The organism is Sporosarcina sp., assembly GCF_029257255.1.
Taxonomy (GTDB): Bacteria; Bacillota; Bacilli; order Bacillales_A; family Planococcaceae; genus Sporosarcina.
The window spans coordinates 1-57,671 of the sequence record NZ_JARICI010000038.1 but is presented as its reverse complement, the minus strand read 5'-3'; the positions used below and the strand labels follow the sequence as shown (position 1 = coordinate 57,671).

At 43.1% G+C, this 57,671-nt stretch carries 53 protein-coding genes (1 of these 53 running past the window's edge); all 53 read left to right on the top strand.

Annotated features, from left to right (window positions below; genetic code table 11):
• Positions 1 to 659 carry the 3' portion of a protein-glutamate methylesterase/protein-glutamine glutaminase gene (locus Q1J64_RS08655; RefSeq protein ID WP_301108666.1) on the top strand. It extends 472 nt beyond the left edge of the window, so only the last 659 of its 1,131 coding nucleotides appear in the window; the start codon falls outside the window, past its left edge; the stop codon is at positions 657 to 659.
• A gap of 15 nt (positions 660 to 674) precedes the next feature.
• On the top strand, positions 675 to 2,744 hold the full coding sequence (locus Q1J64_RS08650) for a chemotaxis protein CheA (protein ID WP_301108665.1): 2,070 nt from the start codon (positions 675 to 677) through the stop codon (positions 2,742 to 2,744).
• A 17-nt stretch (positions 2,745 to 2,761) separates the two neighbouring features.
• Positions 2,762 to 3,229, top strand: coding sequence for a chemotaxis protein CheW (locus Q1J64_RS08645; RefSeq protein WP_301108664.1), 468 nt, complete (start codon positions 2,762 to 2,764; stop codon positions 3,227 to 3,229).
• A complete protein-coding gene (locus Q1J64_RS08640; protein WP_301108663.1) occupies positions 3,219 to 3,851 on the top strand; it encodes a chemotaxis protein CheC in 633 nt (210 codons plus the stop codon). Before Q1J64_RS08645 ends, Q1J64_RS08640 begins: the two co-directional genes overlap by 11 nt.
• Positions 3,852 to 4,346 (top strand): chemotaxis protein CheD, encoded by a 495-nt coding sequence (locus Q1J64_RS08635; protein WP_301108662.1) that lies wholly within the window; start codon positions 3,852 to 3,854, stop codon positions 4,344 to 4,346.
• A 127-nt stretch (positions 4,347 to 4,473) separates the two neighbouring features.
• The gene (locus Q1J64_RS08630) at positions 4,474 to 5,253 is read left to right on the top strand and encodes a FliA/WhiG family RNA polymerase sigma factor (protein ID WP_301108661.1); all 780 of its coding nucleotides are present in this window, start codon (positions 4,474 to 4,476) and stop codon (positions 5,251 to 5,253) included.
• A complete protein-coding gene (locus tag Q1J64_RS08625) occupies positions 5,250 to 5,549 on the top strand; it encodes an RNA polymerase subunit sigma (RefSeq protein ID WP_301108660.1) in 300 nt (99 codons plus the stop codon). Before Q1J64_RS08630 ends, Q1J64_RS08625 begins: the two co-directional genes overlap by 4 nt.
• 6 nt (positions 5,550 to 5,555) lie before the next feature.
• Positions 5,556 to 6,050 (top strand): helix-turn-helix domain-containing protein, encoded by a 495-nt coding sequence (locus Q1J64_RS08620; protein WP_301108659.1) that lies wholly within the window; start codon positions 5,556 to 5,558, stop codon positions 6,048 to 6,050.
• A gap of 151 nt (positions 6,051 to 6,201) precedes the next feature.
• Positions 6,202 to 6,942 (top strand): 30S ribosomal protein S2, encoded by a 741-nt coding sequence (gene rpsB, locus Q1J64_RS08615; RefSeq protein WP_301108658.1) that lies wholly within the window; start codon positions 6,202 to 6,204, stop codon positions 6,940 to 6,942.
• A gap of 178 nt (positions 6,943 to 7,120) precedes the next feature.
• Positions 7,121 to 8,008: a translation elongation factor Ts gene (gene tsf, locus Q1J64_RS08610; RefSeq protein WP_301108657.1), complete on the top strand. Its 888-nt coding sequence runs from the start codon at positions 7,121 to 7,123 to the stop codon at positions 8,006 to 8,008.
• Positions 8,009 to 8,085: 77 nt separating this feature from the next.
• Complete coding sequence (gene pyrH, locus Q1J64_RS08605; RefSeq protein WP_301108656.1) at positions 8,086 to 8,814, top strand: UMP kinase; 729 nt, start codon at positions 8,086 to 8,088, stop codon at positions 8,812 to 8,814.
• Positions 8,811 to 9,368 (top strand): ribosome recycling factor, encoded by a 558-nt coding sequence (gene frr, locus Q1J64_RS08600; RefSeq protein WP_301108655.1) that lies wholly within the window; start codon positions 8,811 to 8,813, stop codon positions 9,366 to 9,368. The genes pyrH and frr overlap by 4 nt, the downstream gene beginning before the upstream one ends.
• Positions 9,369 to 9,500: 132 nt before the next feature.
• Positions 9,501 to 10,292 (top strand): undecaprenyl pyrophosphate synthase, encoded by a 792-nt coding sequence (uppS, locus tag Q1J64_RS08595; RefSeq protein WP_301108654.1) that lies wholly within the window; start codon positions 9,501 to 9,503, stop codon positions 10,290 to 10,292.
• Positions 10,289 to 11,083 (top strand): phosphatidate cytidylyltransferase, encoded by a 795-nt coding sequence (locus Q1J64_RS08590; protein ID WP_301108653.1) that lies wholly within the window; start codon positions 10,289 to 10,291, stop codon positions 11,081 to 11,083. The genes uppS and Q1J64_RS08590 overlap by 4 nt, the downstream gene beginning before the upstream one ends.
• An 18-nt stretch (positions 11,084 to 11,101) precedes the next feature.
• Positions 11,102 to 12,247: a 1-deoxy-D-xylulose-5-phosphate reductoisomerase gene (gene dxr, locus Q1J64_RS08585; RefSeq protein WP_301108652.1), complete on the top strand. Its 1,146-nt coding sequence runs from the start codon at positions 11,102 to 11,104 to the stop codon at positions 12,245 to 12,247.
• Positions 12,248 to 12,291: 44 nt separating this feature from the next.
• Positions 12,292 to 13,551 (top strand): RIP metalloprotease RseP, encoded by a 1,260-nt coding sequence (gene rseP / locus Q1J64_RS08580; RefSeq protein WP_301108651.1) that lies wholly within the window; start codon positions 12,292 to 12,294, stop codon positions 13,549 to 13,551.
• Positions 13,552 to 13,569: 18 nt separating this feature from the next.
• Positions 13,570 to 15,264: a proline--tRNA ligase gene (locus Q1J64_RS08575; protein WP_301108650.1), complete on the top strand. Its 1,695-nt coding sequence runs from the start codon at positions 13,570 to 13,572 to the stop codon at positions 15,262 to 15,264.
• A 61-nt stretch (positions 15,265 to 15,325) separates the two neighbouring features.
• Positions 15,326 to 19,636 carry a PolC-type DNA polymerase III gene (locus Q1J64_RS08570; protein WP_483315978.1) on the top strand — a complete coding sequence of 1,437 codons (4,311 nt, stop codon included), beginning with the start codon at positions 15,326 to 15,328 and terminating at the stop codon, positions 19,634 to 19,636.
• 382 nt (positions 19,637 to 20,018) lie between these two features.
• Positions 20,019 to 20,489, top strand: coding sequence for a ribosome maturation factor RimP (gene rimP / locus Q1J64_RS08565; protein WP_301108649.1), 471 nt, complete (start codon positions 20,019 to 20,021; stop codon positions 20,487 to 20,489).
• Positions 20,490 to 20,918: 429 nt separating this feature from the next.
• The gene (gene nusA / locus Q1J64_RS08560; RefSeq protein ID WP_301108648.1) at positions 20,919 to 22,103 is read left to right on the top strand and encodes a transcription termination factor NusA; all 1,185 of its coding nucleotides are present in this window, start codon (positions 20,919 to 20,921) and stop codon (positions 22,101 to 22,103) included.
• Between the two features lie 20 nt (positions 22,104 to 22,123).
• Entirely contained in the window at positions 22,124 to 22,402 is a 279-nt protein-coding gene (gene rnpM / locus Q1J64_RS08555; protein ID WP_301108647.1) for an RNase P modulator RnpM, read from the top strand.
• A complete protein-coding gene (locus Q1J64_RS08550; RefSeq protein WP_301108646.1) occupies positions 22,399 to 22,746 on the top strand; it encodes a YlxQ family RNA-binding protein in 348 nt (115 codons plus the stop codon). Before rnpM ends, Q1J64_RS08550 begins: the two co-directional genes overlap by 4 nt.
• Positions 22,724 to 25,147, top strand: coding sequence for a translation initiation factor IF-2 (gene infB / locus Q1J64_RS08545; RefSeq protein WP_301108645.1), 2,424 nt, complete (start codon positions 22,724 to 22,726; stop codon positions 25,145 to 25,147). Before Q1J64_RS08550 ends, infB begins: the two co-directional genes overlap by 23 nt.
• Complete coding sequence (locus Q1J64_RS08540) at positions 25,144 to 25,422, top strand: DUF503 domain-containing protein (RefSeq protein ID WP_301108644.1); 279 nt, start codon at positions 25,144 to 25,146, stop codon at positions 25,420 to 25,422. Before infB ends, Q1J64_RS08540 begins: the two co-directional genes overlap by 4 nt.
• 40 nt (positions 25,423 to 25,462) lie before the next feature.
• On the top strand, positions 25,463 to 25,819 hold the full coding sequence (gene rbfA / locus Q1J64_RS08535; RefSeq protein WP_301108643.1) for a 30S ribosome-binding factor RbfA: 357 nt from the start codon (positions 25,463 to 25,465) through the stop codon (positions 25,817 to 25,819).
• A gap of 104 nt (positions 25,820 to 25,923) precedes the next feature.
• A complete protein-coding gene (truB, locus tag Q1J64_RS08530) occupies positions 25,924 to 26,835 on the top strand; it encodes a tRNA pseudouridine(55) synthase TruB (RefSeq protein ID WP_301108642.1) in 912 nt (303 codons plus the stop codon).
• A 12-nt stretch (positions 26,836 to 26,847) separates the two neighbouring features.
• Positions 26,848 to 27,786, top strand: coding sequence for a riboflavin biosynthesis protein RibF (ribF, locus tag Q1J64_RS08525; protein WP_301108641.1), 939 nt, complete (start codon positions 26,848 to 26,850; stop codon positions 27,784 to 27,786).
• Between the two features lie 133 nt (positions 27,787 to 27,919).
• Positions 27,920 to 28,189 (top strand): 30S ribosomal protein S15, encoded by a 270-nt coding sequence (rpsO, locus tag Q1J64_RS08520; protein ID WP_301108640.1) that lies wholly within the window; start codon positions 27,920 to 27,922, stop codon positions 28,187 to 28,189.
• Between the two features lie 169 nt (positions 28,190 to 28,358).
• Positions 28,359 to 30,473, top strand: a complete 2,115-nt coding sequence (gene pnp, locus Q1J64_RS08515; RefSeq protein ID WP_301108639.1) for a polyribonucleotide nucleotidyltransferase — start codon at positions 28,359 to 28,361, stop codon at positions 30,471 to 30,473.
• Positions 30,474 to 30,584: 111 nt separating this feature from the next.
• Positions 30,585 to 31,841 (top strand): M16 family metallopeptidase, encoded by a 1,257-nt coding sequence (locus tag Q1J64_RS08510; protein ID WP_301108638.1) that lies wholly within the window; start codon positions 30,585 to 30,587, stop codon positions 31,839 to 31,841.
• A gap of 59 nt (positions 31,842 to 31,900) precedes the next feature.
• The gene (locus Q1J64_RS08505; protein ID WP_301108637.1) at positions 31,901 to 32,179 is read left to right on the top strand and encodes a YlmC/YmxH family sporulation protein; all 279 of its coding nucleotides are present in this window, start codon (positions 31,901 to 31,903) and stop codon (positions 32,177 to 32,179) included.
• On the top strand, positions 32,169 to 32,978 hold the full coding sequence (locus tag Q1J64_RS08500; RefSeq protein WP_301108636.1) for a dipicolinate synthase subunit A: 810 nt from the start codon (positions 32,169 to 32,171) through the stop codon (positions 32,976 to 32,978). The genes Q1J64_RS08505 and Q1J64_RS08500 overlap by 11 nt, the downstream gene beginning before the upstream one ends.
• Positions 32,951 to 33,541, top strand: coding sequence for a dipicolinate synthase subunit B (locus Q1J64_RS08495; protein ID WP_301108635.1), 591 nt, complete (start codon positions 32,951 to 32,953; stop codon positions 33,539 to 33,541). The genes Q1J64_RS08500 and Q1J64_RS08495 overlap by 28 nt, the downstream gene beginning before the upstream one ends.
• A 117-nt stretch (positions 33,542 to 33,658) precedes the next feature.
• The gene (gene asd, locus Q1J64_RS08490; RefSeq protein WP_301108634.1) at positions 33,659 to 34,684 is read left to right on the top strand and encodes an aspartate-semialdehyde dehydrogenase; all 1,026 of its coding nucleotides are present in this window, start codon (positions 33,659 to 33,661) and stop codon (positions 34,682 to 34,684) included.
• A 49-nt stretch (positions 34,685 to 34,733) separates the two neighbouring features.
• The gene (gene dapA / locus Q1J64_RS08485; protein ID WP_301108633.1) at positions 34,734 to 35,615 is read left to right on the top strand and encodes a 4-hydroxy-tetrahydrodipicolinate synthase; all 882 of its coding nucleotides are present in this window, start codon (positions 34,734 to 34,736) and stop codon (positions 35,613 to 35,615) included.
• A 121-nt stretch (positions 35,616 to 35,736) separates the two neighbouring features.
• Complete coding sequence (locus Q1J64_RS08480; protein ID WP_301108632.1) at positions 35,737 to 37,404, top strand: ribonuclease J; 1,668 nt, start codon at positions 35,737 to 35,739, stop codon at positions 37,402 to 37,404.
• 79 nt (positions 37,405 to 37,483) lie between these two features.
• Positions 37,484 to 39,823: a DNA translocase FtsK gene (locus Q1J64_RS08475; protein WP_301108631.1), complete on the top strand. Its 2,340-nt coding sequence runs from the start codon at positions 37,484 to 37,486 to the stop codon at positions 39,821 to 39,823.
• Positions 39,824 to 39,956: 133 nt separating this feature from the next.
• A complete protein-coding gene (locus Q1J64_RS08470) occupies positions 39,957 to 40,682 on the top strand; it encodes a GntR family transcriptional regulator (RefSeq protein WP_301108630.1) in 726 nt (241 codons plus the stop codon).
• Positions 40,683 to 40,736: 54 nt separating this feature from the next.
• Positions 40,737 to 41,825: a BMP family lipoprotein gene (locus Q1J64_RS08465; protein WP_301108629.1), complete on the top strand. Its 1,089-nt coding sequence runs from the start codon at positions 40,737 to 40,739 to the stop codon at positions 41,823 to 41,825.
• 284 nt (positions 41,826 to 42,109) lie between these two features.
• Positions 42,110 to 43,678, top strand: coding sequence for an ABC transporter ATP-binding protein (locus tag Q1J64_RS08460; RefSeq protein WP_301108670.1), 1,569 nt, complete (start codon positions 42,110 to 42,112; stop codon positions 43,676 to 43,678).
• The gene (locus Q1J64_RS08455; RefSeq protein ID WP_301108628.1) at positions 43,668 to 44,714 is read left to right on the top strand and encodes an ABC transporter permease; all 1,047 of its coding nucleotides are present in this window, start codon (positions 43,668 to 43,670) and stop codon (positions 44,712 to 44,714) included. The genes Q1J64_RS08460 and Q1J64_RS08455 overlap by 11 nt, the downstream gene beginning before the upstream one ends.
• A 1-nt stretch (position 44,715) precedes the next feature.
• A complete protein-coding gene (locus tag Q1J64_RS08450) occupies positions 44,716 to 45,669 on the top strand; it encodes an ABC transporter permease (protein ID WP_301108627.1) in 954 nt (317 codons plus the stop codon).
• A 157-nt stretch (positions 45,670 to 45,826) separates the two neighbouring features.
• Complete coding sequence (gene yfmF, locus Q1J64_RS08445; RefSeq protein WP_301108626.1) at positions 45,827 to 47,101, top strand: EF-P 5-aminopentanol modification-associated protein YfmF; 1,275 nt, start codon at positions 45,827 to 45,829, stop codon at positions 47,099 to 47,101.
• Entirely contained in the window at positions 47,098 to 48,396 is a 1,299-nt protein-coding gene (gene yfmH, locus Q1J64_RS08440) for an EF-P 5-aminopentanol modification-associated protein YfmH (protein ID WP_301108625.1), read from the top strand. The genes yfmF and yfmH overlap by 4 nt, the downstream gene beginning before the upstream one ends.
• Positions 48,393 to 49,127, top strand: coding sequence for an elongation factor P 5-aminopentanone reductase (gene ymfI / locus Q1J64_RS08435; RefSeq protein WP_301108624.1), 735 nt, complete (start codon positions 48,393 to 48,395; stop codon positions 49,125 to 49,127). The genes yfmH and ymfI overlap by 4 nt, the downstream gene beginning before the upstream one ends.
• Before the next feature lie 131 nt (positions 49,128 to 49,258).
• A complete protein-coding gene (locus Q1J64_RS08430; protein ID WP_301108623.1) occupies positions 49,259 to 50,053 on the top strand; it encodes a DUF3388 domain-containing protein in 795 nt (264 codons plus the stop codon).
• 37 nt (positions 50,054 to 50,090) lie between these two features.
• Positions 50,091 to 50,975, top strand: a complete 885-nt coding sequence (locus tag Q1J64_RS08425; RefSeq protein WP_301108622.1) for a helix-turn-helix domain-containing protein — start codon at positions 50,091 to 50,093, stop codon at positions 50,973 to 50,975.
• A gap of 72 nt (positions 50,976 to 51,047) precedes the next feature.
• Entirely contained in the window at positions 51,048 to 51,626 is a 579-nt protein-coding gene (pgsA, locus tag Q1J64_RS08420) for a CDP-diacylglycerol--glycerol-3-phosphate 3-phosphatidyltransferase (RefSeq protein ID WP_301108621.1), read from the top strand.
• A 16-nt stretch (positions 51,627 to 51,642) separates the two neighbouring features.
• A complete protein-coding gene (locus Q1J64_RS08415) occupies positions 51,643 to 52,899 on the top strand; it encodes a competence/damage-inducible protein A (RefSeq protein ID WP_301108620.1) in 1,257 nt (418 codons plus the stop codon).
• Between the two features lie 165 nt (positions 52,900 to 53,064).
• Positions 53,065 to 54,126, top strand: coding sequence for a recombinase RecA (recA, locus tag Q1J64_RS08410; protein WP_301108619.1), 1,062 nt, complete (start codon positions 53,065 to 53,067; stop codon positions 54,124 to 54,126).
• Positions 54,127 to 54,572: 446 nt separating this feature from the next.
• Complete coding sequence (gene rny, locus Q1J64_RS08405) at positions 54,573 to 56,132, top strand: ribonuclease Y (protein WP_301108618.1); 1,560 nt, start codon at positions 54,573 to 54,575, stop codon at positions 56,130 to 56,132.
• A gap of 68 nt (positions 56,133 to 56,200) precedes the next feature.
• Positions 56,201 to 56,998 (top strand): TIGR00282 family metallophosphoesterase, encoded by a 798-nt coding sequence (locus Q1J64_RS08400; RefSeq protein WP_301108617.1) that lies wholly within the window; start codon positions 56,201 to 56,203, stop codon positions 56,996 to 56,998.
• A gap of 92 nt (positions 56,999 to 57,090) precedes the next feature.
• Positions 57,091 to 57,357 carry a stage V sporulation protein S gene (locus tag Q1J64_RS08395; RefSeq protein WP_301108616.1) on the top strand — a complete coding sequence of 89 codons (267 nt, stop codon included), beginning with the start codon at positions 57,091 to 57,093 and terminating at the stop codon, positions 57,355 to 57,357.
• The last annotated feature ends 314 nt before the right edge of the window (positions 57,358 to 57,671 follow it).

Below are 57,671 nucleotides of genomic sequence, written 5' to 3'. Positions count from 1 at the left end.
AGAAAGAAGTACCAGAGAAAATACTGCCTGTCACAGAAAAGCCTGTAACTTTAACAAGTTTTTCTAAAAATAAAGCCCAAATACCTAAGAGGTTTGTTATAATAGGTACATCAACAGGGGGGCCTCGAGCCTTACAGGAAGTAATCACCCGCCTGCCAGCAGATTTTCCTTCACCTATTTTAATCGTTCAGCATATGCCGCCGGGTTTCACGAGATCGCTAGCAGAACGTTTAAACGGGCTCAGTGAGATTACAGTTAAAGAAGCTGAACACGGTGAGTTGCTGTCAAACGGCACTGCGTATGTCGCTCCGGGAGGACTGCATCTAAAGTTTGAAAAAGCAGCAGCCGGTTATCAGATTGTACTGGACGGTAATGAAGTACCGCGTTCCGGACACCGTCCTGCTGTGAATGTCTTACTGGAATCAGCTGCAAAACATCCTGAATTAGACTATGTCACGGTTATTATGACAGGGATGGGCTATGACGGAAAAGAAGGAATGGAATTACTGCGTGCAACATGCAAAACTATTACGATTGCGGAATCCAAAAATACTTCAGTTGTGTACGGAATGCCGAAAGCCATAATAGATGCCGGCTTAAGCGATGAGGTCAGAGATGTTCAGCAAATTGCTGATGCAATAATGGGAAATTTGAAGTGATTAGGGGGCTTTACAATGGATACAAGTCAATATTTGGATATGTTCATCGAAGAAAGTAAAGAACACTTGCAAGCGTGTAATGAACATTTGCTTGCATTAGAAAATAATCCTGATGATTTGGCAATCGTCAATGAGATTTTCAGAGCAGCCCATACACTAAAAGGTATGTCCGCTACTATGGGATATGAAGATATTGCGGATTTAACACATAAGATGGAAAACGTCCTGGACGCAATCCGTAATTCGAAAATCAGTGTTACTACAGAAATTTTGGACGTTGTATTTGAAGCATCCGATGATTTGGAATTAATGGTGCTGAATATTGAAGCAGGTGGAGATGGAAAAAAAGACGTTAGCCACCTTGTCAGTATGCTGAATAAAATTGAAGCAGGCGAGCCGTTAGACTTAGTAGAAACAGCAGCTGCCACTGAAGAAGCACCGACAGAAGTCGTATCTTCATCCGGTATATACTATGATGAATTTGAGCTGACTGTCATTTCCCAATCATCCGATCAGGGTTACAATGCATACGAAATTACTGTGGAGCTGCGCGAGGACTGTTTATTAAAAGTGGCCCGCGTATTTATGACATTTGAAATTCTTGAAAAGTCCGGTGAAGTGATCAAAACAGTACCGACAGTAGAAAAGCTGGAAAATGAAGAATTCGATCAGAAATTCACAATTGTTTTGTTGACACATGAAGATGCAGATGAACTGAAAGCGAAAGTCATGAAAGTTTCCGAAATTGAAGACGTAAAAATCACACATATTACTGATGAGTATGTGCAGAAATATAAGCAGACAGAATTTGAGAAGCAAGAAGAACAGCCACAGAAAGTAGAGAAGAAAGCAAATACTTCTTCAGTGAAAGCAACAGAGGAAAAAGCTGCGCCTAAGGAAGTTTCGCAGTCCAAAAAGTCAGGCCAGTCTTCTTCCAATAAAACAATTCGCGTAAATATCGACCGCCTTGATATCCTGATGAACTTGTTTGAAGAACTGGTAATTGACCGCGGACGTCTTCAATCAATTGCGAGTGAGCTTCATAATCCGGAACTCAATGAATCGGTGGAACGTATGACGCGTGTTTCGGGCGATCTTCAAAATATTATCCTGAATATGCGGATGGTTCCAGTTGAAACCGTCTTTAACCGCTTTCCCAAAATGGTCCGCCAGCTTGCGCGTGATCTAAATAAGAAGATCAACCTGGAAATTATCGGAGCTGAAACAGAATTAGACCGGACCGTTATTGATGAAATTGGCGATCCACTTGTTCACTTGATACGAAATGCTCTCGATCACGGTGTGGAAAGCCCAGAAGAGCGTATTGCGGCCGGCAAACCTGAAGAAGGTACCGTGACATTGCGTGCGTATCACTCAGGAAACCACGTCTTCATCGAACTGGAAGATGACGGAGCTGGTGTTAACCGAGAGCGTGTACTGAATAAAGCGATTGAGCGAGGAATTGTCAGTGAAGATTTGGCATCTACTTTGTCTGATAAGCAAGTGGCTGAACTTATCTTGGCATCGGGTTTCTCAACCGCTGCTGCCATAACAGACGTATCAGGACGAGGAGTCGGGCTCGATGTCGTGAAAAACACGATTGAATCTCTCGGCGGACATATTTCCATTGATTCTAAAGAAGGTAAAGGTTCGTTATTCCAAGTTCAACTACCGCTGACTCTATCCATTATTTCCGTTATGCTGGTAGAATTAGATCAGGAAATCTATGCGATTCCTTTATCCTCTATTATCGAAACAGCAATTATTCAAAAATCGGATATTCTGAATGCGCATAATCAGCCGGTAATCGATTTCCGCGGTACCATCGTGCCATTAGTGGATCTCAAAGAAATCTTTGAAATGCGTGATAGTCATGCAGAGGAAGAAGATTTCCAATCGATCGTCATTGTACGAAAAGGTGAAAGTTTAGCAGGATTAGTAGTAGATTCATTCATTGGCCAGCAGGAAATTGTTTTAAAATCACTTGGGAACTATTTGCAGAGTGTCTTTGCTATATCAGGCGCTACGATTCTTGGTAACGGCCAAGTGGCATTGATTGTCGACTGCAACGCACTGATTAAATAATTGAGGTGACAAAAAGTATGACAAAAGCTGTAGAAGTAAGTGATATGAAGGTTATTGTCTTTCAATTGATGAATAAAGAATATGCGATCGGGCTGGATGTAGTAGAATCCATCGAGAAATCACTCTCCATCACACGCGTACCGAGAATGCCTTCTTATGTAAAAGGTGTGTTGAATCTGCGTGGAGTTGTAACGCCAGTTGTCGATTTGCGTGAGCGCTTTGATATGGAATATAAGGAATTTGATGAATCAAGTTGTATCATTATCGTCTCTTATGCCGACTCAGAAGTGGGCTTGATCGTCGATGACGCGAATGATGTCATGGATGTTCCGACAAGTGCTATTGGACCTCAGCCGGAAGTAGTTGGATCTGTTGAGTCAGAATTCATTTCTGGTGTAGCCAAAGTAGATAAGCGTTTGCTCGTTATGCTGAATCTGGAAAAAGTGCTGCAGCCTATCAAAAAGGTGAATACGGATGAACTCTGAAAATGAAATAACCGAGATGCACCTGGATGTACTGAAGGAGATCGGCAACATAGGAGCTGCACACGCGGCTACTTCGTTGTCTCAGCTGCTGGGACATAAAATTGATATGAGAGTTCCGAATGTGGAGCTGGTCTCATTCGACGAAATGTTTGAGCTGGCAGGCGGTACAGAAAAGATTGTAGCAGGTATTTTTCTACGTATTGAAGGCGATTTGACGGGTAGCATGTTTTTTGTGCTGACAATAGAATCGGCTACTGACTTTATTCGCAAACTGATGAATGAACCAGAATTTACATTTACAGGAGTAGAAGATTTAGGGTTAGGCGCTTCTGCATTGCAAGAGTTAGGCAATATCCTTTCGGGATCTTATTTATCCGCGTTATCTGACTTTACATCGCTGAAAATCTATCCGACTGTTCCGTCTTTAAGCGTAGATATGGTCGGAGCGATTGTGAGTTTTGGGTTAATTGAAGTTTCTCAGTACAGCGATGAAGTCATCGTAATTGAAACGGAAATTCTGCAAGAAGGGGAACAAGGTGTTTCGAGTTTAGCAGGTCATTTCTTCTTATTACCGGACCCGCCCTCATACCGCACGGTTTTCAGTTCTTTAGGTGTACTTTAAATGCTGAATACTAAAACCGTCGTAAGAGTAGGGATTGCGGATATGAATATCGCCAAGACTCCTCAGACGATTCGAACATCCGGACTCGGATCCTGTGTCGGTGTAGTGCTGTACGATGCGTCGAAAAAGATCGCAGGCATGGTGCATGTCATGTTGCCGGACAGCCAATTAGGAAAGTCATCTACATTAAATGCCGCTAAATTCGCGGATACAGGTATTTATGCCATGATGGAAATGCTGAAATTACAAGGAGTGCGTCCATTCAGCATTAAAGCAAAAATAGCCGGTGGCGCACAGATGTTCCAATTTGGCTCCAATGATACGATTCGTATCGGTCCGAGGAATGTAGAGGCGGTCAAAGCAGAGTTGAAAAGGCTCTCCATACCAATCGTTGCTGAAGATACGGGAGGCTCAAGCGGAAGAACAATTGAATTCGACCCTGAGACAAGCATTCTTCATGTGCGCACAGTCAACGCAGGCACACAGGAGATGTAACCAGATTTCTAAGCGATAAAACCAGGCGGCTATTTGATTAGTCGCCTTTTTTTATGGAGATTTGTTATACTGTTAGATAAGAAGTGAGAGCAGGCAGACGGAATCTGACAGGAAAGGCGTGAATTCGATGGCAAAGCAAGATACAGCTGAACGGCATCAGTGGAAGTTGTGGCTCGAAGACCGTGATCCTGATGCAGGTGACACGCTAGTCCAACTTTATACACCATTAGTGAATTATCATGTACAGAGAATCAGTGCGGGACTGCCGAAAAATGTCTCACGGGACGAAATTAAATCACTTGGTTATCAAGGATTATTCGATGCCTTGACAAAATTCGATCCCGATCGCGACTTGAAATTTGATACGTATGCATCTTTTCGTATTCGCGGAACCATAATAGATGGCTTGCGAAAAGAGGATTGGCTTTCACGTTCCTCTAGAGAAAAGACGAAAAAAATGGATGAAGAAATTAGTAAACTTGAGCAGTCTTATTTGCGAACGGTGACACCTGAAGAAGTGGCTGATCATCTGGGAATCACCACAGATGAGGTTTACCAGACAGTTCATGAACAATATTTCGCAAACGTATTGTCGATTGATGAGAAAATGAATGATGACGATGAGCAAAATGATCAGACCTTTGTATTGCGTGACGAACAGACCAAGACACCGGAGCAGCTGGCACTCAAAGACGAGCTGATTAGTGATCTAATGAAGAAAATTAAAGAACTTAATGAAAACGAGCAGCTGGTACTAAGTTTGTTTTATCAAGAAGATATGACATTAACCGAAATTGGTGAAATTTTAAGTCTGTCCACTTCCAGAATATCGCAAATTCATTCGAAAGCTTTGTTTAAACTGCGCACCTTACTGGCGGGTGAAATTACGGATGGAGGGATTTTATGAGCTTGAAAAGTATTGAACTGCAAATAGCGATACCTAAAACATTTGAGGCCGGAAAAATCGCCGAGCAAAAGCAACAGCAATCTCAAATAGCCCAGCAGCATGCAAATACTTCAACTGAAAAGCAGGCGCTCAAAAATCAAGAGACCGTCGTTGAATCCGATCCATATGCTAAATTAAATCCTGACGATCGACAGCCGGATGAGCAAAGTGAACAGCAAAAGAGAGAAAAACAGGAAGAAGAAGCACGACGAGTGAAGCATCCTTTTAAAGGCTCGTTTGTTGACTTTAGTGGGTGATCAAACATGGGAATCATCGTAGCAATTTTATTCATTTTACAAATCATCAGTTTCATGATTATTACCTTACTGTTTTTAAAAGTCTCCAAATTTAATAACTTGGAAAAGAAACAGCAAAAGCTGATGGATGAGATGGATCAGTCCGTAATGGCATATCTGGCAGAAATCAAAGAAGAAAATGATCGCTTAATTGAGCAGTTAAACAACACAGCAGATGTACCTCCGTTTGCTGAGGTAGAGATTCCATTTCAGCCGCAGGTGCAGCAAAAAACGGTTACTGAAACCGAAAAAGTACAACAGAAACCTCATCCTGTGCCCGTTCAATTTGCTCTTCGTTCCTATCAGCAGACCGCGGCTGCGACAGATCAACGAGAAACAGAGCCGTTGGACGACCGGGCGAAAGCGAAATTGATGCATGAGGAAGGTAAATCGGTAGAAGAAATTGCGAAAAAGCTCGGAAAAGGCCAGACAGAAATTGAATTGCTGTTAAAATTCAGCTGAAACAAAAGTCGGTGGTTGCAAACGGCCCATATATATGTTATTTTAGTAGATGGTATTACTACACACGCGTGCGGACGAAAGAGTTGGTGCCGTTTCGGTCACTCTTTTGCAGGAAGTACGCGGAGGACAAAAACCAATAGGAGGAATTATCATGTCAGTAATCTCAATGAAGCAATTGCTAGAAGCAGGTGTTCATTTCGGACACCAAACACGCCGCTGGAACCCTAAAATGAAGAAATTTATTTTTGTGGAGCGTAACGGCATTTACATCATCGATCTACAAAAAACAGTAAAAAAATTAGAGGAAGCTTACAACTTCATGCGCCAAGTCGGTGCTGACGGTGGTAAAGTCCTTTTCGTAGGTACGAAGAAACAAGCACAAGAAGCAATCAAAGAAGAAGCAGAACGTGCTGGAATGTACTACATCAACCAACGCTGGTTGGGCGGTACATTGACAAACTTTGGTACTATTCAAAAGCGTGTAGCTCGTATGAAACAAATTGAGAAAATGGAAGAGGACGGAACATTTGATGTTCTTCCTAAGAAAGAAGTTTCTCAATTGAACAAAGAGCATGAGCGTCTTGTTAAATTCTTAGGCGGTATCCGTGATATGAAAGGATTGCCAGATGTAATTTTCATCGTAGATCCTCGTAAAGAGCGTATCGCTGTTGCTGAAGCAATCAAATTGAATATTCCACTCGTTGGAATCGTAGATACTAACTGTGATCCGGACGAAATCGACTATGTCATCCCGGCGAACGACGATGCAATCCGCGCAGTACGTTTACTTACAAGTAAAATGGCAGATGCATTGATTGAATCCCGTCAAGGTGAAGACGATGAAGTGGCTGCTGAAACAGCGAACGAAACTGAAACTGTAGCTGCAGACTGAAATGAGTAAACGAAGAGACGATAAGCGGCGTACCCCTTATCGTCTTTTTTTAAAGTAATCAATATATGATGAGTTAAGTTTCTAGCATGGGCAGCAAATCAACGTGCCTAAGGCAGATGCAAATTACTTTTCTCAACTTATATATAACAGATGAATGATAATAGGAGGAATTTTTAAAATGGCAACAATCACAGCTCAAATGGTAAAAGAACTTCGTGAAAAAACAGGCGCAGGTATGATGGACTGCAAAAAAGCACTAACTCAAGTAGACGGCGACATGAATGCAGCAATCGATTTCATGCGTGAAAAAGGTCTTTCAAGTGCAGCGAAAAAAGCAGATCGTATTGCAGCTGAAGGTGTTGCAAACATCTTAGTTCAAGGTAACGAAGCAGTAATCCTTGAAGTGAATGCTGAAACAGACTTCGTTGCAAAAAACGAAGGATTCCAAACGCTTGTTCAAGAACTTTCAGAGTTCTTGCTTGCAAACAAACCAGCTACTGTTGAAGAAGCAAATGAAGCTAAAATGGATAACGGCTTGACTGTATCTCAGCACATTTCAAATGCTGTAGCGAAAATTGGGGAGAAAATCACTCTTCGCCGTTTTGAAATCCGTCAAAAGACAGATCAGGATGTATTCGGTCCTTACTTGCACATGGGCGGACGAATTGCAGTATTGACAGTTCTAGAAGGATCAAATGATTCTGAAGCAGCGAAAGATGTAGCAATGCATATCGCAGCTATGAACCCGAAATACATTTCACGCGACGAAGTATCTACTGATGAAGTAGAGTCAGAGCGTAAAGTGTTGACTGAGCAAGCATTGAATGAAGGCAAGCCAGAGAACATTGTAGCGAAAATGGTAGAAGGCCGTCTTGGAAAGTACTTCGAGGAAATCTGTGTACTTGACCAAGCTTTCGTTAAAAACTCTGACCAAAAAGTCCGCGATTTCGTTAAATCAACTGGCGGAACTTTAGTTGAGTTCATTCGTTATGAAGTGGGCGAAGGAATCGAGAAGCGTGAAGACAACTTTGCTGACGAAGTAATGAGCCAAGTTAAAGGAAACTAAGTAAACCAATCATACAGAGGGGCACATCCATTATGTGTTCCTCTTTTTTGAGAATAGGAAATTGCAGGAGGGTCTACATGAGTAATCCAAAGTATAAGCGGATCGTGTTGAAATTAAGTGGAGAAGCATTAGCTGGAGATCAAGGGTATGGATTGTCTCCGGAAGTAGTAAAATCAGTTGCAAATCAAGTAAAAGAAGTAGTAGAACTCGGTGTGGAAGTAGCCGTAGTAGTAGGCGGAGGCAATATCTGGAGAGGAAAAGTCGGAAGTGAAATGGGTATGGATCGCACAACAGCGGACTATATGGGCATGCTTGCGACGGTTATGAACTCTCTTGCACTGCAGGATGCTCTTGAAAAGCTTGGGCCTGAAACTCGCGTAATGAGCTCCATTGATATGAGACAAGTGGCAGAACCTTACATACGCCGAAAAGCAATCCGCCATTTGGAGAAGAACCGCGTGGTTATTTTTGCCGCAGGCACAGGGAATCCTTATTTCTCTACTGATACGACGGCTGCATTACGTGCAGCTGAAATTGAGGCTGATGTCATTTTAATGGCGAAAAATAATGTCGACGGTGTGTACTCTGCAGATCCAATGAAAGATGCAAGCGCGGTAAAATATTTTGAACTATCATACTTGGAAGTAATCAGTCAAGGTCTTGAAGTAATGGATTCCACTGCGTCCACGCTATGTATGGACAATGATATCCCGCTCGTTGTATTCTCAATTATGGAGAATGGTAATATTAAAAAAGCCGTGCTCGGTGAAGAAATCGGTACGGTGGTCAGGAGGAATAAACAATGACAAAAGAAACGATGAATCAAACAACTGAACGCATGGACAAAGCTTTAAGTGCCTATTCGAGACAATTGGCATCAATTCGTGCTGGAAGAGCTAACGCGAGTATATTAGACAGAATTTCTGTAATGTACTACGGTGCACCCACTCCATTAAATCAAATGGCTGGTATTTCAGTACCGGAACCACGTCTTCTAGTGGTACAGCCTTATGATAAAACAACTATCGTGGAAATTGAAAAAGCAATCATGAAGTCAGACATCGGCATCACACCATCAAATGACGGATCCGTTATTCGTTTAGCTGTGCCTGCTTTGACAGAAGAACGCCGTAAAGAATTAGTAAAAGAAGTGAAACGCGAAGCAGAAGATGCGAAAGTAGCAGTCCGTAACGTACGTCGCGACAGCAATGACGAACTCAAGAAGAGTGAAAAAGACGGAGACATTACGGAAGATGAACTGCGCCGATACAATGATGAAGTTCAAAAGTTGACAGATAACTTTATCGAAAAAGTAGACCAGATGGCAAAAGACAAAGAAAACGAAATTTTAGAAATCTGAGTATAGAACTTTCTATCAGGAGGAGCGTCCTACTTTTAGGACGCTTTTTTCTGTCTTTTGCATGCTATTTACTATGCAATTTGGTAGGATAGGCTATAGGAGTATCCGAAATGAGCCAAGTGGGGGAACGCTATGCTTAGAAAACTGTTTCGAAAAAAAACACCAGATATTCAGTTTATAGATGACCGAATAGAATCTGTTAAGAGAAAACCAATTCCAAATCATGTAGCAATTATTATGGATGGGAATGGAAGATGGGCTAAACAGCGGAAAATGCCGCGTATAGCAGGTCATCATGAAGGAATGAAGAAGGTCCGTCAAATTACCAATTTCGCAAATGCACTCGGTGTAAAAGCTCTGACACTCTATGCTTTTTCTACAGAAAATTGGAAACGACCGAAACTGGAAATTGATTTTTTGATGAATCTGCCAGGCGAATTCCTTAATACATATTTACCAGAGCTGATGGAAAGAGATATTAAAGTAGAGATGATCGGAAATATAGAGGCTCTTCCTGCACATACTAGAAGTGCCATCATAAAAGCGATTGAAACAACGAAGAATAACAAGGGCCTTGTTTTGAACTTCGCAATGAATTACGGCAGTCGCGTGGAATTGGTCCATGTGATGAAAGAAATTGTACAAGAAGTGGAAGACGGCACGATTCAAAAAGAGGATATAGATGAGAACGTCATTAACTCGAGATTAATGACCGCTCACTTGCCGGAGCCAGATTTGCTCATTCGTACAAGTGGAGAAGTTCGGCTGTCGAACTTTATGCTGTGGCAGCTCGCGTATGCAGAATTCATTTTTACGAACGTACTATGGCCTGATTTCAATGAAGAGTGTTTTTTGGCGTCAATTGAAGACTTCCAGCATCGTGATCGCAGATTTGGAAGTTTGGAAGGGGATCAGAAAGGATGAAGCAAAGAATCATCACAGCCATCGTTGCCCTCGCATTTTTTATCCCGATGATTTGGATTGGCGGTCTGCCTTTCATCATGACGATCTTTGCGATTTCTACGATTGGTTTATATGAATTACTTCGTATGCGAAAGATGTCAATTTTTTCAGTGGGCGGTTTTATATCCTGGCTATTGTTACTGGTCATCTTGCTGCCATCTAAATGGACTGAACAAGTAGAAAGCACGTTACATTTACAAAAACTCGAAATGATTTATGTTCTCATTCTATTGTTGCTGGTTTATACCGTACTGGTGAAGAACCGTTCTACTTTTGAAGATGTGGCATTTACTGCGATGAGCGCATTATACGTTGGCATTGGATTTTATTATTTAATAGAAACGCGTCTTTTTGGGTTAGAATATATAGGCTATGCGCTGCTAATCATCTGGTCAACAGATTCAGGTGCTTATTTCGTAGGCCGCAAAATAGGCAAGCGGAAACTGTGGCCGGAAATTTCTCCAAATAAAACAATTGAAGGATTTGTTGGCGGAATTCTCTGCGCTGTTATTATCTCACTGATTTACAATATGTTTTATCCGATTGCAAATTCCTACATAACCTTTATTCTCATCACCGTCGTCGCATCGATTGTCGGACAGATGGGTGATTTGGTGGAGTCTGCATTGAAGCGCTATTATGATGTGAAAGATTCAGGCACACTTTTGCCTGGACACGGCGGAATTATGGATCGATTTGATAGCCTGCTTTTCGTTTTGCCGTTACTTCATTTTTTGCAGTTTGTAGGATAACGGAAGGGAAGTTTACGTATGAAGAAAATTAATTTGCTAGGTGCTACCGGTTCAATCGGCACGCAGACGCTGGATATCATTGAGTCGAATCCTGAACTCTTTACATTAACTGCGATGTCTGCAGGTAAGAATATTAGAAGAGTCAGTGAAATCATAGCACAGTTTAATCCTCAACTGGTATCAGTAATGGAGCAGGCGGACGCTGTACGGTTACAGGCTGAATTTCCGAATGTGAAAATTGTTCATGGTGATGAAGGACTGATTGAAGCGGCTGTTGGAATCGAAGCAGATGTCCTGCTAAACTCTGTGATTGGAAGCGTAGGTCTGAAGCCGACACTTGCAGCAATTGCTGCGGGTATGACGATCGCCATTGCAAATAAAGAAACATTAGTTGCTGCAGGAGACTTGGTAGTGCAGGCTGCCAAACGCTATCAGGTGCCTCTTGTGCCGGTTGACAGCGAACACTCCGCTTTATTTCAGGCCCTGAACGGTGAGAATGAAAAGCGCATTACTCAGTTAATTATTACCGCTTCAGGTGGCAGTTTCCGTGACTATACGCGTGATCAACTGCAAAACGTGACGGTAGAGCAAGCGTTAGCGCATCCGAACTGGTCGATGGGCAATAAATTGACGATTGATTCAGCGACGATGATGAATAAAGGTCTGGAAGTCATTGAAGCACACCATCTGTTTGCTATGCCGTACGATCAAATTGAATGTCTGCTTCATAAAGAAAGTATCATTCATTCGATGGTGGAGTTTGAAGATACGAGTGTCATGGCGCAGCTCGGTTCTCCAGATATGCGGGTGCCGATTCAATACGCACTAACGTATCCTGACCGTATTCCAATGGCAAATGCCAAACGTCTGCGTCTCGATGAAATCGGCAAACTTCATTTTGAAAAAATGGATTTTGAGAGATTTAGAGCCCTGTCCTTTGCATATGATGCAGGTAGGGAAGGAGGCACTCTGCCGACGGCAATGAATGCGGCGAATGAAGTGGCGGTTCAATTGTTTATGGAAGGGCGTATTCCTTTCATGCAGATCGAGGATATTATTGAGCAAATGATGGATCAGCACAATACGATCAAAAAACCGGATTTGGAAGAAATTTTGGAGACAGATCGCATTACGCGTGAAAAAGTGTATGGTATAGTAAAGTAATGAGATGAATCTAAGGCGTTACAGCCTGTGAAGGTGGTTACTGAATGGAAACCGTTATTGCGTTTATAGTAATATTCGGGACACTCGTGGCGTTTCATGAATTCGGGCATTTCTTGTTTGCAAAAAAAGCGGGCATCATGGTGCGTGAATTCGCGATAGGTATGGGACCTAAAATATTAGCAATTCGTAAAGGCGAAACACAATATACTATTCGTCTACTTCCGTTAGGCGGATATGTTCGAATGGCAGGAGAAGATTTTGATACGGTCGATTTACAGCCGGGTTATCGAGTGGGCCTGCTGCTGAATGCACAAAATGAAATCGAAAAAATTCACTTAAACCGAAATGTCGCCAATCCAAATATTTTGAATTTGGAAGTGGAAAACTCGGATTTGGACAAAGAGTTGTTTATAGAAGGCTATGATGAAGATGGACAGTTTGTTCGTCTGAACATTGCTAGAACGGCAACGATTATTGAAAAAGGACAGGAAACACTGATTGCGCCTTACGACCGTCAGTTTGAATCGAAGTCTCTCGGCAAACGTGCGATGACAATTTTTGCAGGACCGCTTTTTAATTTCATTTTAGCGTTCTTTATCTTCTTGGCATTGGGCTTAATGAATGGCGTGCCGACGAATGAACCCATTATTACAGAAGTGAAACCAGATACACCGGCAGAAGTTTCAGGTATGCAAAACAATGACCTAGTAACAAGTGTAGACGGAAAAGAAATTAAGACATGGACACAGTTTTCTCAAGCGATTCAAGATAGTCCAGGTGTACCAATGGCAGTAGAAGTAGATCGCGGCGGAAAAGCGGTATCCTTAAGTGTCGTACCGGATACGGTTAAAGATGCCGGAAAAGAATTTGGTCAGATCGGTGTATTGTATTCCAGTCCACTTGAAAAAGGTATAGTGAAATCATTTGTCTTCGGTGCAGAACAGACGTACACGTGGACAGTGAAAATTTTCGAATTACTGGGACAGTTAATAACAGGTCAGTTTACAATTGACGCTTTGTCAGGACCGGTTGGTATTTATAAGGCGACAGAAGAAGTAGCTCAATACGGAATCTTTAATCTAATGAATTGGGGTGCCGTGCTAAGTATTAACTTGGGTATTATGAATTTACTTCCGCTGCCTGCGCTAGATGGAGGAAGATTATTATTCTTCCTGTTCGAAGGCTTACGTGGAAAACCAATTGACAAACAAAAAGAAGGTATGGTGCACTTCGTGGGAATCATGCTGCTGATGGTCTTGATGCTAGTTGTGACATGGAATGACATTCAACGATTTTTCTTCTAAAAAGGGTGGAAGCATATCATGAAACAATCCAAAACATTTATACCAACAATGCGGGAAACTCCTGCTGACGCTGATATCCGCTCACACCAACTGTTGTTGCGTGCGGGATATATCCGTCAGAATGCGAGCGGTGTCTTTACGTATTTGACGCTGGCGCAGAGGGTGTTTCGTAAAATGGAAAACATCATACGTCAAGAAATGGAAGCAATCGAAGGCATCGAAATTTCTATGCCTGCTTTGCAGCGGGCGGATATTTGGCAGGAAAGTGACCGTTGGAATTCTTATGGTAAAGAGTTGTTTCGAGTTCAAGATCGTCAAGGTAAAGAATTCACACTCAGTCCAAGCGATGAAGAGCTGATGATTTCTCTGCTTCGAGACGAGGTAAGATCGTATAAAAAACTACCTTTGACTTTGTTTCAAATTCAAACGAAGTTTCGCGATGAAGACAAGCCGCGTTTCGGTTTGCTTCGTAGCCGTGAGTTTATTATGAAAGATGCTTATTCGTTTCATGCGACACAGGATAGCCTGGATGAAAAATATCTTGAAGTGATGCAGGCATATACAAACATTCTGACGCGTCTAAATGTTCATTATCGAATGGTCATTTCAGGCAGTGGTGCGGGTACGCATGAATTTATTGCACTCGCTGCAATCGGAGAAGATAAGATTGCTTACAGTGACAGCTCTTCTTATGCGGCAAATATCGATTTAGCTGAAGTCAATATTGATTATGAGCAGACGGATGAGAAACCAAGAGATACAGCGAAGGTAGCAACGCCAAGCGCTCGGACGATAGAGGATGTATCTTCATTTCTATCCGTTGATCCGAAAAAAATTATTAAATCACTAGTTTATACAATAGACGGCGATCATGTATTAGTGGTTTGCCGCGGCGATCATCGAATTAATGATCATAAATTACAATTAGCTCTGCATGCTGACGAAGTTGCCTTGGCAAGTGAATCAGAGATCGAAGAATTACTTAACTGTCATGCCGGTTCTGTGGGCCCTGTTAAACTGCCGATTGGCGTGAAAGTTTATGCTGATCACGCGATAGGATCCATTGTTAACGGTGTGGCGGGAGCCAATGAAGATGAACATCACTTGATCAATGTCAATCCGGAGCGTGACTTCGCAATCGATGACTATCTTGACGTCCGCTATATTCAAGAAGGAGAGCCTTCGCCTGACGGAATGGGTTCGATCAAGTTTGCAGAAGGCATTGCCATTGGTCATATTTGCAAGCTGGGAACAGTCTACAGCGAACAAATGAAAGGAAACTTCCTCAATGAACACGGCAGGTCAGAGCATTTCATTATGGGCAGCTACGGACTCGGCATATCGCGTCTGATTGCTGCAATCGCAGAACAGTACAATGATGAGAATGGATTGAAATGGCCGAAGCATTTAGCCCCTTTTGATATTCATTTAGTGGCTGTAAATGTCAAAGATGAAATTCAAAAGCAATTGGCTGATGAGTTATATTCAGTCTTGGAATCGTATCGCTATGACGTGCTGTATGATGACCGGGATGAACGAGCGGGTGTGAAATTCGCAGATTCTGACTTGATCGGACTGCCGGTTCGGATTACAATTGGTAAGAGAGCTGATGAAGGAATTGTCGAAGTAACATTTCGTCACAGCGGCGAGTCAATAGACTGGCAAAAAGAAGAAGTAATTGAAAAGCTACAATCGTTCTTTACTGCAGAATAAACAGAGAAGGGGAGTCCGTCATCGGAACTTCCCTTCTTTTCGCGATAGATTGGAGGAATTTATAGTGGATGCCACCCAAAAGTTTTTAACCTTGCTGCAGCAAACCGGCCTGACAGATGATCAGCTAATGCCGTTTTTTGAGAATGCTGAATTAAGCCGGGTAACTGTTCATACAAAATCAAGAGTTTGGAAATTCAATGTGACGCTGGAACATGTATTGCCTGTCAATGTATTTCAGCTCATGCAACAGCGTGTCCATGAAACATTTGCTGCCATAGCCAATGTGCACCTTCAAATAGAAAGCCGTAATACATCGTATGATGAAGAACAGATTATTTCCTATTGGCCGCTTGTCATCGAAGGATTAGCTGATATTTCCCCACCGCTTCGTCAGTGTCTGAATGAGCAGAAGCCCGTCCTGCAAGGAGAGAGGCTGCAGATTATCTGTTCAAGTGATCTGGAATACCAGACCCTGAAAAATAAATATACAGAACCATTGGCTGCGCTATACCGTCAATTCGGTTTTCCTTCCTTACTGATCAATGTAAACATTGAAGAAAATACCCGTGCGCAGGAAGAAATGCAACAATTCCTTTCACAGAAACAGCAAGAAGAAGATGTGCTTTCCAAGAAAGCCTTTGAACAGTTGCAACAGCGTGAATCGATGAAGAGTGAGCAGGGTGATTCTGATAAACCAATGATCCTAGGCACACCCATTAAAGCAGGAGAAGCCATCGTGCCGATCCATGAAATTCAAGACGAAGAACGTCGTTTGATTATTGAAGGCTTTGTTTTTGATGCGGAAGTACGTGAACTTCGAAGCGGCCGTTCATTGTTGACGTTGAAAGTGACAGATTATACCGATTCAATTTTGGTGAAAATGTTCTCGCGTGACAATGAAGATGCAGAGATTATGAAGTCGTTCAAAAAGGGGATGTGGGTACGGGCCCGTGGAAGTATCCAGAATGACACATTCGTCAGAGATTTAATTATGATGGCGCAGGATTTGGCTGTCATCCCTTCCATTGAACGTAAAGATAAAGCGCCGGAAGGACAAAAACGTGTGGAACTGCATGCCCATACGTTGATGAGTCAGATGGATGCAGTGGTTTCAGCAGAGGCACTCGTTGCACAGGCTGCAAAATGGGGTCATCCAGCGATTGCCATTACCGACCATGCCAATGTCCAGTCGTTTCCTGAAGCATATAATGCAGGGAAGAAGCACGGCATTAAAGTGCTGTTCGGTTTAGAAGCGAATTTGGTGGATGACGGAGTACCGATTGTTTACGAAGAACAGCATAGATTTCTCGATACCGATACGTATGTAGTGTTTGACGTGGAAACTACCGGCTTGTCAGCTGTCTATGACACGATTATTGAACTTGCGGCGGTACGTGTGCGCGACGGAGAGATTATCGACCGCTTTGAGCGCTTTGCCAATCCGCATCACCCGCTGTCGTCCATCACGACCGACTTAACTGGTATTACGGATGATATGGTGAAAGATGCGCCTGAAGTGTCGGAAGTAATGGTTGATTTCATTGAGTTCATTGGCGATGCAGTACTGATTGCGCATAACGCTTCATTCGATATGGGCTTTTTCTATGCCTCGTGCAAGCGTGCGAAGATCGAAACAGCTGCCTATCCTGTAATCGATACACTCGAGCTATCCCGTTTTCTCTATCCTGAGCTGCGGAACCACCGTTTAAATACGCTGGCGAAGAAGTTTGATATTGAACTGACACAGCATCACCGGGCGATTTATGATACCGAAGCGACAGCTTATTTATTTTTACGGCTGCTGGCGGATGCACAGGAAAAAGGAATTGAATGGCTAGATGATCTCAATAAAAATATCGGTGAAGGCGACGCATATAAACGATCCCGTCCTTCTCACTGTACGCTGTTGGCGACGGATAATGAAGGACTGAAAAATCTGTTCAAACTGGTCTCTATTTCCCATATGGATTTCTTCTATCGTGTACCGCGGATTCCGCGTTCGTTGCTTGTGAAATACCGCAAAGGTCTTTTAGTTGGATCAGGCTGCGATAAAGGAGAAGTTTTTGAAGGCTTAATGCAGAAACCGATGGAAGAAGTAGAGGAAATAGCGAGCTTCTATGATTACCTGGAAATCCATCCGAAACCTGTTTACGCCCATTTACTCGAATTGGATTTAATCCGGGATGAATGGAATCTTGAAGACATTATGCGGAAAATGCTGAAACTCGGCAAGAAAACCGGTTTGCCGGTCTGTGCAACAGGCAACGTTCATTACTTGGATGAAATAGATGCCACGTACCGTAAAGTTCTGGTTCGCTCGCAAGGCGGCGCCAATCCGATGAACCGGCATTCGCTGCCAGCAGTTCACTTCCGTACGACTGATGAAATGCTTGAGGAATTCGCATTTTTAGGTGAAGCGGCTGCAAAGGAAATCGTTATAGAGAATCCATTAAAAATTGTAGAACGTGTCGGTGATGTCAAACCGATCAAGGATGACTTGTATACACCGACCATTGAAGGTGCCGATGAAGAGGTCAGAGAACTGACGTATACGATGGCTCATCAAATATATGGGGATACACTGCCTGAGATTATTGAAGCGCGGATTGAGAAAGAGCTGACCTCCATTATTGACAATGGGTTTGCGGTTATTTATTTGATTTCACATAAACTCGTTAAGAAATCGCTCGATGATGGCTATTTGGTCGGTTCGCGGGGATCTGTCGGTTCATCATTTGTTGCGACGATGATGGAAATTACAGAAGTGAATCCGATGCCGCCTCACTACGTTTGCCCGACCTGCAAAAAATATGAATTCTTCGATGATGGTTCGGTCGGCTCAGGCTATGACTTACCGGATAAAGAATGTACGAATTGCGATATCATGTTCAAAAAAGACGGACAGGATATTCCGTTCGAAACATTCCTTGGATTTGCCGGTGATAAAGTACCGGATATTGACTTGAACTTCAGTGGAGAATACCAGGCGCATGCGCATAACTATACGAAAGAGCTGTTCGGGGAAGATTATGTATATCGGGCAGGTACAATCGGTACAGTAGCAGAAAAAACAGCATACGGTTATGTTCGCGGCTATATGAACGACAATGATCTGCAGATGCGTGGCGCTGAAATTGACCGTCTTGTGCAAGGGTGTACAGGAGTAAAACGAAACACTGGTCAGCACCCGGGCGGTATTATCGTTGTCCCGGATACGATGGATATTTTCGATTTCACACCAGTTCAGTTTCCGGCTGATGATATAGAATCGAGCTGGAAGACCACGCATTTCGACTTTCACTCCATTGACAATAACTTGCTGAAACTCGATATTCTCGGTCATGATGATCCAACGATGATTAAGATGCTTGAAGATTTATCGGGAATTGATGCGAAAACAATTGCACCGGATGATCCGGGTGTCATGGCACTCTTCAGCGGAACCACGTCACTCGGTGTCACGCAGGAGCAGATTGACTGTAAAACAGGGACGCTTGGAGTTCCTGAGTTCGGTACGCGTTTTGTGCGTCAGATGCTTGAGGAAACAAAACCATCAACATTCTCTGAATTAATTCAGATTTCAGGACTGTCTCACGGTACAGATGTCTGGCTTGGTAATGCACAGGAATTGATCCAGAATAAAACGTGTCAGCTGTCAGAAGTAATCGGCTGTCGTGATGATATTATGGTGTATTTAATTTATCAGGGGCTTGAACCTTCCTTGGCGTTTAAGATTATGGAGTCTGTCCGTAAAGGGAAAGGCCTGACACCAGAATTCGAAGCAGAAATGAAGGCCAATAAAGTGCCGGGCTGGTATATCAGTTCTTGTAAGAAGATAAAATATATGTTCCCTAAAGCGCACGCCGCAGCCTATGTATTGATGGCTCTAAGGATTGCATATTTCAAAGTGCACCACCCGATTATGTATTACGCAACGTACTTTACCGTGCGGGCAACAGATTTTGATTTGGTAACAATGTCCAAAGGCTCTGCATCGATTCGTGCGAAAATTAAAGAGATAAATGATAAGGGACTTGATGCTCCACCGAAAGAAAAGAACTTGCTGACGGTACTCGAGATTGCACTGGAAATGGTGGAGCGCGGCTTTACGTTTGCCAAACCTGATCTGTATAAATCCGATGCCACCCAGTTTCTTATAGACGGCAATCAGTTGATACCGCCGTTTAACTCTGTTCCTTCGTTGGGTACAAACGTAGCCAAGACCATAGTAGAAGCGCGAAAAGACGGAGAATTTTTATCAAAAGAAGACTTCCAGAAGCGTGGCCGTGTTTCGAAGACAATTGTAGAATACCTGGATACACTTGGCTGCTTAGAAGGTATGCCGGAAGCCAATCAACTATCCTTGTTCTAAAGGGTGTAAAGGGCTCCATCATTTGCATTGTAAATGGCGTTGTGATACGATTAAAACAACTTTTGCTATACGTCTTGCGGAAAAGAGTGGGGCTTCCCGCTCTTTTCTGTTGTTTATCTGGATTCAGCAGAAGCCTGCATCTTCGTTTAGATAGCAGGATGAATGCAATTGGTAACTTGTTTAGTGGGTTTCAAACTCCGGCTGAATCCAGATAAGCCTCCGGCGGATGTCATGGATTTTGAGTGGAGTTACTAATGAGGAACGTATACAACAACGCATTCTGCGGTAACGTCTGCATGACCTGTATCGAGCAGGCCTCATTTCAAAATTCAGACGCAATCACGCCAAGGCGTGATTGATTTTAATTTCGGGAGGGATATATGTGAGTAAAATAACAGAGGAAGTCGAGCAGTTTGCTGGTCCGATTGTGGAAGAATTAGGTCTTGAACTGGTAGATGTCGAGTTCGTAAAAGAAGGCCGGGACTGGTTCTTGCGTGTTTATATCGATACACCTGAAGGGAGTATCGACATAGACCAATGTGCTGCAGTCAGTGAGAAGCTAAGCGAGGAATTGGACCGTACTGATCCAATTCCACAAAACTACTTTCTTGAAGTGTCTTCTCCCGGAGCGGAAAGACCATTGAAAAAAGATGAAGATTTTGAAAAAGCTGTAGGTCAGTACGTATTCATTAAAACATATGAGCCAATTGATGGCCTGAAAGAATTCGAGGGCTACCTACTCGGCTACGGACCTGAAATTGCGAAAGTTGAAATACGAATCAAGACTCGAAAAGTACTAGTAGAAATTGACAAAACAAAAATCGCCCTAGCACGGCTTGCTATTGATTTTTAATTCAAAAGCGGAAGATGCCGTTTAGCTCCGACAGGCGTTGGAGGGCTTTCCATAAAGGCGCTCTCTGCCTTTCTGGAAAGATCGAAACGACCCGAGGAGCTGGCATCTGCAGCTAGATGAAACAAAAGCGGAAAGCGCCGTTTAGCCTCGACAGGCGTTGGAGGGCTTATCGACAAAGGTGCGTTTTTTGCACCTTTTCGAAAAGACCGAAACGACCCGAGAGGCTGGCGCTTGCAGCTAGATGATTCAAAAGCGGAAGCGGCTGTTTAGAGGCGGCAGGCATAAGGCGAAGATGCGAAGCGGCGCACTATGCCGCACAGCAGCTTTGACTTATGACCCGAGCCTCTAGCCGCTGCAGCTAGATGATTCAAAAGCGAAATACGCATTCTTAATTGGGCATGAACATAATTGAATATAGGAGTGATGAACATGAGTAGTGATCTACTCGAAGCACTGACAGCTCTTGAACAACAAAAAGGTATTTCAAGAGATGTATTAGTGGATGCGATTGAAGCGGCCCTAGTGACTGCCTATAAAAGAAACTTTAACCAGGCACAAAACGTGCGCGTGGATTTGAACATAGATAAAGGCACGATGAAGGTCTATTCACGTAAAGATGTTGTAGAAGAAGTAGAAGACGAGCGTTTGCAGATTTCATTGGAAGATGCAGAAGTCATCAATCCTGTATATGAAATTGGTGATATTGTCGAAGAAGAAGTCACACCGCGTGATTTCGGCCGTATCGCAGCACAGACAGCGAAGCAGGTTGTCACGCAGCGTGTACGTGAAGCTGAGCGCGGCTTGATTTATGAAGAATACATCGACCGTGAAGAAGATATTGTGAATGGTATCGTTGAGCGAATGGATGCGAAAAACCTGTTTGTTGGTTTGGGCAAGGTGGAAGCTGTATTACCTTCAAGTGAACAGATCCAGACAGAGTCATATGGTCCGCATGACCGCATTAAAGTTTACATTACAAAAGTCGAAAGAACTGCAAGAGGACCTCAAGTATTTGTTTCCAGAACACATCCGGGCTTGCTGCGCCGCTTATTTGAACTTGAAGTTCCAGAGATTTATGATGGAACAGTAGAGATCAAATCGATTGCACGCGAAGCAGGAGACCGCTCGAAGATTTCTGTCTTTACGACGAATGGAGAAGTCGATCCAGTTGGTTCTTGCGTGGGAACTAGAGGAGCGCGGGTACAGTCGATTTCCAATGAACTAAACGGCGAGAAAGTAGATATCGTTGAATGGTCTGAAGATCCGGTCGTATTTGTAGCGAATGCACTAAGTCCTTCGAAAGTACTGGATGTACAAGTAAACGAAGAAGAACGTTCCACTACTGTAGTCGTACCTGATTATCAGCTTTCATTAGCAATTGGTAAGAGAGGTCAGAATGCCAGACTGGCTGCTAAATTGACAGGCTGGAAAATTGATATCAAGAGCGAGACTGATGCCAGAGAAATGGGTATTTTCCCGCGTGCTGAAGAAGAATTGGTTGTTGAAGAATCTGAGGCAGACGAATATTTAGAAGCTTATGAGTATGAAGAAGAAGTGCCTGCAGAACAAGCAGAAGACTTTGATTTATACGCAGATACAGACGAAAAAGATTGATTGGAAAGGATGGCATGCTCATGTCGAACAATCGGAAAATCCCTTTGCGCAAATGTGCAGCTACAGGCGATATGCTTCCTAAAAAAGAAATGATCCGTATTGTCCGTACGAAAGAAGGAGAAGTATCAGTGGATCTGACCGGTAAAAAGTCGGGACGCGGTACATATGTCTCCAAATCGGAGGACGCCGTAGAAAAAGCACGGAAACAACACTCAATTGAACATCAATTGGGTGCGAAGGTTCCTGAGCAAGTATACGAAGATCTGCTTCATGCGATTCGTCGAGAGGCGATTAAATGACAGATTCTAAAAAGATCTATCAACTGCTTGGGATGGCGGCGCGTGCACGAAAAATTGTGACGGGTGAGGATTTGGTTGTACGAGAAGTGCGTGCAGGCAATGCAGCACTTGTCATCCTTTCAGAAGATGCATCTGCAAATACGAAGAAAAAACTAACTGATAAATGTAACACTTACAACGTTGAGAAGCATGATTTCGGGAGTCGTGAAGACCTTGGGCATGCGATAGGAAAAGAAGCGCGGGTAGTATTGGCGCTTACGGATACAGGCTTTGCCAAAAAGTTATCCGAGCTCCTCAACGATTATAACCGGGGGTGGGCTAATGACGAAAATACGAGTACATGAATATGCCAAGAAGGTAAATAAGTCGAGTAAAGATATTATTAATGAATTAGGAAATATGAAAGTGGAAGTTACCAATCATATGTCCGTAATTGATCCAGACACAGTAACGAAGCTGGATAAGAAGTTTACTGCTCCTCAGAAAACTCAGGGTGCAGCACCAGCGAACAATAATCAAAAGACTGACCGTCCAGCACAGCAGCGACCTGCAGCAAACCGCCAAGGTGGAAGCAATGCAGGGAAACCGCAACAGTCAAATTCTGGACAGTCTGCAGCGGCTAAAGGTAGCAATAATCGTACTCAGCAACCTGGAAACCGTTCGAACCAAGGCAGCAATTCAGGGGCTAAACGTCCGGCAGGAACAGGAACAGGAACAGGAAACAGAACACAAGGTCAAGGTACTAATCAGCAGTCACGTCAAGGCCAAGCACAAGGAAACAATCAACAGTCAAGACCAGGCCAGGCAACAGGCAGCAATCAGCAGCCAAGACAAAATCAGGGCGGGAATGCAGCACGTCCGGGTGGCGGAGGACGTCCAGGAGGCGGCCGTGGTGGAAGACCACCAGCTCGTGGAATAAACCAAGGACGACGCAGATACCGTCCGGCAGTACCGGCACAAAAGATTGAAAGACCATTGCCGGAAAAAATTACTTTCTATGAATCATTATCAGTAGGCGAACTGGCACAAAAGCTGGGGAAAGAGCCATCTGAAATCATCAAAAAGTTATTTATGCTTGGTGTAATGGCTACCATTAACCAGGAACTTGATAAAGACGCAATCGAATTGATCTGTGCTGAGTATGGCGTGGACGTGGAAGAAGAAATCCGCATTGATGTAACTGATTTGGAGATCTATTTTGAAGATCCTGAGGAAGAAAAAGAACAGCCAGGGACTTTAGAAGAGAGACCACCAGTCGTTACGATCATGGGTCACGTTGACCACGGAAAAACGACGCTTCTTGACTCCATCCGTGATACGAAGGTAACGCAGGGTGAAGCAGGCGGAATCACACAGCATATCGGTGCGTATCAAATTAAACAAGGTGATAAGAAAATTACTTTCTTAGACACACCTGGACACGAAGCGTTCACAACAATGAGAGCGCGCGGTGCTAAGATCACTGACTTAACAATTTTGGTTGTAGCAGCTGATGACGGTGTAATGCCGCAGACAATCGAAGCAATCAATCACGCAAAGGCAGCTGAAGTTCCGATTATCGTAGCTGTTAACAAAATGGATAAGCCGACAGCGAATCCTGACCGCGTCATGCAGGAACTGACTGAACACGGTTTGGTTTCTGAAGACTGGGGCGGCGATACAATCTTCGTTCCGATTTCCGCACTTAAAGGGGAAGGCATTGATCAGTTAATAGAAATGGTTCTGTTAGTAGCAGAAGTAGGCGAATTAACTGCTGATCCTTCGATCAGAGCACGCGGAACTGTAATTGAAGCACAGCTCGATAAAGGAAAAGGATCCGTTGCGACACTGCTTGTTCAGAACGGAACACTTCACGTTGGAGATCCGATCGTAGTAGGTAATACGTATGGTCGTGTTCGTGCGATGGTCAGCGATTTAGGCCGTCGTGTTAAAGAAGCAGCTCCTTCCACTCCTGTTGAAATCACAGGATTGAGTGATGTACCGCAGGCGGGCGATCGTTTCGTCGTATTTAAAGATGAAAAAACAGCGCGTCAGATCGGTGAGACTCGTGCAGGAGAAGCATTACAGGAACAACGTGTTGAAAAAACACGTGTGACTCTTGACAATCTGTTTGATCAAATGAAGCAAGGCGAAATGAAAGAGCTTAATTTGATTGTTAAAGCAGACGTACAGGGGGCTGTTGAAGCAATGGCTGCCTCTCTTATGAAGATCGAAGTAGAAGGTGTTAACGTCAAGATTATCCATACGGGTGCAGGAGCAATCAATGAATCAGATATTTCATTGGCGGCTGCTTCTAATGCAATCGTAATCGGATTTAACGTACGTCCTGATACAAATGCGAAGCGTTCAGCGGAAGCCGAAGGCGTAGATATCCGACTTCACCGCGTTATATATAAAGTAATCGAGGAAATCGAATCTGCTATGAAAGGATTGCTGGATCCTGAGTTCGAGGAAAAAGTAATCGGACAGGCCGAAGTTCGTGAGACATTTAAAGTAACGAAAATCGGTACAATTGCAGGAAGTTATGTGATTGACGGTAAGATCACACGTGATTCAAGTGTCCGTATTCTGCGTGACAACATCGTAATCTTTGAAGGAGAGCTTGATACATTGAAGCGTTTCAAAGATGATGTGAAAGAAGTTGCGAAGGGTTACGAGTGCGGAATTACCATCGTGAAATTCCATGATATTAAAGAAGGAGATATCATTGAGGCTTACGTTATGGAGGAAATTAAGCGAGTATGATCGTCTACGCGGAATGTTCATTTTTCATACCAGGAGCCGCTTCTCTAAAAGAGAAGCGAGCTGTTTTGAACCGGATGAGAGATCGTGTGAAAAATTCTTATAATGTATCTGTCGCGGAAATTGATCATCAAGATCTTTGGCAGCGGACAACTTTTGCAGTAGTTGCTGTAGCTTCGGTTAAAGAGGCAGCAGAACGTGAAGTGAGAAGGGCAATCCGATTATTTGAATCGAATCCAGATTGGGAAATGACCGCGTGTACAGTGGATTATTTATAATCGAAGTACTTTTAAGATGAAAAGATAGAGGTGAACAGCCATGTCAGTACGTGCAAATCGAATAGCCGAGCAAATGAAGAAAGAACTGGGCGATATTATCGGTCAGAAGCTAAAAGATCCGCGTATCGGATTTGTTACGGTTACAGGAGTAGACGTAACGGGTGACCTGCAGCAAGCAAAAATCTTCATTTCTGTTCTCGGTACCGATAAAGAGCGTGAAGATACGTTAATCGGTCTCTCAAAAGCGAAAGGATTTATTCGCTCAGAGATCGGTCAGCGCATTCGGTTACGTAAAACACCGGAAATTGAATTTGAGATGGATGAATCGGTTGCCTACGGTAATCGAATTGAAAGCTTAATACGTCAAGTGAATGACGAAGACGAAGAAGAGCAGTAAACAATGAGGAGGAAGTTATTATCGCTTAGGCATAATGGCTTCCTCCCTTCTTACATAGAACAATAATTGATATAAACAGTATCCTGAAGAAAGAAGGAGTACTTATGAACGGCATTCTTCCATTATGGAAAGAAAAAGGTATGACATCGCATGATTGTGTGTTTAAGCTGCGTAAAATTTTGCGCACTAAAAAAGTAGGTCATACAGGCACGCTTGATCCTGAAGTCGAAGGTGTCTTGCCGATTTGTATTGGCCGTGCAACAAAAGTAGCTTCCTATATCACAGATGCGGGTAAAGAATATATCGCAAAGGTATCAATCGGCAGGTCAACAGAAACTGAGGATGCGCAGGGTGAAACTGTCAGCTGTGATGATTCCGAGAAAATGATCACCAGAGAAATGTTATTGGAGGTACTTGCACAGCTGACTGGTGAAATCACACAGATTCCTCCTATGTATTCAGCCGTTAAAGTGAATGGCAGAAGACTATATGAGTACGCCAGAAAAGGTATCGAAGTGGAAAGACCCGCAAGACAGGTCCGTATTGAAGAAATTGAGCTGCTCGATAATGAAGCTGAATTTGTGGGGAAAGAAGTAACATTTTCTATACGTGTGAAGTGCGGAAAAGGGACTTATATCCGTACACTTGCTGTTCAAATTGGAGAATTACTGGGGTACCCTGCACATATGGAATCTCTTGTGCGTACTGTATCCGGGAATTTCATGCAGGAAGACTGCAGGACACTCGCGGAAGTTGCACAATTAATGGAGGAAGAACAAGTCGATTCGATTTTGCGCCCTGTTGAAGATGTGCTGACGGAATTTCCAAAATTAGAAATTGAACCTGAATTATTGGACAGTATTCGAAATGGACAAGTACTTCCGGCTGTTCAGTTGTTGCAGGAACACGACTCGATTATTTTGACGTATAATGGACAAGTACTGGCAATTTATAAAAACCATCCAACGAAAACCGGACTGATGAAACCTGAAAAAATGTTACTGTCCAACGAGTAAGGAGAGGTAGAAATGAAAGTCTATAAATTACGATATCCTGATCAGCTGCAGATTGAACCGGGCCATGCATATTCTTTAGCGGTCGGATTTTTTGACGGGGTGCATAAAGGCCATCAAGAAGTGATTACTGCAGCCGATGAAACAGCAAGTCAGCTAGGAATAGAAACCGCTGTCATGACATTCGATCCGCATCCTTCACAGCTTTTCTCCGGAAAAAATGTCGGATATATTACACCACTTGCGGAAAAGATCAGATTACTCGAAGACTTGAACGTTGATGCGCTGTTTATAGTCAGCTTTGATTGGGATTTGGCAAGTCTGTCTCCTCGGCAATTCATAGATACCTTTATCAAAGGGCTGGATGTGAAGCATGTCACTGCGGGCTTTGACTTTACTTTTGGTATGAAAGGTTCCGGGACGATGAAAGATATGAAGGAGCTTTCAGACGGCATGTACGGCACAACAACAATTGAAAAAGTAACTTTTGCTGGAGAAGAAAAAGTGTCTTCCACTAAAGTGCGTCAACTGCTCGGAGATGGCGGGGTAGAAAAGGCAGCTGAGCTGTTGGGACGACCTTTCCGTACATCCGGTGAAGTGGTTCATGGTGAAAAACGGGGACGTCAGTTAGGATTTCCTACCGCTAACATCCATATGGAAGAAGACGTGATTGTACCTGCCAACGGCGTGTATGCTGTGCGCTGTCTCATTGAAGAGGAATGGCATGCAGGCGTCTGTAATATGGGCGTAAAACCAACTTTCCACGATCCTAAACACCGTCTGCCTACGGCTGAAGTTCATCTTTTAGACGCCGATCTGAATCTTTATGGAAAACAAGTTGCAATTGATTGGCTCTTTCGCATAAGATCAGAACGTAAATTTGATTCACTCGACGCACTGAAAGAGCAAATCGGCAAGGATAAACAAACCGCATTGGACTTATTAAACGGTTAGAGTTGGTTGTTGCAACTGACAGAATGCCGTGATATGATAAAGTAGTGTTAATGACACAAACCGCTTCTTGGCAATACGAGTCACCAACGTTTGCTCGGGAGATGGGGATACTTTTATTTAGGAGGTGAAAAGGATGGCTATTACACAAGAGCGAAAAGCTGAATTGATCAACGAATTCAAAACTCATGAAAATGATACTGGATCTGCTGATGTTCAGATTGCTATCCTTACTGAAGAGATCAATAACCTGAACGGCCACTTGCGTACGCACAAGAAAGACCACCACTCACGTCGCGGTCTGTACAAAATGGTTGGTACACGTCGTCGTCTTTTAAGATATTTGCGTGATACTAACGTTCAACGTTACCGTGATCTTATTGCAAAACTTGGCTTACGCCGTTAATAAGACTGAGAAGCGGGCATTGCCCGCTTTTTTCTATGGAATGAAGAAGTGCAGGTTCTCACCTGAATTCAAATAAAATATTTCGCATAAATGTATCTTGTTTGATACACTACTACTAATTACATACAAAAATGATGTATCCAGTTCCACAATAGAGAGGAGTTCTACAATGTCAGAACAAAAAAAAGTTTACACACTTGATTGGGCAGGACGTCCGCTGACGATCGAAGCAGGACAGCTTGCAAAGCAGGCAAACGGCGCAGTACTCGTTCGTTATGGCGACACAACAGTATTATCCACAGTAACAGCTTCTAAGAAACCAAAACCTCTGGACTTTTTCCCACTTACAGTTAACTATGAAGAACGTTTATATTCAGTCGGTAAAATCCCTGGTGGTTTCATTAAGCGTGAAGGGCGCCCGTCTGAAACTGCTGTATTGACGAGCCGTTTAATCGACAGACCGATCCGTCCATTATTCCCAGACGGATTCCGTAACGATGTGCAAGTAATCTCTCTTGTGATGTCAGTGGATCAGGATTGTTCATCTCAAATTGCTGCAATGATCGGTTCTTCATTGGCATTGTCTATTTCGGATATTCCGTTTGACGGACCGATTGCAGGCGTGCAAGTTGGCCGCATTGACGGTAATTTTATTGTCAACCCTACACCAGAACAGCTTGAAACGTCTGAAATTGACTTAGTAGTAGCCGGAACAAAAGATGCGATTAACATGGTAGAAGCAGGGGCTAAAGAAGTTTCTGAAGATATCATGCTAGAAGCAATTATGTTCGGTCACGATGAGATCAAAAAAATGGTCGCTTTCCAAGAGCAAATTGTTCAGGAAATTGGTAAAGAAAAATTCGAAATCGAGCTGTTTGAATTAGATGCAGACATCAGCAAAGAAGTGAAAGACTTCTGTGAAAATGATTTGATGACAGCAATTCAGACGGAAGAAAAGCACGCTCGTGAAGAAGCAATCAATGAAGTGAAAACTGCGGTACTTGATCGTTATATCGAAAAAGAAGCAGATGAAGATACAATCAAGCAAGTGAAAGCTGTGCTCGAACAAATGGTGAAAGATGAAGTTCGCCGTCTGATCACAGTCGATAAAGTCCGTCCAGATGGTCGTGCATTGGATGAAATTCGTCCGTTGGCTTCTGAAACAGGTCTGTTGCAGCGCGCACACGGTTCTTCTTTATTCACACGCGGACAGACACAAGTATTGAGTGTCTGTACATTAGGTGCGCTTGGAGAAGTTCAGATCATTGATGGTATTGGTCTGGATAAGTCAAAACGTTTCATGCATCACTATAATTTCCCTAACTTCAGTGTCGGTGAAACAGGACCGATCCGCGGACCTGGCCGTCGTGAAATTGGTCACGGAGCACTTGGAGAGCGCGCATTACTTCCGGTTCTTCCGAATGAAGTGGAATTCCCTTACACAATGCGTCTGGTTGCAGAAGTATTGGAATCAAATGGTTCATCCTCACAGGCATCAATTTGTGCGTCTACCATGGCGATGATGGATGCAGGTGTTCCAATTAAATCTCCAGTAGCAGGTATTGCGATGGGCTTGATCAAGAAGGATGAAGATTACTCTATCTTGACTGATATTCAAGGAATGGAAGACCATTTAGGTGATATGGACTTTAAAGTAGCAGGTACTAGTAAAGGTATCACCGCTCTTCAAATGGACATCAAAATTGACGGACTGTCCCGTCAAATCCTTGAAGAATCACTAGCACAAGCAAAAATTGGCCGCATTAAAATTCTGGAACATATGATGACAACTATTTCTTCAACTCGTGAAGAGCTGTCTGAATATGCACCGAAGATTGTGGTAATCCATATTAATCCAGACAAGATCCGCGACGTAATCGGACCTGGCGGAAAGGTCATCAACAAGATCATTGAGGAAACTCAAGTGAAGATTGACACGGAGCAGGACGGCACAATTTACATTTCTTCACCAAACTCTGAAATGAATGCGAAAGCTAAGAGTATGATTGAAAATATCGTTCGTGAAGCGAAAGCCGGCGAATATTACTTAGCGAAAGTAAAACGTATTGAGAAGTTCGGAGCATTCCTGGAAATCTTCCCGGGGAAAGACGGCTTACTGCACATTTCTGAAATTAAAGAAGGCCGTACGAAAGAAGTGGAAGACGAATTGAAACTCGGCGACGAACTGTTCGTCAAAGTTATTGAAATTGACAGACAGGGCCGCGTTAATCTTTCACGTAAAGTGGTTCTTGAAGAAGAAAAAGCAAAAGAAAATAAAGAGTAATATATAGACTGGAACGGAAATTCTTAATTCAAATTAGACAGAAGCGAACAAGCCTCTTCCTGCACAAGTTGCGGCGAAGCAGGCTTTTTGTACTTTTAAGGAGTGAAGTCAATGATTCAAACACATATATGCCAGAACGGTGTACGGATAGTCCATGAGAAAATGCCCCACGTGAAATCAGTTGCAGTCGGTTTGTGGGTGCATGCAGGATCTGCTGATGAAACAGCGGAACAAGAAGGAATTGCTCATTTCATTGAGCATATGTTATTTAAAGGAACCGCCACGAGAAATGCGCGGATGATTGCTGAACAGTTTGACCAGATTGGCGGAGACCTCAATGCGTTTACGTCGAAAGAAATGACTTGTTACTACACAACGGTTCTCAGCCATCATGCTTCCTACGCGCTAACGATCTTATCGGATATGTTCTTTCATTCGCAGTTTGATGAAAAAGAGATGGGAAAAGAGAAGTCCGTTATATTAGATGAAATTTCTTCAGTAGAAGATATGCCTGATGAAGATGTGGATGAAAAGTTATGGGCAGCAATGTTTCCTAAAGACCCGATTGGTAAGCCGGTAGGCGGCCGCAGTGAGACGATCAAGCGCTTTACAAAAGAAATGGTGGATAAGTTCATGGCACAACACTACGGCCCTGAAAACCTCGTCATTTCGATTGCTGGTAGCTATGATGAAAGGCTCATCAAATTAATTGAAGCCCATTTTGGTTCGTATCAGCGCAAAGACACGTTTCTGGAATCGGTAGAAACGCAGCTTCCTGACTTTGCAGCGAAGCAGTCGATTAGAGCAAAAGATATTGAGCAGGCACACGTATGCTTCGGCTATCCATCTTTGCCCGCGACGCATGACAAAATTTATGAATTAAGTTTATTTGACAGCATTCTTGGTGGGACGATGTCTTCGAGACTATTTCAGGAAATCCGTGAAAACCGCGGCTTAGCGTACTCTGTGTTTACGTATTATTCGGCATACAAAACAGCGGGTGGATTTGTTATTTATTGCGGCACATCTCCTGAGAATTTTAAAGAGACCTACCAGACGATTGAGGAAGTGATCGCTGAATTATTACATGACGGTCTGACGGATAAAGAGCTGCGCAATGCAAAAGAACAATTAAAAGGTAGCTTTGTGTTGGGATTGGAAAGTTCAGAGTCACGCATGTACCGCAACGGGCGCAATGAACTAGTATTAGGCAGCCACCAGACGATTGAGGAAGTGGTGGAGCGTATCGAACAGGTGGAGAAGCGGAGTGTCTACCGGCTAGGTCAGCAAGTGCTGACAAGTGACCGGGCAGTTTCTATTCTGGCCCCTGAAAAAAATATTAATCAATATAAAAAACTCATCAAATAGTCGACTTCTCCCTTTCTAATCATATGATGATAGAAGATATGGAGAGAGGGAGGAACTTTATGCTTCTGTCGGAGTTAGCACAAAAAGAATTAATTCAAGTTGAAGAGGGAATGCGCTATGGTTTTTTAGGCGATACAGACCTACTGTTCAATCCGAAAACAGGTGATATTATTGGTTTTGAAATCAGGAAAAAACTCGGTAAGCAACTGTTTCGTCAAAAAGACCAGGATATCATCGAATATATCCCGTGGCATGAGATCGTACTCGTAGGCGAAGATAGGATTTTATTCGGCAAGACTCATGAGATGGATCGCAAGGATGTGTCGGATGATGATTAAATGGCTTGTTATCGGCACGGACCAGCGTTTGGAGATGGCGAATGATCTATTAGAGGAACAGGGATACGAAAGCCGCTATCTCGCTCAGGATACTTTCGATGAAAACTTGAAAGACATCTTAGCTGAGTGGCAGCCAAAACGTATCATCCTGCCACTGTTGGCTATGAAACAGCCAATTCCTGCTCAATTAATTCGGAAAGATACAGTGTTGTATATTGGTCAGTCTGCACAGGAGTGGCGTGCTGATCTTGATCAATCTGGTGTGAAATACCTGAATTATTTGCAAAATGAACAATTTATCTGGCAGAATGCACAATTGACTGCTGAGGCATTTGTGCAAGTTTTCTATGAACAGACAAAACGGCAAATAGCGGGTAAGAATTTTTATATAGCGGGCTTCGGTCGTGTCGGAAAAGCCGTCGCTCATGTGCTGCACAGCATGCAGGCGTCTGTCACCATAACCGCACGTGCAGATGCACAGCTAGCAGAAGCTAATACATTAGGCTATACGTCGCTGAGATTAACGCCGTCTACACATTTTACAGATGGTTACTTAGTCAATACGATACCTTCACAGTGGCTTGATGTGGCCAATTGTAGCTGTCAGCATATATTTGATGTGTCTTCAGCTCCAGGCTGCCTAAAGCCCGGCCGGACTTCTGAATACTATACGATACACCTCAAATTGCCCGGGATTCATTTCCCGGCAGATGCGGCGGCAGTTCTGGCTGACGCGATTTTGAGAATGGATACAGAAGAAAGGGGAGCTACATGCTTGAAGGGAAAAGAATCGGATTAGGGATTACGGCCTCGCACTGCACATATGATCAGCTGCTGCCGATGATTGCTTCACTACAAAAGGAAGGCGCTTCAGTCGTACCAATTATTACGCATTCTGTACTCCATGCCGCCACACGATTTGGCACAGGAGAAGAATGGGTCAAACGGATTGAAGAAGCCACAGGAGAAAAAGTTGTGTCGAGTATTATGGAAGCGGAGCCGTTCGGGCCGACCAATCCTCTCGACTGTATGATTATTTCACCACTTACAGGCAATTCGATGAGTCGTCTGGCAAATGCAGCCACAGATTCGCCTGTATTGATGGCTGCGAAAGCAACGCTTCGAAACGGCAAACCAGTGGTGCTCGGTGTTTCGACAAATGATGCATTAGGGCTGAACGGCATGAACCTGATGAAGCTGCTGAATATGAAACATGTGTTTTTTATACCATTCGGGCAGGATGACTGCATAAAAAAGCCGAATTCGTTAATAGCTGATTTTACATTATTGCCCGCCGCTGCGGCATCTGCCATACAAGGTAAGCAGCTTCAGCCATTATTGATCTCTCATAAAGATGCATAAAAATAGATTTTTAAATTTCGCAAAATATGTTATAATTCGTTCAATAACAATTAACGAGACGCGGTCTTTTTCACTTGACCTAAATATTACTTGTTAATCATTGAAAGGAAGATCTAGATGAAGAATGTAAATGTTGCCATTGTCGGTGCTACAGGAGCGGTAGGAACTAAAATACTTGAGAAGTTGACAGAACGAAATTTCCCTGCCAATTCCATTAAGTTACTTGCATCCAAACGTTCAGCAGGCAAAGAAATCAAAGCTGGAGGAAAAACTTACACAGTACAGGAAACAACACCCGAAGCTTTTGAGGGAATTGACATTGCATTCTTTAGTGCAGGCGGCAGTATTTCAGAAAAATTTGCACATGAAGCAGTGAAAAGAGGCGCGGTAGTCATTGACAATACAAGTGCTTTCCGTATGGATCCAAATACACCGCTTGTTGTGCCTGAAGTCAATCCGCAAGAATTAGCTAATCATTCAGGAATCATTGCCAATCCAAACTGCTCGACAATCCAGATGGTTGCTGCGTTGCAACCGATCAAAGAAAAATACGGTTTGAACCGTTTAATCGTGTCAACATATCAGGCAGTTTCGGGTGCAGGAGTCGAAGCAATTGATGAGTTGGCTGAACAAAGCAAGCACTTTACGGATCGCGGTGAAATCCAAGCGGAAGTGCTGCCTTCAGCATCTGCTGAGCGTCATTATCCAATTGCGTTCAATGCGATTCCTCAAATTGATTCATTTGATGAGTCAGGCTATACATTAGAAGAATTGAAGATGATCAATGAAACAAAGAAAATCTTTAACGATTACGATATGTCCGTAGCCGCAACGTGTGTCAGACTTCCTGTCGTATCAGGACACTCTGAATCGGTCTATATCGAGATTGATCAAGAAGGCGTCTCAGTAGAGGATCTGAAGAGTTTATTGAAAAATGCTCCAGGGATCGTACTGCAGGATGATCCGGCTGCACAGCTCTATCCGATGCCTCTATATGCGGAAGATAAAGATGAAGTGTTCGTTGGCAGAATCCGTAAAGATTTTAACAAGCTAACAGGTTTCCACATGTGGATTGTGTCGGATAACTTGCTGAAAGGCGCTGCATTGAATTCGGTGCAGATTGCTGAAGAGTTGATTAACTGATTAAATTACGACTTATAGGCAAAGTATTATTAGAAAAGAGTTGATCAATGTGGAACTGGGTAATATAGGAACGGCAATGGTCACCCCTTTTTCTCCGGACGGCAAAATTGATTTCGAAAAAGTAGTAGGTCTGTTGGAACATTTAATCGCAAATGGAACAGATTCTGTTATTGTCAGCGGAACAACAGGTGAATCACCAACTGTTACAGAAGCGGAAAAAAAGGAATTACTCGATTTTGTAGTGAAGACAGTAAATAAGCGAATTCCTGTAATTGCCGGAACGGGTACAAACAGTACGGCAGAATCAATTGTTTTGACAAAAGCTGCTGAATTAGCAGGGGCAGATGGTATCATGCTCGTGACTCCATACTATAACCGTCCTGATCAAAAGGGGATGTACGCGCATTTTGCTGCCATCGCAAATGAAACTAAGCTACCTGTGCTGCTTTATAACATTCCAAGCAGATCGGTTGTCAATCTGCTGCCTGAAACCATCATCGAACTCTCAAAAATTGATAATATTAAAGCGGTTAAAGAAGCAAGTGGAAATTTAGAACAAATGGCTTTCATTATTGAAAACACGACAGATGACTTTGAAGTGTACAGTGGAGATGATAGTCTAACACTGCCGCTTCTGGCGATTGGAGGCAGAGGAATTATCTCGGTTTCTGCTCACGTTGTCGGAAACGAAATGCAGCAAATGGTTCAAGCCTTCCAACATGGCCGCGTGAAAGAAGCGGCGAAACTTCATCGAACACTTTTACCAGTCTTTAGCGCTTTGTTCTCTGCTCCAAATCCAGTGCCGGTGAAATATGCTCTTGAAAAAGCCGGTGTATCAGTCGGCAGTGTACGTTTACCGCTGGTGGAAATGGATGCTAGGCAGACCGAACTTATTGATTTAGCATTAGAAAACTTCAAAAAAACTAACTAATTTCGAAATAAAGTAAAGCCGGACGAAGAATCCGGCTTTTTTTGTTTGTACTGTGAGCCCACTATCTCGTATAATGGATTCTAGTCGTTGTGAACGGGAAAAGATAATAGGAGGAAACAATGTGACCAAAATTCAAAATGAAATAATTAGAGTAATCCCTTTAGGCGGGGTAGGAGAAATCGGGAAGTCCATGTACGTCGTTGAAATCGATGACGAACTGTTTATTATGGACTCTGGTTTAATGTTCCCCGAAACGGAAATGTTGGGGATTGATATCGTTATACCGGATATGACATATCTGGAGGAAAACAAAGACCGGATTAAAGGAATCTTCTTAACGCACGGCCATGAAGATGCGATTGGTTCGATTGCTTATTTGCTGCAAAAAGTACAAGCACCTGTATATGGCACAAAATTGACATTGGCGCTTGCTAAAGAACATTTGAAGAAAATGCCGGCTCCATCAAACGTACGTTTCTTTGAAGTGACAAATAAAAGCCGCATGAATTTCAAGCGCACGCATGTGACGTTCTTCTACACGACACATAGTATTCCAGATTCACTTGGAATCGTCTTTCACACGAGTGAAGGAGCAATCGTCAATACAGGCGAGTTCAAGTTTGACCAGGCGGCAAAAGGTAAGTATCGTCCGGATATCGCGAAAATGGCGACACTTGGAGAAGAAGGCGTCTTCATTTTGATGTCTGATTCTACAGAAGCTGAACGTCCGGGCTATACAACATCTGAGTCAGTAATTGTAAAACGCCTGTCTAAAACATTCCATGAAGCACAGGGCCGGATTTTAGTCGCGCTCTATGCATCTAATTTTATTCGGATTCAGCAAGTTCTGGACCAGGCAGCTGAGAAAAAGAAAAAAGTAATCGTCATCGGGAAAAGTTTAGAGAGCTATTTTGAAGTTGGCTTGCGCTTAGGCTACCTGCAAGTAGAAGATGATATCGTGATTCCAGTGAAAGATATGGATAAATACGACGACCAGGATATTGTTATTATCGTAACGGGTAATCAGGGTGAACCGCTTGAAGCGCTTGAAAAAATCGTCCGTAAACACCATAAAGAAATTAATATTAAACAAACAGATACTGTGCTGATCACATTCACACCGTCACCTGTCATGGAAATCTCCATGTTCCAGATGATGAATGAACTGGCGAAAGCAGGCGCAAAAGTTTTAACATCTACTAGAAATGTACACGTTTCAGGTCACGGATCACAAGAAGACTTGAAAATGATGCTGAATCTTATGCGTCCCAAATACTTTATTCCGATTCAAGGGGAATACCGTATGCTGATTGCGCACTCTAAGCTAGCGCAGGAAGTCGGATTGTCCAAGAATCAAATCTTCATTGCGGATAAAGGCGATATTGTAGAATTTAAAAACGATAAGCTGCGCATGAGCGGCAGAGTGCAGGCCGGTAACGTCCTGATTGACGGGATTGGTGTCGGAGATGTCGGAAATATTGTCCTTCGTGACCGCAAGCTATTATCTCAAGACGGGATCTTCACAGTTGTTGTTACCTTGAACAGAAAACAAAAACGAATTGCGGCTGGACCCGAAGTAGTATCAAGAGGGTTCGTCTATGTACGCGATTCTGAAGAGCTCTTTGAGGAAGCGACGAAGCTGATACGTAAAATCGTTGAGAAGTATGTGAATAAAGAAACGTTTGAATGGACAAACATTAAACAAGAGATCCGTGAGACATTGAGTTCTTACTTATATCAGCAAACAAAAAGACGTCCAATGATCATCCCGATCATTATGGAATACTGATTGATTGCGAAATGAAACAACAACAGGATTTCCATGCCTCATAGGCTGGAAATCTTTTTTTCAGAAAGGGGGAAAGCAGATGGCGAAAAAGAAAGCTAAGAAAAAAACGCCGGCCAAGAAAAAACAGCAGCAGAAAAAGCAAGAGCAGATTCAGTCGCTCTGGTTCGAAATACTGGGTGTTGTCTTAATTGGACTGTCGATTATCATGATCTTTGAATATGGCGTGATCGGCAGAGGACTTGCTGCGTTCTCCCGCTTTCTATTAGGCAACTGGCATGCCGCTTTACCTTTCCTGATTATTGTGCAGGCGCTCGTGTTTATGATTAAGCGACAAATTGGAGGTTATAAACACCGCATCGTGCTGGGCTGCTTGTTCATCCTAAGTAGTATGCTGTTATTCAGTCACATCCATTTGTTCCAGACACTCTATGAAAGTAAAGTACTAATGTCCAACTCCGCGCTGAAAGAGACGTGGAAAGTATTGGTGACGGGCGGCGGGATTTTTAATCAAGACGGAACACTTGGCGGCGGTATGATCGGTGCAGTGCTTTTTGCTATGTTCCATTCATTAGTCGATTCAGCCGGCGCAACAGTGGCGGGTGTGTTACTGTTGCTGATCGGAATTATTTTATTGACAGGAAAAGCACTAATTCCTTATTTGGTGGAACAAACGCCATTATTTATGGAGCGCATGAAGACGAAAAGAGCGGCAAGAGAGAAAAAACCAGTTAAATCGCCGGAAGAAAACAGGAAAGAACTGTCGCGCAGCAATCGAAAAAAACAGCGAAAAACAGTTGCTGAACCGATTGCAGTAGAAGTTGCGGACGAAATAGAGCCGGCTGCAGAACCAATTATTTCGAGCTTCACGTCTAAAATCGAGACTGTTACTGAATCGGAGAGATCGAAAGAGCCACCTGAAAAACAAGTGGAACAGGAAGATTCATCTGCTGAAGGCTCACCCGAGTATCCAGTAATGGGAGGGGAGCAGGAGAATGAATCCTATATTCTACCGTCTACCAGTTTGCTGGAACCTCCCGTCGCCAGTGATCAATCAGGAGAATACGATTTAATTCAGACAAATGCTAAAAAGCTCGAGAAGACTTTCCTTAGTTTCGGTGTAAAAGCCCGTGTGACACAAGTCCACTTAGGGCCGGCCGTGACGAAATACGAGATACTACCGGACTCGGGCGTTAAAGTGAGCAGGATCGTCAGCTTATCGGACGATATTGCACTGGCGTTAGCAGCTAACGGGATTCGTATTGAAGCGCCGATACCCGGTAAATCGGCAGTCGGAATTGAAGTGCCAAATAATGCGGTTGCGATGGTTAGTCTACGGGAAGTTCTCGAATCAAAAGAGAATAACCGTGCACAATCTAAACTGCTCGTCGGACTAGGCCGTGACGTCACCGGTCAGGCAATGATGACGGAACTCAACAAGATGCCGCACGTTCTGATTGCCGGTGCAACGGGAAGCGGTAAGAGTGTCTGCGTCAACGGAATTATTATGAGTATTATCATGCGGGCGAAACCACATGAAGTGAAAATGATGATGATTGACCCCAAAATGGTCGAACTCAATGTCTTTAACGGCATTCCGCATTTATTGGCTCCTGTTGTGACAGATCCGAGGAAAGCGGCACAGGCACTTCAGCGTGTTGTGTCGGAAATGGAAAGAAGATATGAATTGTTTTCCCATACAGGAACTCGAAATATTGAAGGCTATAATAACCATATTGAGCAGTGGAATGAAGACCATGATGAAAAACATCCGCGGATGCCTTATATCGTCGTCATTGTCGATGAGTTGGCGGATTTGATGATGGTCGCTTCGAATGAAGTGGAAGATTCGATCACACGCTTAGCTCAGATGGCCAGAGCCGCGGGGATCCATTTGATCATTGCGACCCAGCGGCCAAGTGTTGATGTCATCACAGGAATAATTAAAGCAAATATTCCTTCGCGAATAGCGTTTGCCGTTTCATCTGCAATCGATTCACGGACTATTTTGGATGGCGGGGGTGCCGAGAAACTTCTTGGTAGGGGCGATATGCTGTTTCTTCCAGCAGGTGCATCGAAACCAACCAGGATACAGGGGGCGTTTGTCTCAGATGAAGAAGTGGAAGCAGTTGTAGATTTCATTATTGATCAGCAGAAAGCACAGTATCAAGAAGAAATGATACCGACTGAGGTGGAAGTGCTGCAGCCTCATGAAGAGACCGATGATTTATACGATGAAGCAGTTCGGATGGTTGTGGAAATGCAAACTGCATCTGTTTCGATGATCCAACGTCGCTTCCGAGTGGGCTATGCAAGAGCAGCTCGTATTGTAGATCAAATGGAAGCACACGGCGTAGTCGGGCCGCCTGAAGGCAGCAAACCAAGGCAAGTAATGCTGAGTAAGTCTGAATTAGACCAATAGTTAATAGTTAGTTAAATCGACTGAAATATACAATTTCAGTTGTAAGTCCAACTAGATATTTCCTTCTTCTAAAGAAGATGATATAGTGGAATCAGATAGTAATCAGATGTCTGACGTCTTGGGAGGTGACTAAATGTTCGTGAAGAAAGATCCACGGCATTTGTATATTCAGGTCATCGAACGGTTAAAGCAAGATATCCAATCGGGGCTGTTTCAACGTCATGAACGTCTTCCATCCGAGGCGAAGCTGTCTGAAATGCTTGGCGTCAGCCGTGCGACACTTCGTGAGGCTTTGCGAGTGCTTGAAGAAGAGAAAGTGATTTATAAAAAGCATGGTGTCGGTACATTTGTCGCTTCACAGCCGATGGTTCTGTCAGGGATTGAACAGCTTTCCAGTCTAACTACAATGATTCGTAATGCGAATATGGAGCCTGGCACTATTCTGCAGGAAATGTCGGTCATTCCAATGACCAGCGAGTTTGCAGGGCGATTTCATTCAGCGGATAAACAGCTGTTTCAAATCAAGCGGATCCGTACAGCAGACGGGGTACCGGTTGTATACTGTGTAGACATCGTGTTGCCTGAATGTCTGCCAGACGGGTTAGAAAGCCTGACCGATATGTCTTTATTTGATACAATCGAGAAGTCTGGTGTAATTAAGATCGGACAGGCGGTTGCCGAAATAGAGCCGATCAGTCATCATCCGGAAGCATTTGACGCTTTGTCATGCGAAGCTGCTCATTCATTATTACTTTTATCACAAGAACATTTCAGCGAAGAAGGAAAAATGGTTTTGTATTCTGAGAACTTTTTCCGTTCAGATAAGTTTAAGTTCCATGTAGTCCGGAAACGGGTATAAGACGTTTTACGTCCTGATTTCATACCAATATAAACAAAGGGGAGGTCTTTTGTAATGAAGAAAAGAAAATTTGGTTTGGCTATGTCTGTCGTTTTAGCTGCAGGTACAATGCTGGCTGCGTGCGGATCTGACAAAGCAAACGAAAAAGAGCCGGCTGATAAACCGGCAACGGGTAATGAAGGCGAAAAGAGTGAATTCTCAATTGCCATGGTAACTGACGTTGGGGGAATTGATGATAAATCATTTAACCAATCGGCATGGACAGGCGTTAAGGAATTCGGGGAAGAACAAAGTTGGGAAAAGGGTGAAGGCGGATATGACTATCTGCAGTCTACAGACCCGGCTGACTATACAACGAACTTGAACAACTTAGCTCGTCGTGATTTCAACTTGATTTTCGGTGTAGGTTTCTTGATGGAAGATGCAATTGCTGATATTGCAGCACAGCAGAAAGACACTGAATTTGCGATCATCGATGGAGTAGTAGATGCACCAAACGTAACGAGTGTCCTATTTAAAGAGCAAGAAGGTGGATTCCTTGCGGGTGTTGCAGCAGCTTTAATGACGAAGTCTGATAAGATCGGTTTCATCGGCGGTATGGATATTCCAGTTATCGAGCGTTTTGAAGCTGGATTCCTTGAAGGCGTTAAAGCAGTCAAGCCTGAAATTAAAGTAGACGCTAAGTATACAGGCGCGTTCGATAAAGCAGAACTTGGTAAAGCAGAAGCAAATCGTATGTACTCTTCAGGCGTAGATATCATTTTCCACGCAGCAGGCGGTACAGGTAACGGTGTTTTCTCTGAAGCCAAAGAACGTAAACAAGCAGACAAAGATGCATATGTTTGGGTAATTGGAGTTGACTCTGATCAGTACGAAGAAGGTAAAGTCGGCGATGATAACATCACATTAACTTCTATGCTTAAGCGTGTTGACGTAGCGGTTAAAGACATTGCTAAATTGGCAATGGAGGGTAACTTCCCAGGAGGCGAAACTAAAGTTTACGGCCTTCAAGACAACGGTGTATCACTTGCTGATTCACGCGGCGCAATTCCACAAGATGTGCTAGATCAAATTGATGAGTTTGCACAGAAAATTGCGGATGGCGAAGTCGAAGTACCTGAATTCGTTGAAAAGAAAAAGTAATTTATGAAGTAAGATAAAGGCCGGTTTTTGTCCGGCCTTTATTTCATTAAAATTTATAAACTAAAGGTTCCTTGCGAGCGTTCTGGAGCTTTTATTTTATTAATTTTATCTGTATTCTGCAGATGTTCTCTCTTTCATCAGCGGCGTATGTAAAATTAATAAGACAAGTCATACAGCAATTATTATTTGATAAGTATAAAGACAGTGATAACGCTTACAGCTTTTAACAGAAGTCGTGCAGCTGTCTTCTGATGAACTCTATTACGGGCAAGGAAGTGATTGAATTGGATTATGTAATTGAAATGCTGGATGTCTCGAAAAAGTTTGGAACGTTCTATGCAAATGACCACATTACCTTGCAGTTGGAAAAAGGAGAAATTCATGCGCTGTTAGGAGAAAATGGTGCAGGAAAATCTACTTTGATGAACGTCTTGTTTGGTTTGTACCAGCCGGATGGTGGAGAAATCCGCGTACGGGGCGAAAAAGTGTCGATCACCGATCCGAACGTAGCCAATGATTTAGGAATCGGCATGGTTCACCAGCACTTTATGCTGGTAGAAAATTTAACGGTCACTGAGAATATTATTTTAGGAAGCGAACCGACTAAATCTGGTGTCATCAACATTAAAGACTCTGCTAAAAAAGTAGCGGAAATCTCTAAGACATACGGACTGGATGTAGATCCTTACGCAAAAATCGAAGATATCTCGGTCGGTATGCAACAGCGTGTTGAAATCTTAAAAACACTTTATCGCGGAGCAGATATATTAATATTCGACGAACCGACAGCTTCACTAACACCTCAGGAAATTGAAGAACTTCTGAACATCATGCGGAAGCTGGTGGCTGAAGGAAAATCTATTATTCTGATTACACACAAGTTGCAAGAAATCATGAATGTCTCAAATAAATGTACAGTCATCCGAAAAGGCAAAGGAATCGGCACAGTTATCACAGCTGAAACTAACCCAGAAGAGCTTGCGACACTAATGGTAGGGCGTCAGGTTACTTTCAAAACTGAAAAAGGCCCTTCTCATCCGACTGAAGAAATATTGAAAATTGAGGACCTGTATGTTAACGATTATCGGGGAGTGGCAAAACTAAAGGGCCTAAATCTATCCGTACGCCGTGGAGAAATAGTCGGTATTGCAGGTATTGACGGAAATGGCCAATCCGAATTGATTGAATCCATTACAGGTCTTGCTAAAGTGAAAAGTGGGAAAATCTTGCTTAACGGGGAAGATGTTGCAAATAAAAAGCCTAGAAAGATTACAGAAGCCGGGCTTGGACATATCCCGCAAGACCGACATAAGCATGGACTAATCCTTGATTTTTCAGTAGGCTATAATGCAGCTCTTCAATCCTATTATCATGAACCATTTTCTAAGAACGGTATTATGAATTATAAAATTATAAATGAAGAAGCTGAAAAGCTGATTCATGAGTTTGACGTTAGAACACAAGGGGTACATGAACCGGCACGAGCGCTATCCGGAGGAAATCAGCAAAAATTAATTATCGGCCGTGAAGTTACGCGTAATCCGGACTTATTGATTGCTGCATTGCCGACACGCGGACTCGACGTTGGAGCCATTGAATTTATTCACCGCCGTCTGATCGAGCAACGTGACAGCGGAAAAGCGGTTCTTCTTATCACGTTTGAACTGGATGAAGTAATGAATGTTTCTGATCGTATTTCGGTTATTTATGACGGTGCGATCGTTGGAACAGTGATTCCTCAAGAAACAACAGAGCAGGCTCTTGGCTTGATGATGGCCGGTCATTCAAAAGATTCGGCTTTGAAAGAACAAGCAGCTCTTGTGAAAGATGGTGATGAACATCATGTCAAATAGAATGATTAATATACTGGTGCCCGTGATCTCCATCATTTTAGGTCTCATCGTAGGTGCCATCGTGATGCTAGTCAGTGGCTATAGCCCGGTAACAGGCTATATTGCTCTGTGGAACGGTATATTTGGGGATTCATATGCAATCGGTGAAACAATTCGACAAATCAGTCCATACATACTTGCTGGTTTAGCCGTAGCTTTTGCATTCCGTACAGGACTTTTTAACATCGGGGTAGAGGGTCAGCTAATTGTCGGCTGGTTCGCTGCAGCTTATGTGGGAATGGCGTTTGAACTGCCTAAAATTATTCACTTGCCGCTTGCTTTATTGGCAGCGGCTGCAGCAGGCGCACTCTGGGGATTTATTCCCGGTATTTTACGGGCAACATTGAAAGTTCACGAAGTAATTGTAACGATCATGATGAACTATATCGCCTTGCACGTAGTCAATGCACTCATCAAAACACTTTCGGGTGGAGGGTTTAAATTAGAGCGCATCCATCAATCAGCTTCACTTCGCTCTGATTTCTTATCTAATTTGACAGACTTCTCTACGCTGCACTATGGTATATTTGTTGCGCTGGCAATGGTAGTTGTCATGTGGTTCATTTTAGAAAAAACCAAGACTGGTTTCGAATTAAAATCAGTAGGTTTTAATGATCATGCATCCCGCTATGCAGGGATGAGTGTTAATAAGAATATCGTTCTTGCGATGGTGATCTCCGGTGCATTTGCCGGTCTCGGCGGTGCGATGGAAGCACTTGGAACTTTCGGTAATATGTCCTCTATGGGCGGATTTACAGGTATCGGATTTGACGGAATTGCTGTAGCACTTCTCGGTGCGAACACGCCACTGGGTGTTATTTTCGGTGCAACACTGTTCGGCTCACTGAAGTATGGTGCGAACAATATGCCGAATGCCGCGGGTATTCCAGTCGAAATCGTTTCAATCATCATTGCGTTAGTCATTTTCTTTGTAGCCTGCGGATATATCATCCGTATTGGTCTAGTACGTTTACGTAAAAATAAGGAGGCGAAGTAAGATGTTAGACGTGTTATATTTCATAGTACCTATAACCATTGCTTCTGCTGCGCCTCTAATATTCACTGCAATTGGTGGTGTGTTTTCTGAACGCTCCGGTGTCATTAACATTGGATTAGAAGGTCTAATGGTGATGGGTGCGTTTATCGGAATTCTCTTCAATTTGTTTTTTGCAGATACATTTGGAGCCTGGACACCTTGGATCTCATTAATCGTGGCCATGCTCGTCTCAGCATTATTTGCTACATTGCATGCGGTCGCTTCTATTTCGTTCCGGGCCGATCAGGTCGTTTCGGGTGTCGCAATCAACATGCTCGGATTAGCAATTGCACTGTTTTCTGTTAAAATGATTTTTGGTAAAGGACAGACAGATTTCATTCAGCAGAAGATTCCAAGATTCAACGTGCCGTATTTGCAGGATATCCCGGTCATCGGACCGATGTTCTTTAAACTGGTCTACGGTTCATCCATCATTGCGATTGCTGTGGCGATTATTGCTTGGTTCGTAATTTATAAGACGCCATTCGGCTTGCGCCTGCGTTCTGTAGGAGAACATCCGATGGCTGCAGATACAATGGGTATCAAAGTTACGAAGATCCGTTATATTGCTGTAATTATTTCGGGTGGGCTTGCTGGTATCGGTGGTGCTGTCTATTCTCAGACAATCACTAATGATTTCGGTCATGCTACGATCAACGGTCAAGGATTTATGGCGCTGGCTGCCATGATCTTCGGTAAATGGCATCCACTGGGTGCCATGGGAGCAGCCTTATTCTTTGGCTTCGCGCAGGCATTGGCGATCAGTTCATCGAGTATTAAAATATTAGCTGGCATTCCCGCCGTATACTTCCACATATTCCCTTATGTGCTAACGATTCTAGCTCTGGCTGGATTCCTTGGTAAAGCAAGTGCACCAAAAGCACTTGGTAAACCATACATTAAAGGAAATCGATAAGTAAAAAAAGCTATCTGGAGAACTACTATCTTCAGATAGCTTTTCTCGGTTTTTAGCAGCAGCCTGTCTAGACAATGTGTATCATTTTTCATTTGAAGAGTGAAAATGTATAGTGAGGATAGGAATACATATAATAAGGTAAACGAGAGGTGTTTATATGTTCAATAAAACAAAATTGCGAGATGGCGTTAATTTGTATATACGTAAAACCGAACAATTTAAAACAGTGAATGTAACGATTAAATGGAAAGCTTCATTGGAAGAAAAAGCTGCTTCAGAGCGTACCGTATTGGCAAACGTCCTGGAAGAGTCCAACCGTAGCTATCCGACACAGAGTGAGATGCGCAAAGCGCTGGATGAGCTCTATGGGACAGTCTTGTTCACAGACGTTTCAAAAAGAAGCTCCCAGCACATCGTTGCTCTATATGCGGAATGTGTAAATGATGAGTTTTTTAAAGGAGAAGATATCTTCAAAAAGCTGTGGCGTTTAATCAGATCAACTATATTTGAACCAAAAATAACCGATGGTGCTTTTGAACAGGCGGTAGTTGATCGCGAAAAGCGCAATGTACGGGATCGAATTCGTTCTATTTACGATGATAAAACGAGGTTTGCTCAAAAGCGAATGCTCGAAATCATGCGTCCAGACCAGCCGGCTTCTATTTCTGCCTATGGTACTGAAGAAGCAGTAGCTGCTATTACTCCTGAAATTCTTCGTAAGACATATGACGATATGATTCATAAAGATGTAATCGATATTTATGTCGTAGGCGATGTGGATGAGCAAGAGATTATTGCACAGATCAAAGAGTACCTGCCGTTCAATGCGCGTAAGGTAGAGAAACAGGATGCAATCCAGTCTGAAAATGCCGCAGTACCGGTAAAAACGGTTAAAGAGCGTCAAGATATGAAACAAGGGAAGCTCCACCTCGGATTCAGCACGCCTGTTACATTCCTTCATCCTGATTATAACAAAATGCAAGTGATGAACGGGATTTTTGGCGGTTTTGCCCATAGTAAGCTGTTCATGAATGTACGTGAAAAAGAAAGCATGGCGTATTATGCAAACAGTGCGTTTGCCTCTCAATACGGCATTGTCTATGTGACGGCAGGCATTGATGCTGAACTTGAAGAAAAAGCTGTGAAACTGATAATAGCTCAACTGGAAACTATGCAGCAAGGCGATATTTCGGAATTAGAATTAAATCAAACGGTAGCGCTGCTGGAAAACAGTATTCGCAGTGCGAATGATTCTGCGCGCAGTCAGATCGAAATTTACGACCAGTATAAAGAACTGGATGAAAACTTTACTGCTGATGAACTGATCAGCAAATGGCAGGCAGTGACAATAGAAGATGTGAAAGAAATGGCAGATACCGTTCATTTAGAAGTGGTTTATCTGTTATCCGGCAAGGAAGGTGAAGAACAATGAAAGAAGTAGTATTCGATGAATTACAGGAAAAAATCTATACAGAAACATTGGATAATGGCTTGAAAGTCGTCATCCTGCCAAAACGCGGCTACTCAAAAACTTTCGTGACGTTCACAACTAAATACGGTTCAATCGACCGAACATTTAAACCGCATGGCAAAGATGGATTTATCACTGTACCAGACGGCATTGCCCATTTCCTTGAGCACAAAATGTTCGAAAAAGAAGACGGCGATGTATTTCAAAAGTTCAGCTTGAACGGTGCGTCAGCAAATGCTTACACGACATTCGGCAGAACTGCTTATTTATTTTCTGCTACGAATAAAGTAAAAGAAAATACCAAAGTTTTATTGGATTTTGTACAAGAACCTTACTTTACAAAGCAGACAGTAGATAAGGAAAAAGGGATTATTGCCCAGGAAATTACGATGTACGATGACCAGCCTGATTGGCGTCTGTACTTTGGTTCAATAGAAAATCTTTACGAGAACCATCCGGTAAAGATTGATATTGCAGGTACAGTAGAATCCATTCAGGATATTACGGCTGAACATTTATATACATGCTATGAGACGTTTTATCACCCGTCAAATATGCTGTTATTTATCGTAGGCTCCGTAGATCCGCAAGAGATGATGGCGTTTGTTAAAGAAGATCAGGCGATGAAAACATTTCATGTTCCTGAACCGATTGAACGTAAGTTTCCGTCTGAGCCAAATCACGCAGACATCCCTGCACGCACATTGACTATGGATGTATCTAAACCGAAACTGAATATCGGAATGAAGTGCAACGCCGTCGATCAGCAAGGTCAAGAAATGCTTGAAACGGAGCTATCTGCCAATTTAGTGCTGGACAGTTTATTTGGACGCACGTCTCCTTTCTATGAAAAAGCTAATGACGAGGGATTAATCGACGAATCGTTCTCTTATGAATTTTCAATGGAAGAGGGTTATGGATTCGCAATGGTCGGTTCCGATACAGACGAACCGGAACGTTTGGAAAAACTCATCAAACAGACGATTCAGGATGCAAAAGATAACTGGCCGGTTGCGAAAGAAGATTTGGACCGCATGCGTAGGAAGAAAATCGGACAGTTCATGCGTTCTTTAAACTCCATAGAGTTTATTGCCAATCAATATACACGTTATGAATTCAATGAAATGAATTTATTTGACGTAGTGCCGACATTAGAAAAACTATCAATGGATAAATTGAAGCAGGCATTCTCAACTTTTTCAGATGATCAGAACTACACGATCTTTAAAGTGATGCCCCCAGCAGGCGAGCAATGAAACCTTTAAGGTCTTGCCTTGTTTTAGGAGCGTCAGGTGGTATAGGAGAGGTTGTTTGCCGTCAGCTTGCAGAAGCGGGATGGTCTCTTTATCTTCACTACCATTCGAATGAACAGCAGATCGTTGCACTGCTGAACGAATTGATAGAGGACTACCCTCATTTAGAATTCCGTACTGTTCAAGCGGATTTTCGAACTGAATTGGCGGCAGAGGAACTTGTAGCAAACATTCAGGCTGTGCAGGCTATCGTCATCGCCAATGGTCAAGCCCTCGTCAAGCTGCTGTCAGAAACGACAGACTGTGAAATGACAGAGCTGTGGAGAGTTCATATGCAAAACCCTGCCCGTCTGATTGCATTACTTTCTGCGAAGCTTAGAAAAAACCCGGTTTCCTATGTGCTCTTTATCGGATCTATCTGGGGGAGTGCGGGAGCAGCTGGAGAAGTTATGTATTCTGCTGTCAAGGGGGCACAGCACGCTTTTGTGAAGGCGTATGCCAAGGAAGCAGCGTATTCAGGCATCCGGGTTAATGCAATAGCACCGGGTTGGATTGATACACGGATGAATCAGGACTTTTCTGCAGAGGAACGACAAATGGTGATGGAACAGATTCCGTTGCTCTCTGTCGGGACACCGCAAGAAATCGCGAATATGGTCGAATTCATGCTGAGTGGCAAAGCGGACTATATGACAGGAGAAATTGTCCAGATTAACGGCGGTTGGTATATGTGATACTAAGAGAAAAGGACGGTTATTGAAGTCCTTTTCTTTTTTTTCTTTAATTCGCTCTGGCTATCCGTTATCATAGAACTAAGTGCAGAATTATGCGTCCTAGTTAAATGAAGTCAAAGGGAGTGTGTCGAATGGGAGAATGGTATGTCGAATATGAGATTCAAGTCAATCGGCCAGGCTTGCTTGGAGATATTGCATCCCTGCTCGGCATGTTGAGAGTGGATATTGTGACAATCAATGGTGTGGACGGCAGAAATCGCGGTATGCTTGTACAGACTGATCATGATCAGCAGATTAAACGTTTCGAATTGATAGCGTCTACAATGGATACAATTGTCATTCACAAAATCCGTGAGCCAAAATTGCGTGATGTACTGGCGGTCCGTCACGGACATTATATTCAGAGAGGTGCTGAAGAGCGGAATACATTTCAGTTCCTTCGAAGCGAATTGGGTATACTTGTCGATTTCTTGGCTGAGATATTCAAGCAGGAAGGCCATAAACTGATTGGTGTTCGTGGAATGCCGCGTGTCGGTAAAACTGAATCGGTCGTCGCTGCCAGCGTGTGTGCCAATAAAAAATGGGTGTTCCTGTCTTCTACGATGATCAAGCAAACGGTGAGAACCAGTATGATGGGCGATGAATTCTCAAACGATAATATCTTTATTCTTGATGGCATTGTTACACGCAAATCACCTGACGAACGTCATATGCAATTAGTCCGCGAGGTGATGAGCCTTCCTACCATTAAGGTTGTGGAGCACCCAGATATGTTTGTGAAGCAGTCCGAATACACGATAGATGACTTTGACATTATTATTGAATTGCGGACACATGTAGATCAGGAAATTACATATGACATCTTGGAGAAAAATGACCAGATGTCCAATCGCAGTTCTATGGGCGGCTTTGGTATGTTTAACTAACGTAAATTTATTTTGATTGATTAGGTAGGTGTTATAATTGACCGGATTAGGTGCTCGTCTGAGAGAGGCGAGAGTCGCGAAAGGCTATACGCTGGATGATTTACAGGGCATGACAAAAATTCAGAAGCGTTATCTTTCGGGCATTGAAAATGAAGATTATAGTATGATGCCGGGTGCGTTTTATATCCGTGCATTTATCAAACAGTATGCAGAAGCTGTCGATTTGGATGCAGATGAGATGCTGACACTCTATAAAGAAGAGTCCGGAAGTGTTCCGGAACCTGAGCATGAGACAGTGACACCTCCACCGCTTCAACGCAGCGGAGGCTTGAAAAGCAACAGCCGATTAAAAGAAGTAATGCCAAAAGTGATTGTGGCATTGTTTATTGTCATGATTATTGTCATTGTCTATATTTTATTCCGGGAGAAAGCGGCAGAAGCGCCGTTAGAGAAAGATGATTCTGGGCAAAATGTTCCGGCAGTAATTGAACAACCTTCGGAAAAACCTGATGAAGAGCCCGTAAAAGACGAAGACAAACCAGCAGACAAACCTGCGGATGAGAACGAAGCGGATGAACAACCGGCCGATGAAGAAACAGCAAGCGGCCAGATGGAATTCCTGTCGGTTTCAGGCGAGACTTCGACTTTCAAATTAACGGATGGAGAACAGCTTAAACTGGTCATTAAAACTTCAGGAGATTCTTGGATTTCTGTTACCGATCAAACGGGCACAGAAAGAATGCCACAGCCGGGAGGTAGAATTATGACGACAGGTGAATCGGTTGAAATAGATGCAGCAGATGCATCAAGTCTGCGTATCCGCGTCGGACGGACTAATTCAACGGAAATCACTGTCAACGGCCAGCCGGTAGAATATCAGAATGATCACCTGACTCAAAATATCATTATTCAAAAACCATAGCAAAAATAGTCATCTCAAGGGATGACTATTTTGTTATTCAAAAGAACTTATTATGTTAAAGGTGGAATAAGTATGAATTTACCAAACAAGATTACCTTATCGAGAGTCCTAATGATTCCTTTCTTTATTTTATTTATGGCTGTCGATTTTGGTTGGGGAATTATACAAATTGGCGGTGTCGAAATGCCAATCGAGCATTTGGTTGGAGCCATTATTTTTATCATAGCTTCCACGACAGATTGGCTAGATGGTTACTTGGCCAGAAAAAATAATTTAGTGACAAACATGGGGAAATTTCTAGATCCGCTTGCCGATAAACTGTTGGTTTCAGCAGCTTTTATTTTACTCGTGGAAATGGATTTTGCACCCGCATGGATTGTCATTGTCATAATTAGCAGAGAGTTTGCAGTCACTGGCCTGCGATTGATTTTGGCTGGCGGCGGAGAAGTAGTAGCAGCTAACCAGTTGGGGAAAATTAAAACGGTTACGCAATTATTAGCCATCTCATTTCTGTTGCTGCACAATATATTCTTTGAACCGATGGGTATACCATTCGGTACGATCATGCTGTATATTGCATTATTCTTTACTGTCTGGTCAGGTGTCGACTATTTTGTCAAGAACCGCAAAGTGCTAGTCGAGTCAATGTGAGGAGTGGGATTCATTTATGAAAGCAGAGATCATTGCAGTTGGTTCGGAACTCTTATTAGGTCAAATTACGAATACGAATGCCAAATTCATTTCAAGGAGACTGGCGGAAGTTGGGTTTGATGTCTACTATCATACCGTGGTAGGAGACAATCCAGAACGGCTGGCAGATTCAATACGTCTGGCTCAGCAACGTGCAGATATATTGATTTTTAGCGGCGGTTTGGGACCCACTAAAGATGATTTAACAAAGGAAACCATCGCACGTGAACTTGGCACTGAATTGATTTCTGATGACGAAGCAATGAATACGATTTTGCAGTATTTTAAACAGGTCGGAAAAGAAATGACCGAAAACAATAAGAAACAGGCATTGGTGCTTAAAGGCGCAATAGTATTGCCGAATCGTCACGGCATGGCACCGGGGATGGGGCTTGAAAAAGATGGCAAGCAATATATTTTATTGCCGGGGCCTCCTCATGAACTGGAACCGATGTTTGAAAATGAAGCAATCCCTTATTTAATGGGCGTGAATGGCAAGCAAGATATCATTTCGTCTAAAGTTCTAAAATTACAGGGAATTGGTGAATCTGAATTAGAAGTGCGTATTCAGTCATTGCTTGAGAAGCAGACCAATCCAACGATTGCGCCACTTGCATCACCCGGAATGGTGAAATTGCGTATTACAGCGAAAGCAAAATCAGAGGAAGAAGCACAAAAACTTATCCTTCCGGTAGAGCACGAAATCCGTTCGATAGTCGGAGAATATATTTACGGGACAGATGACGATACATTAGCATCTAAAACCACAGAATTGCTCCTGCAGAACGATTGGACAATTTCTGCCGCGGAAAGTCTGACTTCGGGGATGTTCATGGCTGAGCTCGGTTCTGAACCGGGTATCGGCAACGCATTAAAAGGTGGAATAGTTGTTTATAATAAAGAAATGAAAATTCAACAGCTCGGTATATTGCCTTCATTGCTTGACTATCACGGCATAGTCAGTTCAGAATGTGCAGAAGCACTGGCTGAAAGTGCCCGGGAAAAATTTTCGACGACTTTCGGCGTCGGACTGACAGGTGCAGCCGGTCCAGAGCCGCATGACGGACAGCCGCCGGGCACAGTATGGATCGGCATCGCAAGTGAAGATATGGAGACGGTATCCTTTAAGCTTCAATTATCGGGCTCCCGCAACTCCAACCGCAAAAGATCTGTGCAGTTTGCACTTCATTATCTGATTCAGAAGATGAAAGAGAAAAAAGAGCTGAAATATTAATTTTAACACTGATTTCGCTGGTAAAAATTAAAATTAGTCCCATATCCGATAGCATTTTTCAATTTTCTTACTCAAATAATCGAATGCCCGTTCGTTTATTTGTTGTGTATTTTAATAATAAAAGGTATAATAGAAATAGAAAAAGAGTTTGAGGAGGAATTTTAATTGAGCGATCGTAAAGCGGCTTTAGATATGGCATTAAAACAAATAGAAAAACAATTTGGTAAAGGTTCAGTGATGAAACTTGGAGAGAAAACAGATCTCCAAATCGCGACTTCATCTTCGGGTTCATTGGCACTGGATTCTGCGCTTGGAATAGGCGGATACCCACGCGGACGTGTGATCGAAGTATATGGACCGGAAAGTTCGGGTAAAACAACAGTCGCTCTTCATGCGATTGCAGAAGTTCAGGCCAATGGTGGCACTGCGGCATTTATCGATGCTGAGCATGCTCTTGACCCTATTTATGCAAGGAACTTAGGTGTAAATATAGATGATTTACTTTTGTCACAGCCAGATACAGGGGAACAGGCATTAGAGATTGCTGAAGCACTTGTACGAAGCGGCGCTGTGGATATGATTGTAGTAGACTCAGTGGCGGCATTGGTGCCAAAAGCTGAAATTGAAGGCGAAATGGGAGATGCGCACGTAGGTCTGCAGGCTCGTTTAATGTCTCAAGCTCTGCGTAAGCTATCGGGTGCTATCAATAAGTCCAACACGATTGCGGTATTCATTAACCAAATTCGTGAAAAAGTCGGTGTCATGTTCGGTAACCCTGAAGTAACACCAGGCGGCCGTGCGCTGAAGTTCTATGCTTCTGTACGTCTAGAAGTACGACGGGGAGAAGCGATCAAGCAAGGTAACGACATAATGGGTAATAAAACAAGAATTCGTGTCGTAAAAAACAAAGTTGCTCCTCCATTCAGAACTGCAGAAGTAGATATTATGTATGGAGAGGGAATTTCAAAAGAAGGCGAAATTCTGGATCTGGGTGCAGAATTAGAAGTTGTTCAAAAAAGCGGTGCTTGGTATTCATATGAAGGCGAGCGTTTAGGGCAAGGTCGAGAAAATGCGAAAATATTCCTTAAAGAAAATCCAGATATGCGTGCAGAAATAGCTGGGAAAATCCGAGCAACATACGGATTGGATAACACCGACTATGTAATCGGAGCTCATGATGAAGAAGACGAGTTGGAAGAATTATTGTTGATCCCAGACGAAAAATAAATTGCTGTAGCAGGTCCGTCAATGAAAATTGGCGGCCTTTTTATTTACCCATTTGCTTACAATCTATTTAAGCGCCTATTTTCCTTCGTGATTCCTTGACACATTAAAAATACAACTATACAATTAAAGTGGTGTATTCTATACGCCTTACATTGATCAAACCAATGAATTGTTTTTTTGGCGGTATGTTGATTTTAACTTAATTCAGCAAACACGTTGCTCAACTTCAGAGCAACAGAATGAATGCCAAACCGTCCCGAAACAACAGGGTACCCACCCGTATACCGGGCATGCCCTTTGGATTAAGTTAGAGCCTTCGGTGCTTTCACAGATAAGTAGGGACATTACCGTGCTGTTACGGTAAATATGTGAAATATAACACCAGGGCGGAATTGATTATACGAGCCGACTGAAAAGAAAAGAATAAGCAGGAGGAGGTGACCTCAATGGGTGTAGAAATACTCATCTCCGTTTTGCTAAGTCTCATCGTCGGTGCAGTTGTTAGCTTTTTTATATTGAAAAATGTGAATGATTCAAAAGTGACTGGTGCCAAGCAAACAGCGAATCAAATCGTTGAAGAGGCGAAGCGTGAAGCGGAGTCAGTGAAAAAAGAGGCACTGTTAGAAGCGAAGGATGAAACTCACGAACTGCGAATTGAAGCGGAAACAGAAGTCCGTGAGAGAAGAGCGGAACTGCAGAAGCAGGAAAACCGACTCTTACAGCGGGAAGAAAACCTTGATCGCAAGGATGATGCACTCAATAAGAGAGAAGCAGGTCTGGAACGCAAAGAAGATGCGCTTCTGGAAAGACAACAGCATATTGAACAGATGGAACGCAAAGCGGAAGAACTCGTTACCGCACAGAAGACGGAGCTCGAACGAATCTCTTCTCTGACAAGAGATGAAGCGAAACGTGTTATCTTAGAAGATGTAGAGGAAGAGCTGTCGACTGACATTGCGGTCATGACGAAAGAATCGGAACAGCGTGCTAAAGAAGAATCTGAGCGTAAAGCACGTGAGATTTTATCGCTTGCATTACAGCGATTTGCAGCCGATCATGTGGCGGAAACTACAGTTTCTGTCGTGAACTTGCCAAACGATGAAATGAAAGGCCGTATCATCGGCCGTGAAGGAAGAAATATCCGGACACTGGAAACATTGACGGGTATTGATCTAATTATCGATGATACACCAGAGGCGGTCATTTTATCGGGATTTGATCCGGTACGTAGAGAAACTGCCAGACTGGCACTTGAAAAACTCGTACAGGACGGACGAATTCATCCTGCTCGTATTGAAGAAATGGTGGACAAGTCTAGAAGAGAAGTAGATGAATTGATCCGAGAAAAAGGTGAACAGACTACATTCGATATAGGCATTCACAACTTACATCCGGATTTAATTAAGATTCTCGGACGTCTGCATTTCCGTACAAGTTATGGCCAGAATGTCTTGAAACACTCAATTGAAGTAGCGTATCTGACTGGATTACTCGCCGCTGAACTTGGTGAAGATGTAACACTGGCAAGGCGTGCAGGTTTACTTCATGATATTGGTAAGGCCATTGATCACGAGGTAGAAGGAAGCCACGTTCAAATCGGTAAAGAACTTGCAGTGAAATATAAAGAACATCCGGTTGTCATTAACAGTATTGCTTCACACCACGGTGATGAAGAAGCAACGTCTGTCATTGCAGTGCTGGTCGCAGCAGCAGATGCCTTATCTGCAGCAAGACCGGGCGCACGCAGTGAGACACTTGAGAACTATATTAAACGTCTGCAGAAGCTTGAAGAAATCTCTGAATCTTATGAGGGTGTAGAAAAATCATTTGCCATCCAGGCAGGACGTGAAGTACGAATTATTGTCCGACCGGAACAGATTGATGATATTACTGCACACCGTCTGGCAAGAGATATCCGTAAACAGATTGAAGAAGAATTGAATTATCCAGGGCATATCAAAGTGACGGTCATTCGGGAGACCCGCGCAGTAGAGTATGCTAAATAAAAAATAACTAAGTTAACAGCTTCCGGTTCAAAAGGAAGCTGTTTTCATTTTGGAAAGAGGTTATACAGATGAAAGTAATTTTTATTGGAGATATTGTTGGTTCAATGGGGCGTGATATGGTGATGGATTACTTACCGCGTCTGAAGAGAAAATACCAGGCGGATGTTATTATCGCCAATGGTGAAAATGCTGCTTCAGGACGGGGCATCACAAAATCCATTTATCAAGATTTGCTTCATGCCGGCGTGGACGTCGTTACAATGGGGAATCATACATGGGATCAGAAAGAAATTTATGATTTTATTGATGATGTCGATTATTTAATTCGCCCTGCAAACTTTTCCGAACAAGCGCCTGGTAAAGGGATGACGTCGGTTACGAAAAATGGCGTGACGATCTCTGTCATCAATTTGCACGGCCGAACATTCCTGCCACCCCATGACGATCCCTTTGCAAAGGCTGATGAATTGATTGAAGAAGCAAAAGAATTGTCACCGTTAATCTTCGTTGATTTTCATGCGGAAGCTACAAGTGAAAAAATTGCGATGGGCTTCCACCTGGACGGTCATGCATCGGTCGTTGTCGGCACACATACGCATGTACAGACCGCGGATGAGCGAATTTTACCGGAGGGTACGGCTTATTTAACGGATGCTGGCATGACTGGGCCTTATGATGAAATTCTGGGAATGAAAAAAGAGGATGTACTGTACCGTTTTTATACGAATATGCCGACACGCTTTGAAGTGCCTAAAAAGGGCCGGCCACAGCTGAACGGTATGTTTGTGGAACTGGATGACAAGACGGGTAAGGCTCTGCATATCGAACGTATTCGAATAAACGAAGATCATCCATTTACAAACTAATTGGAATAGCGTCTAATTCCTCCTAATCTTTCATAGGATGGCTTATGGAATACACTCTTTCCATAGACATTGCAAAATAAGGAGGAAATATCGTGAGTCCCTTGAAAGTATCTTCCCGATCAAATCCAAACTCAGTTGCGGGTGCATTGGTTGCAGTCATCCGTGAACAAGGCTATGCAGAAATCCAGGCAGTCGGAGCTGGCGCATTAAATCAAGCAGTCAAGGCAATAGCAATCGCAAGAGGTTTTGTTGCACCAAGCGGCGGAGACTTGATCTGCGCACCTGCTTTCACCGATATCGAAATCAATGGAGAAGGACGGACGGCTCTCAAACTATTAGTGGAGAAAAAAACCCGCTGAGTCATACTTCTTATAATGAAGGGAATTCAGTAATGACCCTCCGGAAAGCGTACCGGCGGGAGCGCAAACCCCCCTTGCATAATAAAATATAATCAATGCCTCTTTAAACCACAGAAAACAATCTGTGGTCTTTTTTTGATGACAAACAAGCGACAATTTAGTCCTTTGCTGTCATATACGTTAAAAGTTCAGTATAATAACATCATGTATGCTTATTTCCCGATAAGTAATAGAAAGGGGCTACTGCAATGAATGAAGAACAGCGCTTGCAAGCTGGACTCGTAGCAGAAAACAAATCGAAATCAAACATCACA

Coding starts and splice junctions, on each gene's coding strand:
- nusA (WP_301108648.1), top strand. CDS start 20,919: ATGAGTAGTGATCTACTCGAAGCACTGACAGCTCTTGAACAACAAAAA.
- asd (WP_301108634.1), top strand. CDS start 33,659: ATGAAGAATGTAAATGTTGCCATTGTCGGTGCTACAGGAGCGGTAGGA.
- truB (WP_301108642.1), top strand. CDS start 25,924: ATGAACGGCATTCTTCCATTATGGAAAGAAAAAGGTATGACATCGCAT.
- Q1J64_RS08415 (WP_301108620.1), top strand. CDS start 51,643: ATGAAAGCAGAGATCATTGCAGTTGGTTCGGAACTCTTATTAGGTCAA.
- Q1J64_RS08590 (WP_301108653.1), top strand. CDS start 10,289: ATGAAGCAAAGAATCATCACAGCCATCGTTGCCCTCGCATTTTTTATC.
- frr (WP_301108655.1), top strand. CDS start 8,811: ATGACAAAAGAAACGATGAATCAAACAACTGAACGCATGGACAAAGCT.
- ymfI (WP_301108624.1), top strand. CDS start 48,393: ATGAAACCTTTAAGGTCTTGCCTTGTTTTAGGAGCGTCAGGTGGTATA.
- Q1J64_RS08450 (WP_301108627.1), top strand. CDS start 44,716: ATGTTAGACGTGTTATATTTCATAGTACCTATAACCATTGCTTCTGCT.
- Q1J64_RS08650 (WP_301108665.1), top strand. CDS start 675: ATGGATACAAGTCAATATTTGGATATGTTCATCGAAGAAAGTAAAGAA.
- Q1J64_RS08640 (WP_301108663.1), top strand. CDS start 3,219: ATGAACTCTGAAAATGAAATAACCGAGATGCACCTGGATGTACTGAAG.
- Q1J64_RS08510 (WP_301108638.1), top strand. CDS start 30,585: ATGATTCAAACACATATATGCCAGAACGGTGTACGGATAGTCCATGAG.
- rbfA (WP_301108643.1), top strand. CDS start 25,463: ATGTCAGTACGTGCAAATCGAATAGCCGAGCAAATGAAGAAAGAACTG.
- Q1J64_RS08475 (WP_301108631.1), top strand. CDS start 37,484: ATGGCGAAAAAGAAAGCTAAGAAAAAAACGCCGGCCAAGAAAAAACAG.
- pyrH (WP_301108656.1), top strand. CDS start 8,086: ATGAGTAATCCAAAGTATAAGCGGATCGTGTTGAAATTAAGTGGAGAA.
- rpsB (WP_301108658.1), top strand. CDS start 6,202: ATGTCAGTAATCTCAATGAAGCAATTGCTAGAAGCAGGTGTTCATTTC.
- Q1J64_RS08400 (WP_301108617.1), top strand. CDS start 56,201: ATGAAAGTAATTTTTATTGGAGATATTGTTGGTTCAATGGGGCGTGAT.
- Q1J64_RS08540 (WP_301108644.1), top strand. CDS start 25,144: ATGATCGTCTACGCGGAATGTTCATTTTTCATACCAGGAGCCGCTTCT.
- yfmF (WP_301108626.1), top strand. CDS start 45,827: ATGTTCAATAAAACAAAATTGCGAGATGGCGTTAATTTGTATATACGT.
- rny (WP_301108618.1), top strand. CDS start 54,573: ATGGGTGTAGAAATACTCATCTCCGTTTTGCTAAGTCTCATCGTCGGT.
- Q1J64_RS08505 (WP_301108637.1), top strand. CDS start 31,901: ATGCTTCTGTCGGAGTTAGCACAAAAAGAATTAATTCAAGTTGAAGAG.
- Q1J64_RS08645 (WP_301108664.1), top strand. CDS start 2,762: ATGACAAAAGCTGTAGAAGTAAGTGATATGAAGGTTATTGTCTTTCAA.
- rseP (WP_301108651.1), top strand. CDS start 12,292: ATGGAAACCGTTATTGCGTTTATAGTAATATTCGGGACACTCGTGGCG.
- tsf (WP_301108657.1), top strand. CDS start 7,121: ATGGCAACAATCACAGCTCAAATGGTAAAAGAACTTCGTGAAAAAACA.
- Q1J64_RS08455 (WP_301108628.1), top strand. CDS start 43,668: ATGTCAAATAGAATGATTAATATACTGGTGCCCGTGATCTCCATCATT.
- Q1J64_RS08630 (WP_301108661.1), top strand. CDS start 4,474: ATGGCAAAGCAAGATACAGCTGAACGGCATCAGTGGAAGTTGTGGCTC.
- Q1J64_RS08620 (WP_301108659.1), top strand. CDS start 5,556: ATGGGAATCATCGTAGCAATTTTATTCATTTTACAAATCATCAGTTTC.
- rpsO (WP_301108640.1), top strand. CDS start 27,920: ATGGCTATTACACAAGAGCGAAAAGCTGAATTGATCAACGAATTCAAA.
- dxr (WP_301108652.1), top strand. CDS start 11,102: ATGAAGAAAATTAATTTGCTAGGTGCTACCGGTTCAATCGGCACGCAG.
- Q1J64_RS08575 (WP_301108650.1), top strand. CDS start 13,570: ATGAAACAATCCAAAACATTTATACCAACAATGCGGGAAACTCCTGCT.
- Q1J64_RS08625 (WP_301108660.1), top strand. CDS start 5,250: ATGAGCTTGAAAAGTATTGAACTGCAAATAGCGATACCTAAAACATTT.
- Q1J64_RS08495 (WP_301108635.1), top strand. CDS start 32,951: ATGCTTGAAGGGAAAAGAATCGGATTAGGGATTACGGCCTCGCACTGC.
- pnp (WP_301108639.1), top strand. CDS start 28,359: ATGTCAGAACAAAAAAAAGTTTACACACTTGATTGGGCAGGACGTCCG.
- Q1J64_RS08470 (WP_301108630.1), top strand. CDS start 39,957: ATGTTCGTGAAGAAAGATCCACGGCATTTGTATATTCAGGTCATCGAA.
- Q1J64_RS08550 (WP_301108646.1), top strand. CDS start 22,399: ATGACAGATTCTAAAAAGATCTATCAACTGCTTGGGATGGCGGCGCGT.
- ribF (WP_301108641.1), top strand. CDS start 26,848: ATGAAAGTCTATAAATTACGATATCCTGATCAGCTGCAGATTGAACCG.
- pgsA (WP_301108621.1), top strand. CDS start 51,048: ATGAATTTACCAAACAAGATTACCTTATCGAGAGTCCTAATGATTCCT.
- uppS (WP_301108654.1), top strand. CDS start 9,501: ATGCTTAGAAAACTGTTTCGAAAAAAAACACCAGATATTCAGTTTATA.
- Q1J64_RS08635 (WP_301108662.1), top strand. CDS start 3,852: ATGCTGAATACTAAAACCGTCGTAAGAGTAGGGATTGCGGATATGAAT.
- infB (WP_301108645.1), top strand. CDS start 22,724: ATGACGAAAATACGAGTACATGAATATGCCAAGAAGGTAAATAAGTCG.
- Q1J64_RS08500 (WP_301108636.1), top strand. CDS start 32,169: ATGATGATTAAATGGCTTGTTATCGGCACGGACCAGCGTTTGGAGATG.
- Q1J64_RS08430 (WP_301108623.1), top strand. CDS start 49,259: ATGGGAGAATGGTATGTCGAATATGAGATTCAAGTCAATCGGCCAGGC.
- yfmH (WP_301108625.1), top strand. CDS start 47,098: ATGAAAGAAGTAGTATTCGATGAATTACAGGAAAAAATCTATACAGAA.
- Q1J64_RS08465 (WP_301108629.1), top strand. CDS start 40,737: ATGAAGAAAAGAAAATTTGGTTTGGCTATGTCTGTCGTTTTAGCTGCA.
- rnpM (WP_301108647.1), top strand. CDS start 22,124: ATGTCGAACAATCGGAAAATCCCTTTGCGCAAATGTGCAGCTACAGGC.